The 41,719-nt window shown below is 69.6% G+C and carries 39 protein-coding genes and 7 pseudogenes; 29 read left to right on the top strand and 17 right to left on the bottom strand.

Features of this window, described 5'->3' with window-relative positions; genetic code table 11:
* The first annotated feature begins 245 nt into the window (after positions 1 to 245).
* Both AB0447_RS25490 and AB0447_RS25485 read left to right on the top strand, forming a co-directional pair.
* Positions 246 to 683 (top strand): hypothetical protein, encoded by a 438-nt coding sequence (locus AB0447_RS25490; RefSeq protein WP_366479075.1) that lies wholly within the window; start codon positions 246 to 248, stop codon positions 681 to 683.
* Positions 676 to 1,029 (top strand): annotated as a pseudogene (locus tag AB0447_RS25485) (NAD(P)-binding domain-containing protein); the annotation flags it as partial. The gene AB0447_RS25490 and the pseudogene AB0447_RS25485, both read left to right, overlap by 8 nt.
* Positions 1,030 to 1,105: 76 nt before the next feature.
* Here the strand turns inward: AB0447_RS25485 and AB0447_RS25480 are convergent.
* Positions 1,106 to 1,690 (bottom strand): class I SAM-dependent methyltransferase, encoded by a 585-nt coding sequence (locus AB0447_RS25480; RefSeq protein WP_366479074.1) that lies wholly within the window; start codon positions 1,688 to 1,690, stop codon positions 1,106 to 1,108.
* A gap of 230 nt (positions 1,691 to 1,920) precedes the next feature.
* Between AB0447_RS25480 and AB0447_RS25475 the strand changes: the two genes are divergently transcribed.
* The gene (locus tag AB0447_RS25475; RefSeq protein ID WP_366479073.1) at positions 1,921 to 2,787 is read left to right on the top strand and encodes an AraC family transcriptional regulator; all 867 of its coding nucleotides are present in this window, start codon (positions 1,921 to 1,923) and stop codon (positions 2,785 to 2,787) included.
* Between the two features lie 159 nt (positions 2,788 to 2,946).
* The gene (locus AB0447_RS25470; protein ID WP_366479072.1) at positions 2,947 to 4,398 is read left to right on the top strand and encodes an endonuclease/exonuclease/phosphatase family protein; all 1,452 of its coding nucleotides are present in this window, start codon (positions 2,947 to 2,949) and stop codon (positions 4,396 to 4,398) included.
* A 174-nt stretch (positions 4,399 to 4,572) separates the two neighbouring features.
* Here the strand turns inward: AB0447_RS25470 and AB0447_RS25465 are convergent, their stop codons facing one another.
* The gene (locus tag AB0447_RS25465) at positions 4,573 to 5,448 is read right to left on the bottom strand and encodes an NAD(P)-binding domain-containing protein (RefSeq protein WP_366479071.1); all 876 of its coding nucleotides are present in this window, start codon (positions 5,446 to 5,448) and stop codon (positions 4,573 to 4,575) included.
* A 121-nt stretch (positions 5,449 to 5,569) separates the two neighbouring features.
* On the opposite strand from AB0447_RS25465, the gene AB0447_RS25460 reads away from it, so the two are divergent.
* The 3 genes from AB0447_RS25460 to AB0447_RS25450 all read left to right on the top strand — a co-directional run bounded on the left by AB0447_RS25460 (position 5,570) and on the right by AB0447_RS25450 (position 7,212).
* Positions 5,570 to 5,947 carry a helix-turn-helix domain-containing protein gene (locus AB0447_RS25460; RefSeq protein WP_366479070.1) on the top strand — a complete coding sequence of 126 codons (378 nt, stop codon included), beginning with the start codon at positions 5,570 to 5,572 and terminating at the stop codon, positions 5,945 to 5,947.
* A gap of 270 nt (positions 5,948 to 6,217) precedes the next feature.
* A complete protein-coding gene (locus AB0447_RS25455) occupies positions 6,218 to 6,661 on the top strand; it encodes a hypothetical protein (protein ID WP_366479069.1) in 444 nt (147 codons plus the stop codon).
* Positions 6,662 to 6,678: 17 nt separating this feature from the next.
* Positions 6,679 to 7,212 carry a DUF3995 domain-containing protein gene (locus tag AB0447_RS25450; RefSeq protein ID WP_366479068.1) on the top strand — a complete coding sequence of 178 codons (534 nt, stop codon included), beginning with the start codon at positions 6,679 to 6,681 and terminating at the stop codon, positions 7,210 to 7,212.
* Between the two features lie 51 nt (positions 7,213 to 7,263).
* Here AB0447_RS25450 and AB0447_RS25445 read toward each other — a convergent pair whose 3' ends face one another.
* Complete coding sequence (locus tag AB0447_RS25445) at positions 7,264 to 8,025, bottom strand: fibronectin type III domain-containing protein (RefSeq protein ID WP_366479067.1); 762 nt, start codon at positions 8,023 to 8,025, stop codon at positions 7,264 to 7,266.
* A gap of 244 nt (positions 8,026 to 8,269) precedes the next feature.
* Between AB0447_RS25445 and AB0447_RS25440 the strand changes: the two genes are divergently transcribed.
* The 12 genes and pseudogenes from AB0447_RS25440 (at position 8,270) to AB0447_RS25385 (ending at position 19,932) form a co-directional block, all read left to right on the top strand.
* Positions 8,270 to 8,740, top strand: coding sequence for a hypothetical protein (locus tag AB0447_RS25440; protein WP_366479066.1), 471 nt, complete (start codon positions 8,270 to 8,272; stop codon positions 8,738 to 8,740).
* A gap of 308 nt (positions 8,741 to 9,048) precedes the next feature.
* A complete protein-coding gene (locus tag AB0447_RS25435; RefSeq protein WP_366479065.1) occupies positions 9,049 to 12,783 on the top strand; it encodes a S8 family serine peptidase in 3,735 nt (1,244 codons plus the stop codon).
* Between the two features lie 137 nt (positions 12,784 to 12,920).
* Positions 12,921 to 13,913, top strand: coding sequence for a helix-turn-helix domain-containing protein (locus tag AB0447_RS25430; protein ID WP_366479064.1), 993 nt, complete (start codon positions 12,921 to 12,923; stop codon positions 13,911 to 13,913).
* A gap of 315 nt (positions 13,914 to 14,228) precedes the next feature.
* Entirely contained in the window at positions 14,229 to 14,546 is a 318-nt protein-coding gene (locus tag AB0447_RS25425) for a hypothetical protein (RefSeq protein ID WP_366479063.1), read from the top strand.
* Between the two features lie 225 nt (positions 14,547 to 14,771).
* The gene (locus AB0447_RS25420) at positions 14,772 to 15,191 is read left to right on the top strand and encodes a hypothetical protein (RefSeq protein WP_366479062.1); all 420 of its coding nucleotides are present in this window, start codon (positions 14,772 to 14,774) and stop codon (positions 15,189 to 15,191) included.
* A gap of 210 nt (positions 15,192 to 15,401) precedes the next feature.
* The gene (locus AB0447_RS25415; RefSeq protein WP_366479061.1) at positions 15,402 to 15,572 is read left to right on the top strand and encodes a hypothetical protein; all 171 of its coding nucleotides are present in this window, start codon (positions 15,402 to 15,404) and stop codon (positions 15,570 to 15,572) included.
* A gap of 72 nt (positions 15,573 to 15,644) precedes the next feature.
* Entirely contained in the window at positions 15,645 to 16,463 is an 819-nt protein-coding gene (locus AB0447_RS25410; RefSeq protein WP_366479060.1) for an alpha/beta fold hydrolase, read from the top strand.
* 124 nt (positions 16,464 to 16,587) lie between these two features.
* The gene (locus AB0447_RS25405) at positions 16,588 to 16,803 is read left to right on the top strand and encodes a hypothetical protein (protein ID WP_366479058.1); all 216 of its coding nucleotides are present in this window, start codon (positions 16,588 to 16,590) and stop codon (positions 16,801 to 16,803) included.
* A gap of 198 nt (positions 16,804 to 17,001) precedes the next feature.
* Positions 17,002 to 17,685, top strand: a complete 684-nt coding sequence (locus AB0447_RS25400; RefSeq protein ID WP_366479056.1) for a maleylpyruvate isomerase family mycothiol-dependent enzyme — start codon at positions 17,002 to 17,004, stop codon at positions 17,683 to 17,685.
* 194 nt (positions 17,686 to 17,879) lie between these two features.
* Complete coding sequence (locus tag AB0447_RS25395) at positions 17,880 to 18,314, top strand: GNAT family N-acetyltransferase (protein ID WP_366479055.1); 435 nt, start codon at positions 17,880 to 17,882, stop codon at positions 18,312 to 18,314.
* Between the two features lie 378 nt (positions 18,315 to 18,692).
* Positions 18,693 to 18,950: pseudogene (locus tag AB0447_RS25390) on the top strand (MerR family transcriptional regulator); the annotation flags it as partial.
* A gap of 532 nt (positions 18,951 to 19,482) precedes the next feature.
* The gene (locus AB0447_RS25385; protein ID WP_366479117.1) at positions 19,483 to 19,932 is read left to right on the top strand and encodes an RDD family protein; all 450 of its coding nucleotides are present in this window, start codon (positions 19,483 to 19,485) and stop codon (positions 19,930 to 19,932) included.
* A gap of 425 nt (positions 19,933 to 20,357) precedes the next feature.
* Here AB0447_RS25385 and AB0447_RS25380 read toward each other — a convergent pair whose 3' ends face one another.
* Together AB0447_RS25380 and AB0447_RS25375 are read right to left on the bottom strand one after the other, a co-directional pair.
* Positions 20,358 to 20,705, bottom strand: coding sequence for a hypothetical protein (locus AB0447_RS25380; protein ID WP_366479054.1), 348 nt, complete (start codon positions 20,703 to 20,705; stop codon positions 20,358 to 20,360).
* A gap of 574 nt (positions 20,706 to 21,279) precedes the next feature.
* Positions 21,280 to 22,011, bottom strand: a complete 732-nt coding sequence (locus AB0447_RS25375) for an RICIN domain-containing protein (protein ID WP_366479053.1) — start codon at positions 22,009 to 22,011, stop codon at positions 21,280 to 21,282.
* A 252-nt stretch (positions 22,012 to 22,263) separates the two neighbouring features.
* On the opposite strand from AB0447_RS25375, the gene AB0447_RS25370 reads away from it, so the two are divergent.
* Positions 22,264 to 24,084, top strand: coding sequence for a hypothetical protein (locus tag AB0447_RS25370; protein WP_366479052.1), 1,821 nt, complete (start codon positions 22,264 to 22,266; stop codon positions 24,082 to 24,084).
* Between the two features lie 82 nt (positions 24,085 to 24,166).
* Here the strand turns inward: AB0447_RS25370 and AB0447_RS25365 are convergent, their stop codons facing one another.
* Positions 24,167 to 24,703 (bottom strand): hypothetical protein, encoded by a 537-nt coding sequence (locus tag AB0447_RS25365; RefSeq protein WP_366479051.1) that lies wholly within the window; start codon positions 24,701 to 24,703, stop codon positions 24,167 to 24,169.
* Between the two features lie 645 nt (positions 24,704 to 25,348).
* Entirely contained in the window at positions 25,349 to 25,957 is a 609-nt protein-coding gene (locus tag AB0447_RS25360) for a GPP34 family phosphoprotein (protein WP_366479050.1), read from the bottom strand.
* 340 nt (positions 25,958 to 26,297) lie between these two features.
* Between AB0447_RS25360 and AB0447_RS25355 the strand changes: the two genes are divergently transcribed.
* Positions 26,298 to 26,942, top strand: a complete 645-nt coding sequence (locus AB0447_RS25355; RefSeq protein ID WP_366479049.1) for an NAD(P)-binding domain-containing protein — start codon at positions 26,298 to 26,300, stop codon at positions 26,940 to 26,942.
* Positions 26,943 to 27,375: 433 nt separating this feature from the next.
* Here AB0447_RS25355 and AB0447_RS25350 read toward each other — a convergent pair whose 3' ends face one another.
* From AB0447_RS25350 to AB0447_RS25340, 3 genes and pseudogenes are all read right to left on the bottom strand, one after another.
* A complete protein-coding gene (locus AB0447_RS25350; protein WP_366479048.1) occupies positions 27,376 to 27,771 on the bottom strand; it encodes a hypothetical protein in 396 nt (131 codons plus the stop codon).
* A 565-nt stretch (positions 27,772 to 28,336) separates the two neighbouring features.
* Positions 28,337 to 28,621, bottom strand: a pseudogene (locus AB0447_RS25345) (helix-turn-helix domain-containing protein); the annotation flags it as partial.
* A gap of 251 nt (positions 28,622 to 28,872) precedes the next feature.
* Positions 28,873 to 29,499, bottom strand: a complete 627-nt coding sequence (locus AB0447_RS25340) for a TetR/AcrR family transcriptional regulator (protein WP_366479047.1) — start codon at positions 29,497 to 29,499, stop codon at positions 28,873 to 28,875.
* 149 nt (positions 29,500 to 29,648) lie between these two features.
* On the opposite strand from AB0447_RS25340, the gene AB0447_RS25335 reads away from it, so the two are divergent.
* The 6 genes and pseudogenes from AB0447_RS25335 to AB0447_RS25310 all read left to right on the top strand — a co-directional run bounded on the left by AB0447_RS25335 (position 29,649) and on the right by AB0447_RS25310 (position 34,014).
* On the top strand, positions 29,649 to 30,437 hold the full coding sequence (locus AB0447_RS25335) for an SDR family oxidoreductase (RefSeq protein ID WP_366479046.1): 789 nt from the start codon (positions 29,649 to 29,651) through the stop codon (positions 30,435 to 30,437).
* A gap of 82 nt (positions 30,438 to 30,519) precedes the next feature.
* A pseudogene (locus tag AB0447_RS25330) lies at positions 30,520 to 30,993 on the top strand (2,4-dienoyl-CoA reductase); the annotation flags it as partial.
* A gap of 80 nt (positions 30,994 to 31,073) precedes the next feature.
* Positions 31,074 to 31,745 (top strand): annotated as a pseudogene (locus AB0447_RS25325) (hypothetical protein); the annotation flags it as partial.
* 413 nt (positions 31,746 to 32,158) lie between these two features.
* A complete protein-coding gene (locus AB0447_RS25320; RefSeq protein WP_366479116.1) occupies positions 32,159 to 33,130 on the top strand; it encodes a PP2C family protein-serine/threonine phosphatase in 972 nt (323 codons plus the stop codon).
* Positions 33,131 to 33,290: 160 nt separating this feature from the next.
* Positions 33,291 to 33,437 carry a hypothetical protein gene (locus tag AB0447_RS25315; RefSeq protein WP_366479045.1) on the top strand — a complete coding sequence of 49 codons (147 nt, stop codon included), beginning with the start codon at positions 33,291 to 33,293 and terminating at the stop codon, positions 33,435 to 33,437.
* Between the two features lie 142 nt (positions 33,438 to 33,579).
* Positions 33,580 to 34,014 (top strand): VOC family protein, encoded by a 435-nt coding sequence (locus AB0447_RS25310; protein WP_366479044.1) that lies wholly within the window; start codon positions 33,580 to 33,582, stop codon positions 34,012 to 34,014.
* Positions 34,015 to 34,169: 155 nt separating this feature from the next.
* Here the strand turns inward: AB0447_RS25310 and AB0447_RS25305 are convergent, their stop codons facing one another.
* Positions 34,170 to 34,766, bottom strand: a complete 597-nt coding sequence (locus AB0447_RS25305; protein WP_366479042.1) for an SMI1/KNR4 family protein — start codon at positions 34,764 to 34,766, stop codon at positions 34,170 to 34,172.
* Positions 34,767 to 34,833: 67 nt separating this feature from the next.
* On the bottom strand, positions 34,834 to 35,781 hold the full coding sequence (locus tag AB0447_RS25300) for a DUF2218 domain-containing protein (RefSeq protein WP_366479041.1): 948 nt from the start codon (positions 35,779 to 35,781) through the stop codon (positions 34,834 to 34,836).
* Between the two features lie 119 nt (positions 35,782 to 35,900).
* Here AB0447_RS25300 and AB0447_RS25295 point away from each other — a divergent pair, with 119 nt between their 5' ends.
* A complete protein-coding gene (locus AB0447_RS25295) occupies positions 35,901 to 36,491 on the top strand; it encodes a winged helix-turn-helix domain-containing protein (protein ID WP_366479039.1) in 591 nt (196 codons plus the stop codon).
* Positions 36,492 to 37,012: 521 nt separating this feature from the next.
* Here AB0447_RS25295 and AB0447_RS25290 read toward each other — a convergent pair.
* From AB0447_RS25290 to AB0447_RS25270, 5 genes and pseudogenes are all read right to left on the bottom strand, one after another.
* Entirely contained in the window at positions 37,013 to 37,360 is a 348-nt protein-coding gene (locus AB0447_RS25290; protein ID WP_366479038.1) for a hypothetical protein, read from the bottom strand.
* A gap of 560 nt (positions 37,361 to 37,920) precedes the next feature.
* Entirely contained in the window at positions 37,921 to 39,261 is a 1,341-nt protein-coding gene (locus AB0447_RS25285; RefSeq protein WP_366479037.1) for a S28 family serine protease, read from the bottom strand.
* Between the two features lie 271 nt (positions 39,262 to 39,532).
* Positions 39,533 to 39,982 carry an SRPBCC family protein gene (locus tag AB0447_RS25280; protein ID WP_366479036.1) on the bottom strand — a complete coding sequence of 150 codons (450 nt, stop codon included), beginning with the start codon at positions 39,980 to 39,982 and terminating at the stop codon, positions 39,533 to 39,535.
* Positions 39,983 to 40,764: 782 nt separating this feature from the next.
* Positions 40,765 to 40,875: pseudogene (locus AB0447_RS25275) on the bottom strand (histone-like nucleoid-structuring protein Lsr2); the annotation flags it as partial.
* Positions 40,876 to 41,060: 185 nt separating this feature from the next.
* Positions 41,061 to 41,348: pseudogene (locus tag AB0447_RS25270) on the bottom strand (hypothetical protein); the annotation flags it as partial.
* 156 nt (positions 41,349 to 41,504) lie between these two features.
* Here AB0447_RS25270 and AB0447_RS25265 point away from each other — a divergent pair.
* The coding region (locus AB0447_RS25265; RefSeq protein WP_366479035.1) for a transposase at positions 41,505 to 41,719 on the top strand (215 nt) is incomplete at its 3' end.

Raw genomic sequence — 41,719 nt, 5'->3', positions numbered from 1 at the left:
CGCACCGAGCGCACCGACCTGACCGACCGCACCGACCGGCCCGACGTTGGGTCGCTCCCCGGCCAGCATCGTGAACCCCGCGTAGCAGACGCCGACTTGGGAACGCACAGCCGCCTCGGCATCGCCGGTGATGCGCAGGGTTTCGTCCAGCGATCGCCGGGCCTCGCTCAGCCGGCCACGCAGGAACCCACGAGGCGCTGTTCGTCTTCAGCGGCTCCCCGGAAGCCTTAGCCACCCACCGGTCGGTGTTGGCGAGCCTGGGAAACTCCGTACACCTCGGTGATGACCCGGCGCTGTCCCCGGTGTACGACACGGCGCTGTTCGGTCTGGCCTGGGGTGCGCTGGCGGGCTTCTACCACGCCGTGGCCCTGGTGGGCGCGGCCGGCGTCGACCCGGCGGCCTTCGCAGCGGTGGCGACGGGGCACATGCCGTTCGTCACCTCGCTGATGGCCGACCACGCCCGCCAGATCGAGGACGGCCGCTTCCCGGACGACGACGGCACCGTGGAGGTGCACGCGGCAGCGATGGAGCACCTCCTGCACACCAGCAGGGCCCGCGGCATCGGCACCGACGTGCCGGCGCTGATCGGGAACCTGCTGGATCGGGCGGCGGCCACCGGACACGGCTCCAGCGGCATCGCCAGCGTCATCGAGACGATCACGAAGGGCGAGCGGAATGCCTGAGCAGACGAAGCCACACGTCACGGTCCTCGGTCTCGGCCGGATGGGCACCCCGATAGCCGCCGCGTTCCTCAACGCCGGCTACCCGACCACCGTATGGAACCGCACCGCCGCCAAAGCCGACGCACTCGTCGCACAGGGCGCCCTCCGCGCCACGACCACCACCGAGGCGGTCGCCGCCGGCCCACTGGTGATCGCCCCGCTCCTCGACCACCAAGCTGTACGCCAGACCCTCGGACCCGCCGCCTCCGCGTTGCATGGCCGCACCCTGGTCAACCTGGCCAACAGCACCCCCGACCAGGCCCGTGAGCTGGCCGCCTGGGCCGCCGGACACGGCGCCGACTACCTGCGGAGTAATCCGTGCCGACCGGGTGTCCCTGTTCCCGTCGCCGAAGATCTCGGCACCGGGCCGGCTTCCGGTGCGGTCAGGGGCGCAGGGCGTAGCAGCGCAGGACGTCGAGGTCGGCGGTGCGGACGACCGACCATCCGGCCGTGAGTGTCTCGGCCTCCGCGGGGGTGATCGCGAGCTCCAGGAGGGCCGGATCGGTGGTGGTGCGGCGGCCGGTGATCTCGGTGACGACCCAGAAGGTCCCGCCGGGGGCGAGGAGCTGCCGGACACGGTCGAGGAACGCCCGCTTGTCGTCCATCCACCGGTAGACCAGACGGCAGGTGACGACCGCGAATGCCGACTCCGGCAGGGCGGCGAGATCGCCGGCGGTGATGTCCAGGCACCGCCAGGCCGGGCCCGGGCCGGCGTCCTTTGCGGTGGCGAGGGCGACGGCGCTCGGGGAGCAGTCGACGCCGGTCGTGCGATACCCGAGCTCGTGATGGAGGTGCCGGGCCAGAGCGCCGGCGCCGCTGCCGATGTCGAGGGCGAGGCGGGCGCGGCCGGGCCCGAGATGCTCGTCCATCAGCCGCTTCTCGGCATCATCCAGCTGCCGGTACTGGCGACCCTGAGCCCAAAGCGGCTCCCAGTAGGCGGCACTCGCGGTGGACGCGGTGGTGGTCATGAAGCTCCTTCACGGGTGGGCGGCACGGCCGAGGAGTCGGGCGGGGCGGGCTCCGGATCGGTCGCGGCGGCGCTGGCGGGCGGGCTGCAGTGACGGGCGGTGGCTGATGCAGGTGTGATGTGCGCGAGGCGTCGGCCGTCTCTCGCACCCGACCGGATCGGGCACAGGATGTCGGGCCGGGCAGGGTGGTTCCTTCCTAACGTGAGTGATCGAAAGGGAAGGAGGCCGGGGTGCTGGAGCGGCTGAACCAGGCCATGGAGCACATCGAGTGGCACCTTGATCGGCAGATCGAGGCGGCCGACCTGGCGCGGATCGTCGTGACTTCGGAGTACCACTGCCGGCGGCTGTTCTCCGCGCTGGCGGGAATTCCGCTGTCGGAGTACATCCGGCGCAGGCGGCTTACGGTCGCCGGTGCCGAGGTGCTGGCCGGGGACCGGACGCTGTTGGAGATCGCGGTGCGGTACGGCTACACGTCGGGGGAGGCGTTCGCGCGTGCGTTCCGCGTCATGCACGGCGTCGGTCCCGGCGAGGCCAGGCGGTCCGGTGCGAGTCTGCAGTCCCAGTCACGGCTCTCCTTCCGCCTCACCGTCGAAGGGAGTAGCAGTATGCGATACCGGGTCGTGGAGAAGGACGAGTTCCGTGTGGTCGGCAGGAAGGCGCGCGTCCCCCTCGTGTACGAGGGGGTGAACCCTGCCATCGCCGACTTCATCCGGGGCATCGGGCAGGAGACGCTGCAGCGCATGCAGAGTCTGTCCGATCAGGAGCCGCAGGGGATCGTAGGGGTGAGTGAGAACCTCGATCCGAGTCGGGCGGAAGGAACCGAACTCGACTACTACCACGGGGTGGTGACCCGAGCCGCCGTGCCCGAGGACATGGATGCGCTCACCGTGCCGGCCGGGACGTGGGCCGTCTTCGAGAGCTCCGGGCCGTTTCCACAGGCGCTCCAGTACCTCTGGCGGGACGTGTTCACGCAGTGGTTCCCGTCCAACCCGTACCGCAGCCGGCCGGGACCCGAGATCCTGCGGACCCGGCTGTCGCAGGATGCCGCGGAGGCGGATGCGGAGCTGTGGATCCCCGTGGAGCGGACCGCGATCTGAACGGTGGCGGTGCCTGGCTTCGCCCCCTACGGGCGGGCCGGCGCGCGGAGCCCGTGAAGATCGAACCTATGATCGGCTTTTCGTTGTTGACCCAGGATGAGGAGGGGCATGCGTCGAACGTTGAGCATTCTCGCCACGATGCTTGCTTTGATAGCAGGCGTGACGGTCACGTCGGCGCCGTCAGCCTCGGCCGCGGACGTCTCGGCGGACGCGGCAGACGTCGCCAAGTCAGCCGGACAGAAGTGGGCGCTGAAGTCCGTGCTCACGAAGAAGTACGTGACCGTGGAGTTGAACGACACGGACCCGTACGAGTGGCGAATGCGGGCCAGGAGCGACGGGACCGGCTCCTGGCAGAAGTTCACCCTGCACACCAACCACGCCGGCACGACGATCGGCCTGCGCTCGCTGGTCACGGGGTTCTTCGCGACTCCCGAGCCCATCGACGCGGGCGACCGCAACGGCATGCTCCGTGCCCACGGCCACCGGCTGGGCAGCCCACAGCAGTTCGAGGCACGCTACTTCGCCCCGCCCGCGGACACGGAATCCCCCGAAGGCTCGGTGGGCGTCACCTTCAGATCCGTCGATCCGCGGTACGGCGGCAGGACGGTGGCCGTGGGGGCGGACGGCACTCTGCGCGTCACCGCGCAGGCATCCGGCACGGCCACGGAGTTCGTACTGGAGCCGGTCGATACCAAGGCGGAGGCCCCGTACGCGGGCTCGGCCCCCGCGTCGAGCCTGAACGTCATGACCTGGAACGTCTGTGCCAACGTCAACCGCAACTGCGGTTGGAACGTGGAGCCTTACAAGGGCGAGGCCGGATACCAGGAGCTCGGCGATGCGATTCGAGCACGTCTGATCGATCCGGCCATAGGCGGATACCCGGACGTCATCTTCTTCCAGGAGTTCTGCGAGAAGCACGGCAAGCGGGTCGAGGAGATGCTGGAGGGCCAAACCGGCCGAGGCTGGGACGTGCGATTCGCGCCCATCCACCACCGCGTCAGTGGCAGCCCGCTCATCCAGAAGCAGTGCGCCATGGGCGGTGCTGCTGACGCCGACCGAGGAGCCTACGGCGTCGCCCTCGCCGTCCCGGACGAGAACACCTGGTACAAGAGATACGACCTCAAGTCCCCTGACGACAAGGAGCAGCGCACCGCCCTGTGCGCGTCCGTTCCCTCCCGCGCGGTGATGGCGTGCACTGCCCACTCCAGCGCGGGCAAGGGCTACGACGACGACACCGGATACTGGCGAACCCGGCAAGCCGTGCAGCTGCGGGATTTGGCGGATGGATTCGCCGAGCAGGGCTACCGTCCTGTCTTCGGCGGCGATCTGAACCTGGTGCCGCCCGTCCCGGCGGCCACGGTGGATCAGGGCGGCCCGAGCACGGCGCTCGACCCTGTCTACGACTCCTACACGGAATGCAACCAGCCGGCAGGGAAGCTGTCCCCCCGCACCGGAAAGCCGACCGCCAACCCCGACGCCGGCGGGAACCCGACGCGAAAGCTCGACTACATCTTCGCGCCGAACACGTTCTCCCGGTGCTCGGTCTCCGCTACCTCCGGCAAGTCCGACCACTGGACCCTCTACGGCACCGTGCCCCTGCCAGCCACCTGATGCAGTCCCGGGCGACGGCGGACTCAGCGGAGATCCCCCTGAGTCCGCCGTCGCCCGGCGCAGCCCGGGCACACCCCCGGAGCGATCACGGGACAACGTCCGTCAGGCGTCCGGCGGCTGCGTCCTACCTCGGCAGCCAGACGACCTTGCCCCCACGCCCGTCCGCGCGAGCCTTCAGCCCGGCTGCTTGATGCTCTCGATGATTCGGGCGAAGCCTTCCTCTCCATGGCCTGCATCAATCTGGCGTTGGATGAGCCGCTGGACCATGGCGACCACCTCGGTGCTGATGCCCTGGTCGGAACTGGCGGCCAGGAGGTCACCGAGGTTGGAGAACTCGAGGCTCTGCTGCCCCTCGACGGTGTAGTCCCCGCCGTCGATGACTGCGGCGAACCCTTGGAAGGCGCCGGTCATGGCGGTCAGCCAAGGTGTGGCCATGGCAGCGAACTCGCCCGCCGTCACGCCGGCCGGCGCGACCATGGCGGCGCCGTGCATGAATCCCGCGAACATGACGTACATACCCGCGAGTAGGGCGAGGTCGTACAAGGACGCCAGCCCGGCATCCTCACCGAAGTAGGTACTGGTTCCCCACAGGTCGAGCAGCGGCTTGTACTGATTGAAGACATCGGCCGATCCGCTGTAGAGGATCGATGACCCAGGCTGGCCGATCATGTGCGGTACGGCCATGATGCCGCCGTCCAGATACGCGACCTTGGCATGGGCAGCCCAGGCGGCCAACTCCCGTGACTGAGCCGGTGACGTCGTGGTTACGTTGATCACGGTTCGTCCGGCCAGCTCATTGGAGAGCGGATCGAGCACCTCATGCACCGACGCGTGGTCCAGCAGGCATACGATCAGCAACCCGCTGGCCCGGGCCGCGTCGCCTGCCGTGGCAGCGGCCTCCGCGCCCTGCGCAATGAGGTCGTCCGCCTTCCCCGGTGAGCGGTTCCAGACCGTTGTCGCGTATCCGGCCTTCACCAGCGCGCCCGCGAGGGCGCTCCCCATCGCCCCAAGCCCGAGAACACTCACCTGGACGCCGTTGTTGGTTGTCATTCTTGGGACTCCTCCTCGTGTTCACCGTTCGGCTGAATCCTCTCCGCTGCCAGTAGGGTTGACCAGTACGGACTAATTAGTCAGGTACTCACTCGTAGGTAAGTACGTCTTGGAGGGGCGGATGGCAACATCAGCACGACGTGGTCCCTACTTCTGCGGCATCGACGCGGCGATGGACGTAGTCGCAGGCAAGTGGAAATCGCTGATTCTCTGGGAGTTGCAGCACTGGGGGACCCGCCGGTTCGCCGAGCTTCGACGCGGGCTGCCGGGCGTCAGCGAGAAGATGCTGATCCAACATCTGCGGGAGATGGAAGAAGACGGGCTCGTGCACCGGGAGGTGTACCGCGAGGTGCCACCGAAGGTCGAGTACTCCCTGACGGAGCACGGCGTCTCGCTCAACGCGGCCCTGGCCTCATTGGGACAATGGGGCACCGAACGCATGAGGCGGATCGGGGCCGAAAAGGTCTCCACCAACGTTGCCGGGACAGTTCCGCGATAGAAGCGGATCGGCCGGATCGCGGCCGCGCACTCATCACGCCTATCCGCGCGAGCTCCTCCGCCGGCCTCCCCCGCGCGGGGGAGGCCGATCATTCTCGAGTACGAAGACCTGTCGTGGCCGGCGGCGTGATCATGAACAAATGAAGAGCTCTCTCGATCCGAGTCAGGTACCGCGCGCATGAACGCGATGGCAGCGGTAGACGCCGTCCGGCGATGGCGGCCCGCGCGCCGCCCGGCCGCGGTGCCTCTGAAGTGGGCCTGGCCTGCGTACGTGTCCGCAGTCGGCCAACTGGTCTACGCGGGGGAGAAGGGCTACTACGCGACCCAAGGACGCCTGGGCATTCCCGGCGGACCGCTGGTGACCGCCTCGCAGTACACCAACACTTCCGATGTCGCGCTCGCGCAGTGGACGCTGGCCTCACTGGGCCTGCTCTCCGCCGTCATCGCGCTCGCCGCCGTACGGCCGTGGGGCGGCCTGCTACCGCGCCCGCTGCTGCTTCTCGGGCTGTGGGGAACGGTCGCCCCGGCAGCCGCCGGCCAATTCCACGCGGCCCGGGACGTCCTTTTCAACTCCGGTCCCGGTGGGTGGTCGGCGTGGGCCGTAGTGCAGGGCGCTGCAGGCCTGTGCGTGTGGCTGGCCATGGCCTGGATCTTCACTCGCCGCCTCGGACAGGACACCACAGCCGCGGTGAAGACGGGGCGAGGCACGGGATGAAGGAGACGATGGAGACGATGGACACGCGGCCCCCCATGCGCCGCACCCTGTCCGTACGCCGATGGGCCGCCTACGCGACCTGTGTCTGGACCCTCGCCGGCTACGGAACGCTCAAACTCTATTGGGCGCTGGGCGGCACGGGGCTCACTTCCAGCGCCCCTCTGCCCCGGTCGGCCCGTGAGGAGCTCGTCGCGCAAACCCCCGGCACGATCGCCGGCCACTGGATATCGGTCGGCCTGGTCGTCTTGAGTGCCTTGGCGGCGCTCGCCACGGTGCGGCCCTGGGGACGTGTGCTGCCGCGCCGGCTCTTGACCGTGCCGATGTGGATCACCGGCGCCCTCATGGTCCTGCGCGCCTGCGGCGCGCTGGGCTTCGGCTTCGTCGGCGACGCCATGGTGCTGACGGGCACCCGGCACGTGGGGCCGCCCGACACCGAGATCGCGCACCATCTCTCCCGGGTGGATCTGCTGCTCTGGTCGCCCTACTTCCTGGTCTGGGGCCTCCTGTGGTGCGCGACTGCCTGGGCCACGCCGAGACGACCAGCCCGCTAGGCCGGCCGGACATCCACGGGCGGAACGGCCCTGGGCACCGCCTACTCGGACTCACGCGCACTCCACCCTCTCGCCTACGGGCGTCCAGTCCGAGGGGCCCTTGGTGCCGACCGCCCGGACCTGGAAGCAGTACCTGACCTTTTCATCGAGGTGGGGGACCGAGAAGGTTCTGGTGTTGGCCGCAACGCCGAAAGTCTGGTTGAGAGTGGTATTGCGGATTTCGTAACCTGTTTCATTGCTGGCGTTGTCCTCCCACTCCACTCGGACGCTCTTCTCGTTGTTGGCAGGGACCGCCGTGGCGACGACGTTCGAAGGCTCGTTCGGCCGCCCGACGTCAGCTCCGGCCGCATGCGTTATCGAGAATTCTGCGTGGGCGGAATCATCCGACAGGAACTCCCCGTTCTTCACGGACAGATTGTGCGACCGGACTTTGTTCATGGCGAGCGGTCTGTTCGTAGTGCGCGCCGTTCCTTCGAGGTCGTTGTTGTTGCAGGTCGACTCTTCGTACAGGTACAGCACCGCCCTTGGGCTGACCGTTTCGGAGCTGTTGAGCTGCAGCGAGACAGACAGGACGCCCCTGGTCTCCCCACCCGCGCAGCGCTCGACGCGGAAGGAACCCGTCGGGGCGTCATGCGTAAGGTTGACCTGTTGACTGAAACTGTCTCCGCTTACCTGCCCGCCGGCGTCCCGCACATTCAGCACTCCCTGGATCGTCACAGCGTGCGTGTTTCGTGCCGTAGCGGATTCCGTCATGCCCACGAACAGGACGGGGGTCAGTAGTACTGCAGCCCCCATGGCATGTCCAAGCTTCATCTCAAACCTCGCGGATCTTGCGCCAGGCTATAGCGCCGCGGCTTGGCGATGGCATTTTATGGGCCCCGTACCATCAGAATCCCACCGGGGCAATACCGGCGCATCCCGGGTGTGGGTGGGGAGGGTGCCGGGGCGGCGGCCGACCGGGTGAGGGGGAAAGCAGCGCCGCACCGCCGATGTGCGGGTCGAGCGAGACGAGATGGCGGAAGAAGAGTGGCCGTCGTGTGAACGGCACAATGGTCGCATGGGTGCCCCGATCAAGATCTTCAGGCTCTTCAGCTACCAGCCTTGCGGGCACGAGCTGCTGGTGCGCGTTGTCCGGCCCGCTGCCTCGAACGCTGATCAAGGGGCGTTGGACGCCGCCGACGACGTCGCCGACTCGGCGGCGGAACAGCTTTGCACCTGGTGGGAGCAGCAACGCTTGCAGCCCGAATGTCCACACCGTCACACACCGAGTCTGGTCGCCGAGATGCAGGAGGAACCGGTCGGGGAGGACCTCTTCGGCTTGGGTCGTCCCCGACTCGGGGTATGGGCAGCGAAGACGAAGTACGGCGCGCCGTGGATGGTCCTCGGGACCGCATCGACCGAAGCGGAGTTCTGGCAACAGGTCGAAGACGACTCCGCCCTTCTCGCCCTCGGCCCCCTCGCGCCCGCCGAACTGCGCGACGTCTGTTTCCTCACCGACGAGGACGCCCCATCAAGCCGGCAGTCTTGACGGAAAGCCGGCGGATTGGCTGACCAGGTCGAATCCGTACAACACGCCCGGCGATAAAGGCGGTTGTGTCACCACGCGTGTGCTGCACCGCGGCGGCGAAGTCGCCGAACAGCAGGGCGGCTGCCACCGTGCGTCTGCGCTCGCGCCGGTGCTCCGGTGAGGGGTCCCAGCCCGACCGCAGAGACGGCTGAATGAAATCCCGGTCTGCCCGCATTGGCGGAGGTTCGCGGCTGGCAAGTCCACGCCATGGCAAGGACTTGCCTTGATCAGGCATTCACGTCGGCGTTGCCGGCCGATAGACCCATGGCATGTTCTCCCCCTCACTATCCTCCGCCTTCCGCCGCAGGCGCCGGCAGCTGATCTCGGCCGCCACCGCGGTGCCGCTGCTGGCGTCGGGACTCGCAGTCCTGCAAACGCCCGCACAAGCCGCCCCGAGCAAGCCCCCCGTTCCCGCCAAGCCCTCGGCGACCCACAAGGTCACCCTGATCACCGGTGACGTCGTCACGGTCACCACGATGGCCGACGGCAAGCAGACCGCCGACGTCGACCGGCCGGACAGCGCCGTCGGCGGCGTAAAGATCCAGGAGATCAAAGGCGACCTGTTCGTCACCCCGGACGAGGCCGTGCCGCTGCTGGGCACGAACAAGCTGGACCGGCGGCTCTTCAACGTCACCGACCTGATAGAGATGGGCTACGACGACGCCAAGTCGGCCGCCGTGCCGCTGATCGCGACGTACGCCCAGCCGAAGTCACGCGCGGCCGCCGAGCCGACGGCCCCCCGGGGCAGCAAGCTGACCCGCAAGCTCAAGGGCATCCACGGTGCCGCACTCAGCACCGACAAGCGGCAGGCCCGCGCCTTCTGGACCACCGTCGCGCCGCAGGGCAGCTCGACGCTGGGCGAGGGCGTTGCGAAGCTGTGGCTCGACGGTCGCGTGAAGGCCAACCTGAAGGAGAGCGTGCCGCTGATCGGCGCGCCCGAGGCCTGGACGGCCGGCCACACCGGCAAGGGAGTCAAGGTCGCGGTGCTCGACACCGGCATCGACGTCAACCACCCCGACTTCAAGGGCCTGATCGACGGCACGGCCAGCTTCGTGCCGGGTGAGGCCGTCACCGACGTCAACGGACACGGCACGCACGTGGCAGGCACGATCGTCGGCTCGGGCGCCGCCTCCGGAGGCGCCAACAAGGGCGTCGCCCCCGACGCCGACCTGTTCGTCGGCAAGGTGCTCGGCGGCGCCGAGGGCTCCGGCCAGGACTCCTGGGTCATGGCCGGCATGCAGTGGGCCGCCGAGTCCGGCGCGGACGTCGTCAACATGAGCCTCGGCGACTCCTACCCGACGGACGGCAGCGACCCGATGTCGCAGACCGTCGACGCGCTGTCCGCGCAGTACGGCACGCTGTTCGTCATCGCCGCCGGCAACGCCGGCCCGGAGAGCATCTCCGCTCCGGGCGCGGCCGCCTCGGCGCTGACCGTGGCCGCCACGGACAAGCAGGACCGGCTCGCGTCCTTCTCCAGCACCGGCCCGCTGGCCCACTCCGGCGGCATGAAGCCGGACATCGCCGCTCCCGGTGTGGACCTCACAGCGGCTCGCTCGCAGGAGATGACCGACGGTGGTGACGGCCTCTACCGCACCATCAGCGGCACCTCGATGGCCACCCCGCACGTGGCCGGCGCGGCGGCGCTCCTCTCCCAGCAGCACCCGGACTGGACCGGCGCGCAGCTCAAGGAACACCTGATGAGCACCGCGAAGGGCCTGACCGACCGGTACTCGCCGTACGAGGTCGGCACCGGCCGTCTCGACGTGGCCGCCGCCGTGCGCGCCACGGTCCGCGGCACCGGATCGCTCTTCTTCGGCAACCACACGTGGCCGCACGAGCCGAGCGACGCCGCCGTGACAAAGGACCTGACCCTCACCAACACCGGTCCCGCCGCCGTCACGCTGAACCTGGCACTCACCAACACCGGCGGCCCGTTCACGCTGGGCGCCACCAGAGTGACCGTCCCGGCGGGAGGCACCGCCTCGGTCCCGGTGACCGGTGACCCGCGCATCGCCCCGGCCGGGCGGACCGCCGGCCACGTGACAGGCACCGACGCGACCACCGGACAGCCGGTGACCCGCACCTCGGTGGCGCTGCTCAAGGAGGAGGAACGCTACGACCTGAACATCAAGTTGGCCGGCCGGGACGGCAAGCCCGCCGCCGGCTGGGTCACCGTCAACCTGGCCGGCGACTCCTGGCCGTGGTCGGTCCACGTCGACGGCTCGACCACCATGCGCATGGCACCCGGCCTGTACACCGTCACGGCGTACCTCGACGTGGCCGGCGAGAAGGCGGACCGCTCCGGTCTGGCCGTGCTGGTCGACCCGGAGACCGTGCTCAAGGACGGCTCCGCGGACGTGGTGCTCGACGCGAGCAAGGCACGCCTGCTGCAGACCGAGGCGCCGGAACGCACCGAAGACCGCCAGCGCAAGGTCGACTTCAACGTCCACTACAACGGCCTCGACCCGTTCACGGACTACCGCAGCGCGTACGTGCTGCCGTTGACCTACGACGACGTATACGTCTCGCCGACGGAACCGATGACGCAGGGCGAGTTCATGCTGATCACCCGCTGGCGCAAGGGCGAGCCGCTGCTCGCACTGAGCGCGATGGGCGGTCGGATTCGCTTCGAGACGCTGGTGCAGGCGGGCAGCGCCCTGGACACCGCAACGGACAGGCTGGACGCCGTCTACGCGGGCAACGGCGCGGCGGCCGACTACGAGAAGACCGGCGCCAAGGGAAAGGTCGTCGTCATCGAGCGCAGTGACGAGGTCGCGCCGCAGGAGCGCACCGCGGCCGCGGTCGCGGCCGGTGCGAAGGCGCTGATCGTGGTCAACGACGGTGCCGGCGCCCTGATGGAGTTCGTCGGCGAGTCCACCATCCCGGTCGCCTCCGTGCACCGCGATGCGGGCAAGACCCTCATCGCGATGGCCAAGGCCGGCACCGTCAAGCTGACCGCGAAGCAGACCGAGTACACGCCCTTCGTCTACGACCTGACCCGGGAGTACCCCGGCCGGGTGCCGGACCGGGCCCTCGTCTACAAGCCGACCAAGGACGACCTCGCCCGGATCGACGCCCGCTACTACTCGGCCACGGGCGGCGGGTTGGCGGAGGGCTACCGCTCCGACTTCACCCTCAGCCCGTCGCTCAACTTCCCGGAGCTCGAGCGGCACCCGGGCACCCGCACCGAATGGGTGACTCCGGGGCAGGTCTGGAGGGAGTTCCACGCGCAGGGCATCGACGGTGATCTGCCGTGGGTGATGGTGTCGGGCGACAACAGGTACGCCAAGGGCAGCACCATCCGGCTGGACTGGTTCGCTCCGGCGATCCGGCCCGGCCAGAGCGAGTCCTTCGGCGTGTACAACTCCCGTTGGCAGAACCAAATGATCTGGAACGTGCAGGCGTGGGCCTCCTCCAGCGACACCATGCGGCTGGGCGGCTTCCTTCCGTGGGCCGCGACACCGACCCGCCTGCAGGTCTTCCAGGGAGACACGCTGATCCACGACAACCCGTACAGCACGGACATGCAGTGGGTGCAGGTGCCGGCGGGCAACCTGCCCTACCGCGCCGTCCTCGACGCGGAGCGGCCCGCTGACGTCTTCCGCCTGTCGACGCGCACCCACACCGAGTGGACCTTCATGTCCGACACCGTCGACTCGGACTCCTTCGAGCGGTTCTCGGTGCTGAACCTGGACTACAAGCTCGAGACGGACCTGCACGGCGACGTGAAGGCCAACTCGACCCAGCAGATCTCGCTCAAGCCGGTGTCGATGGACCTCGGCACCGTTCGGGGCACCCTCACCAGGGTGACGCTGGACGTGTCGTACGACGACGGCGCCACCTGGCAGAAGGTCACCCCGGCGGAGGGCGCCGACGGCTACTGGACGGGTTCGTTCAGGACGGCGAAGAAGCCCGGCGGCTTCATCTCGGTCCGCGCGAGCGCCGAGACGGACAGCGGCTTCAGCGTCAAGAACGAGATCATCCGGGCGTACGGCCTGCGATGAGCCTCACCATCGGGCCCCGGGGATGCGACTCCCCGGGGCCCTGCCCGTCACACCTGCTCCCAGCAGGGACTTTTCAGGTGTGGCCGCCATGGCACATACTCTCCCCGCTGCCGCAAGCGGAAGGGAGACGGTCGCTCGTGCTGGGTGTTCTGGGCCTCGAAGCCGATGACGAGCGCGTCTACCGGGCGCTGCTCGGCCAGCCACACTCCTCCGCCGAGCGGCTGTCGGATCTGCTCGTCGTATCGCAGGCCGACGTGGACAAGGCCTTGGCCCGCCTGGTCGAGTGGGGACTGGTGACCAGGTCGGCGGACGAGCGGTTCACCGCCGCACCGCCGGCCATGGCGCTCGGCGCTCTCATCAGCCAGCGCCGAGACGGGCTGCGCATGGCCGAACAGGCACTGGTGACCTTCGCCGAGGAACACCGGGCGGCGATGACCGGGAGCAGCATCAGCGATCTGATCGAGGTGGTCACCGGCGTCGACGCCATCCGCCATCGCTTCCTACAGGTGCAGCAGGCAGCCCGCTCGCAGGTCCGCAGCTTCATCACCGCACCGTTCGTCGCCCTGCCGCCCGACGAGAACACGGCCGAACCCGTGGCCATCGGCCGCGGCGTGCACTTCCGGGCGGTACTGGACCGGGCCGTGCTGGCGGAGCCGGGCATCATCGAGGACGCGATCGATTCACTGCGCAACGGCGTGGAACTGCGTGTCGCCGACCAGCTGCCGATGAAACTCGTACTGGCCGACGCCGACCTCGGCCTCGTCCCGCTCGCGGTCACACCGGCCGGAGAGCCCGGCGCCGTGCTGCTGCACCGCAGCGGCCTGCTGGATGCGCTGGACGCGCTGTTCGAAACGGTATGGCGCACCGCCCGCCCACTCGAGCTGTCGGGCACGGGCGGAGAAGCCGAAACCACCGTCGAGGTCGGTGCGGAAGGCCCGACCGACCTCGACCGAAAGATCCTCGCGCTACTGCTGGCCGGTCTGACCGACCCGATGGCCGCGACACAGCTCGGCCTCTCACCGCGCACGCTGCACCGACGCCTGCGCCACCTCATGGACATGGCCGGAGTCCGCACCCGAATGCAGCTCGGCGGCTACGCCGTCCGACACGGCTGGGTGAAGCCACACTGAGGGTCCTGCGCCGTCCGGAAATGCCACTGCTTCAGTACGGGGACGCCGACAACGTCGCCTGTGCGCCGATGGCTTCGACAAGCAATCGTGTGGATCGCGCACCTGTACGAGTTCCACATCACGGACGAGGACGCTCTCCTGCGTGCCGCTGGCGATCGGGGTCGGGAGGCACCCGCCGGCGTCCGAACTGGGGAACGATGTTCCCGAAACGAGAAATGGTTGCGAAATGGCGCATCCCGCTGAGCAAGCGTCCGCTACTGGCCCACCGGCTCGAGCTTTGAGAAGATCAGCGACTAGGGCAGGGGGCAGGGACACATGCATTTCAGCGAAGACACCGAACCCGACTGGACCTTGTACGTGGGCGGCGAACCAGTCGGCCTCCTGTCGGGCGTCGAGCAAGACATGCCGTGGATGAGATGCAACTTCGAACCGCTGGAAGGATGGGAAGCCGTCCGTGCTCTCTTCGACCTCCACAACGAGGCAGGGAGGCAAGGATTCCCACGCGACAAGCTGTCAGCAACGAAGGCGATCCTTGACCGAGGAGTTGAGCTTCGCCCCTCGGAGCCCGGAACCGAGGCGTTTCAACCCTTCATGATCTATGTCGAAGGCGGTAAGGCACGCTTCCGCCGCTGAAGAAGGAGACCGGCGGCGCCGCGCAAGCGAATGCGAACCACGGCCCCTTGGTCCTCCGCACCGCCTACCGGACACCAGCGGCCATCCGTCGCCTCGGCGCCAGCCGGGTCCACCAGCGGCAATCGCCCAATACGGCTTCTCGCCGATCGCAAACCTGATCGACCAGAGTCGACTTCTCAGGGAGGATCCCATCAGCATTGGCCCATCAACGCCGAGGAGACCCCAGTGATCGCGCAAGGAGTACAGGTCACAGGCCGCTGTAGTGCCTGCGGAGGCACGACGACCTGCGATGTCGGTCAGTTCTTCGACCGCGGCGTGCTCCGCTGGGGCACCGAAGGCCGATGCGCGAACTGCTTGAATGCGTGGTGCGAGCAAGACAGCGGCCCCGTCACGCCCGAGAACATTCGACAGGCTCTGCTGCAAGCGCACGGGCCCGCGCGGCTTCGCCTGTCCGGAGACCTGCCGAACCTCGTTCCCTTGCTGCAGGCCCTCCGCAGTGCACGGGAACTATCCCTGGGCGAAGCACGAGCACAGGCCGCGGAACTCGCCGCGACCGGTCTCATCGGCACGCTCGTCGAGATGGAGATCCTGGCGGTTCACCTTCGGAGGCGAGCCATCACGGTGACCGTTGAACCATCTGCGTAACCCGGTCCGGGCCGCATCCGGAACGGCTTGACACCGGAAATGAGCTGCCCCAGACGTGGCGTCGCCTGGCACCGGGTGACGTTGCGCTCGCGGACGGTCGCGCTTTGCCCGGACGCGGCCCGGCAGGTCGGCGAGCACGTGGCCGCCGCCGGCCCAGCGCATCCCCGGACCGGGGTGCGGTTCGCGGGGGCGTGGGGGAGTCGCGAAGTCTTGGTCGCGGTGCTGGTCCGTCCGGAACTGGTGTTGGAAGTCAGCGCCGACCGGGCCGTTGACCGGGGCGCTTTCCATCACCCGCTGCGCTTCAAGCGGCTGCGCCTGGACGTGACGGTGGAGGATGTGCCGCGGTTCGGGGTGGGCCGGCTGCGGCGGCCGGCTGAGTGAGTGAGTGCGTGCGGCGCGGCGGCATTCGATTGCGGAGCGGCAGAGGAGACGATGGTGCGGGAGGTGTATTCCATGGGCGAGTACTTCGAAGCCAACGGAACCACGATCTGGGCCGAGAGCCGTGGCCAAGGGCCCGATGTCTTGCTGATCGCGGGCCTGAGTGACCCCGCCGAGGCGTGGCAGGCGCAGCTCGACGGGCTGTCGGACCGGTACCGGGTCATCGCCTTCGACAACCGAGGGTCGGGACGGACGCCGTTGCCCGACGGGCCCATGTCCGTGGCCATGATGGCCGACGATGCCGCGGAACTTCTCCGGGTGCTCCGGGTAGACAAGGCGCATGTCCTCGGCTTCTCGGGCGGCAGCGCGATCGCCCAGGAGCTGGCGCTCCGTCACCCGGAGGTCGTCAGCAGCCTCGTCCTCATGAGTACCTGGGCACGAGCGGACGCCTATTTCACCACCATGTCCCGCTTCTGGCACTGGCTGGCGACGGAGGCGCCCGATGAGCGCGCCATGCTGGAGGCGTTCTACCTATGGATCTACACGCCGCGCGCCCACGCCGACGGCACGGTGGAACGGTTCATCGACGAAACGCTCGCCTTCCCGTACCCGCAGTCCGCCGAGGCCTTCCAGCGCCAACTGGAGCCGTTCGCGCGGCACGACACGCTCGATCGGCTGTCCAGCATCACCGCACCGACCCTCGTCCTGGCCGGCGACCAGGACATGGTCACGCCGCCGCGGCTCGGGCGGGTCGTGGCCGACGCCATCCCGGACGCCCGCTTCGAGGTCATGGCGGGGGAGGCCCACCAGCCGTTCCAGGAGTCCCCGGACGTGTTCAACGCACGAGTCGACGCCTTCTGGCGCGAGATCGACGGCGGGACCCTTCCGTCCTGATCCTCAACCGCCTTCCCGCGGCGGCCACTGCCGTGCCCTTTGCGCCTGCCGGTACGGTGGGGGTGATCAGGTCGGGCTGGATCTGCTCGTCCGTCTCGCCGTCTGTACGGCGGCGGAGCACGGTGTGCAGCATGTCGTCGGTGATGATCGGCGGCCGGCCGCCGTGCTCGCCCTTGCGGGCGGCGGTGTCGAACCCCTCCAGCGCCGACTCGCGGATGCTCTCGCCGACCGGGCCACCGCGCGCCTCGGCCCCCTGGCCGTCCCCCGCTACGACGCATCCGTCGTTGCACTCGGCCTGACGACGGACTTCGCCGCCCGGGGAGGCCACGCCCTGACCTGAGACTTCTCCGGCACGATGACAGCGCCGGCACCCGCGAAGACCTCAGCCTGCAGCGCCGGTGCCGCCAGGCCCGTGCCGTGATCGACCACTGTATTCCCGCCGAGGCCGGCCTCGTGCTGGTCGGATTCAGCACGAGCGGACGTCCAGGATCACGGCCAACCGGGCGTCTGATTGCGCCCGGTTGGTAGCGTCACCGGCATGAATCAAGATCGCGTGCTCGAAGCGTTTCGTCGGGAATCCGAGGCGCTCACTGATGCTATGTCAGGACTGTCCGAGGCTGAGTGGAACCTGCCGACGCGCTGCACCCCCTGGACCGTACGCGACCTGCTCGGGCACGTGTGCGTCGTGATCGATTGGCTTCCGGGGATGCTGGACGGGCCGGCACCGAGTGCGGCCAAGGTTTCCGCGGCGGAGTACTACCGCCCGGACGACCGGTTCTCACCCCGTACCAACAGTGCCCGGATCGCAATGGCTCAGGACCGGGCAGCAGAGTCGGCTGACGGTGCCGCCTTTGCCGACCATTTCGCCGCGATCTGGCGGCGGGTCGACCGGCTGTGCCGGGTCCAGCCGGCCGGCCGTACCACGCGCACGCGTCATGGTGACGCCATGCTCTTGTCGGAGTTTCTGCTCACCCGAGTCGTCGAAGTCGCCGTCCACGGCCTTGACCTGGCTGATGCACTCGGACGCGAACCCTGGCTCACCCCGTCGGCCGGTGACGCCGTGCGGGAGCTGCTTCTCGGCGCAGAGCAGATGGCCGCCGCCGACGAATTGACTTGGAGTCAGCCGCAATTCCTGCGCAAAGCCACCGGACGCGAGCCGTTGGACGAATCAGAGACCGCGCAGATCGAACAGCTCGGCATCAGGTGGCTCGCCCTGGGTTGAGAGTCATTCACCCGGGACGAATCAGCAGGCTGGGCGAAGCTCTCGGGCACGCCGGTCACTCGGTCCGTCGTCGCAGCCTGGCAGTCACCTGATCCGCCGGACACGCCCTGACCCAAGGCGTGCTCCCGGTCCCGCCACGGCGTGGGCATGCTCGCCCATGACTGACGGAGCCGGTCGATCGATAGGCTCCCGGCATGGATGTCCACGTGGAGATCATCCGTGAAGCCAGCCAGGAACTCATCGATGCCTTCAGCCGGTTGCTGCCGCAGCTGTCTTCGACGGCCACGCCCCTCGACTACGAGGCGATCGACCGTATGGCGTCGTGCGATGCCAACACAGTGCTCGTCGCCCGGGCATCCGAGACCATCATCGGCACCCTGACTTTGGCGCTGTTGCCCCTGCCGTCCGGATTGAGAAGCCGTGTCGAAGACGTGGTGGTCGACACTTCGGCGAGAGGCCAGGGGGTTGCAGCGCTCCTCATCCAGGAAGCCTTGCGGATCGCTCAGGAGGCGGGTGCCCGGACGGTGGATCTCACTTCCCGGCCGGATCGTGCCGCAGCGAACCGGTTGTACGAGCGTCTCGGCTTCCAGGCTCGGGAGTCGACGGTCTATCGCTTCCCGATCGCATAGCTGGATGCTTCGGCCATCCGTTGCCGCGGACAGCTTTCGGATTCAGTCGTCCTCGAAGGCCATGCACTGACGGCAGGCAGCCTGCCTGCATCCGGGTGAGGAGCAACGGGCTGCGCAAGGTGAGGGCCGGTAACTTCCGGTCGTGCCAGTGGCGCCGCATGCAAGGCACTGCATGGGTTCCAGCTTCGGTGTGTCCGAAGGGTGTCAAGTCTTGTGGTCGAGGAGTGGGTGGTGGCCGGAAGGCACAGGGGCTTGAGTCTCCAGCAGGGGGAGACACGACGGTGGGGGCATGGACGGCGACACGCTTTACTCGATCGGCGAGCTCGCTCGGCGGACCGGCTCACGGTCAAGACCATTCGGTAGGCCCGGCCCTGGCGGTCCGGCATCCACCCGACCTCGCCCCGAGCCGACCCGATCGTCGAGGCGATCACCGCGCACTACGCGCGCCTCCTCGGCCACCCCGACGACGTCGAGCTTCACCGCCGTCTGGCGGCACGGCTGGAGAGAGTCAACGACCCCCGCAGGAAGCGGTACATGCAGCTGCTCGCAGTCGTCAACGGCTGGTCGGCACCGGAGAGTCTGGCGCCGGCGTTGGACTGGTCCGTCCAGGCCCTGCGCATCCGGACACCGCGATGACGGGTGGTCACGAGGCGGCGTGGTACGGAGTCGGTTCGCGCCGGGCGGGAATGCCGCCGCATACGATGCGTCGGTGAACGTCCCCGTCGTGCGCCGCTGGACGAGCCACGTCGTGGACGACGAGGCCGACGGAGCACGGTGAGCACGGGCCCAGCTGAGGCGCTCACGCTGGGCCTTCGAAGCCGCCGTCCCGCCGAGGCCACCCTTGCCGCCCGGTCCAGGTTTTGCGCCCGCACTGCCCCGGCTGACATCGGCGCAGGTGGGCCGGCCGATGCGGCATCATGCACGCATGATCACGTCACGGGGAAATCAGCCATACGCGTCCAACGGGCAGCCGCCGCAGCAGTATCCGCCGCAGGCTCCGCAGATGTCTCAGCCATACGCGCCGCAGCCGCAGGCGTCGTACGGCCAGGGCGCGTATGGGGGTCCGCGTGCATCTCAGGGGCCTGCGGGGACGTTCCCGCAGCAGGCCCCGTACGGGACGCAGCCTGCGCCGTACGGACACGCGCCCGCCGGGCACGGGCATACGCGGGTGCGGGCTCCGCGGCCGGCCGGGGAAGGGCGACGCGTCCTCGCTGCAACGGTGGACCTCTTCGCCGTAGTCTGCGCGCCCTACCTGGTCATGCGCGGTGAGGACGGCCGCCCGCTGACGGCGCTCGCACTCCTGCTCGGCCTGTCTTTTGCCAACCAGGTGCTGTTGACGTACGTGATCCGGGCCAGCATCGGCAAGTTGCTCACCGGGATCCGGGTGGTTCGTGCCGTCGACGGCGGGAGGCCCGGGTTCTGGCGGACGGTATACCGGTGGCTGTCGGGTCTTTGCTGGCTGCCGCTCCAGCCCTACTACTGGCTGAGAGCGTTCTTCCGCGGCGTCAGTGGTGGCGGGCCCGCCCGCGGAACGGTGGCCGACAACGACGACGGCGAGCTCTACCACGGCGACCTGGCTGGGCTCCGGTACGCCCGCCGCAGGGACCTGGCCGGCTGACCCCCCCGCGAGGCGGTCCGGGGTCGGCTACCAGCGGCGCTGTGCGCTGTTGGCCCGGGAGACCCCGGCCCGGTCTGCCACCGGGGGCTGAGTTGGTGAGGAGCGGGGGAGCCGGCCGCTGCCCAAGCGCCGCCCCGTACGTTCGGCTTCGATCTCACCCAGGACGCGGGCCGGGTCGTGCAGAGCCATATGCAGAGCCATCGCGGGGTGTGCTGCGCCGCGAGCGTGCGGACGCCGTCCGCAAGGGCCGGCCGTGGAGCCTTCCGCCGGAGGACCGGACCGGACGGGACGGTGCTGGTCGCGGCTTACCGGGAATTTGACCCCTCACCGATCGCACCGCACATCGCGCGATAGGTGCTGGTCGTGACGCAAGGCGGCTCCGGGATCCGAAGCTTCGGATCCCGGAGCCGCCCCGGTGGCAGGGCTTAGAACCCGTCCAGGAGGTTCGCCAGGACGTTCGACTGGCCCACGTCGGTGCTGGCGGCATTCACGGCGTTGCCGTTGTCCCCGTTGATGCAGATCTGCTGGATCGTGTTCGACTGTGCCGTGTTCGACTGCGTCGAGTTCGACTGCGTCACATTGCCGAAGACGGCGACCGCGACGTTCACCGGGATGGTGATGAAGGTGGACGTGTTACTGGCGCCAGCTGCCTGAGTGCACTCCGTGGAGGCGCCGTTCGTGTCGGTGCCGTCGGCGGAGGCCACTCCCGCCCCGACCATGCTGAGGCTCCCGATCATGGCAGCCACCAGAGCGGCCTTGCGAAGCTTACGCATTACATCCCTTCCCTGCCTTATCGGCATGTTTCGCGATTTGCCAAAACGTCACGGTTGTGCACTGTAGGTGATGTTTATGACCTTTTGTACCGAAACACGCCGATTTGCCTGCCGTGGCGAACCTGGAGATGCCGAAGCCAGCGCCGAGCTGCGCGAGGGTGTTGCCGGCCGTGTGCACCAGGCCGCCCGGCGTCGCGTGCTGGTGCGGTGGGAGCTTGCAGCGGCGGTCGACCTCGCGGATGACGATGAGCACGGTGAACCCGAGCGGACCAGGGCGCGAGGGAGGTCGAGTGCGGCAGGGCGGGGAGTCAACAAGACTTCTGCGCCGGTGAGTTGAGGCGTCGAACGCCTTCCTCAAGGGCACACAAAAAATTGCCGTCACGCCGATCGGCGGGGATGAGGTGGCACGGTCACGAAATCGGTGACGGCGGCGGGACCTGGATCCCGGGGTGATGTGAACCGGGGCTGGGCAGCCGGGAGTTATGCCCCGCCTCGGGCCCCCGCGCGTCACACCGTCCCAGACGGCACGGCCCCTGGCGGGTCGCCAGGGGCCGTGATCAGCGGGCCGGTGGGGTCAGAGGCCGAGGGCCGCGCCGCGCCACTGCTGGTAGGGGCGGTCCGCCGAGCAGTCCCAGATGACCAGGCGGATGGTGGTCCAGTAGTTGACCGCGTCCACGCACTTGCCGGAGTGGACGCTGCGCAGCTTGCCGCCGGGCAGCAGTTCGAACTGCTGGTTGGGGGCGCCGTGGCAGCTGTTCAGGCCGAGGGGCGAGCCGTTCTCGGTCTTGGCGTACTGGACGTCCATGCAGTGCCCCATGGAGCGGACGGTCTTGTCGCCCTCGAGCCTCCAGACCTGGTTGGCGCCGCCGTGGCACTTGTAGAGCTGGATCGGGGCACCGTTCTTCGTGCTGCCGTCCTTGACGTCCACGCACTTGCCGTTGGGCACGGCGATGATCGGGCCGGACCCCTCGGGCGGCGGCGGGGTGCAGGAGATCTTCACCAACACCTGGAAGTAGTTGCTGTCGATCTGGATGCGCTCCGGGCCCAGGGTGACCTTGCAGAGGTAGGACGGGTACCCCGCCGCCGCGGCCTGGCTGTAGGCCGAGTCGAACGCTGCCGGCTCGGCGATGTTGAGGGGGCCCCAGCCCTCGCCGGTGAAGTCCCTGGGGCCGGTGGGCACCTCGGTGAGGGCGGCCTGAGTAGATCCGGACTGCGGGAGGGCGGCGGCAGCGGCCCCGGAGGGCGTCACGGACAGCGCCGCGAGCATGGCCATGAGGCCGACCGCGAGCGTGCGGGCCAACTTCATCGTTGGTTCCTTCCAGTGGTGAAGTAACGCCGAGGAGTGAGGTGTACCTGACAAATGCACCGCCGGAGGGGGCGGTGCCCGTCCGGCTTTCGGCAAGGACGACGCTACCGGGGGGACGGCCTGCGGCAGTCTCACGAGAGTCTCAACCCACCTGGTGGATAAGGAATCTGAGTGATTGCCAGACGGCCTGCGGTCGGGTGGGTATCGTCCTGCCGCTGCCGAGGTGAAGATCATGAGGGGTTCGGGTGCGGAATGAGTGAAATCGACGGGTCCCGGCTAGCCGTCCTGGAGGAATTGCGGGCGGCCGTGGCCGCCCATCGGCTGGTCAACCTCACGGGCCCGCTGGGTGTCGGGAAGTCGCGGCTCGCGGCGGCGCTGCAGCCGGCACTGACGGTCGATCTGGACCGGCCCCAGGCCGTCGACACCCTGCGCCAGGCCGTCGACACCCTGCCCCAGGCGGTCGACACCCTGCGCCGGGCACAAGCCTCTCCCGTCGACCGGCTGCTGGTGGTCGACAGCGCCGACGGCCCCCGCAGGCTGGCGGCCGTTCGCGAGGCGCTGGGCGCGGCCGTGAACCTCCTGGTGGTGAGCCGCCGTCCGGTGCTCGCCGATGCCGGTTGGGCGCACTCGGGCGCCGTGACCGTGACCGTGCCGCCGCTGCCGGACGACGAGCTCACGGCCGGGATGGAGACCGCCGAGGGCCGCGACCTCGCCGTACGGCTGGGGGGCGGCCTGCCGCTGCTCGCGCAGGCCGTGGGCCGGGCGCTGCGGGCAGGGATACCGCCGTCCGCGCCGGGCGCGGTGGCGGACCACGTCGCCACCGAGATCCTCGAACGGCTCGGGAAGGAGCTCCCGGGCCGACGCCCGCAGCACACGCTCCGGCTGCTCGCCACCGTCCGGAACGCCGACGAGAAGCTGCTGACCGGCGGCCCCGAGCTGTTCACGGCGCTGGCCGAACTCAGCATCGTCGCCCGGGGGAGGCTGGGACTGGGGCTGGCCGAGCCGTTCCGCCACGTGATCGAACTCGCCTACCGGTGGCGGCAGCCACAGGCCCACGAGGCCGTCCGCGCCCGCGCCGCCAGGTATCGACTCACTCTCCTGGACCGTGCCGAGGACCCCGTCGAACGGGGCGAGCTCGTGGACCAGGGGATCTTCCTGACCGGCGATCCGCTGCTGCGGCAGGAGCTCTTCCCCGCGGCGGAGCGCTCATCGCTGTTCCGTACGGCCGCGGACACGGACGCCGGCGCCATCGGTCGGCTGATGCGCGAGTGGGCCGTGTCCAGTGGGTTCGACCCGCGGCGAGCGGACCGCCTGGCCGAGCGCTGGGCTGCCGACGACATCTCCGCCTTCCACCTGGCCCGCGACGCGGATGGCAGGCCCGTCGGCCTGGCGAGCCTGCTGCCGATCGGCGAGCGCACCATGGGCTCGGCAGAACCGCTGCTCCAGCAGCACAGCGACGAGCTCGCCGCCGGCGGTCTCTTCCTCGGAGCGGCGTACTGCCCGGACCCCGCGGTGCACGCCCAGCTGCTGCGCCACATCCTCCGACAGGCCGTCGGCAGCGGGCGGCTGGTCGTCTCCACGGCGAGCCCCGGCTACCAGACCCTGCTCAACGGCCTGGAGTTCCGCAAGCACGGCGGAATCGGTGAGGACGTCTACCGCTGCGGCCGCCCGCCCGAAGTCTTCAGCAACGACTTCGCCCCCAACGCCCTGCCCCGCTGGCTCGCGCGACTCGCCGGGAGTCCCGTCCGGGACGTGACCGCGCACCTCGCCAAGGCCCTGAGCCGGATCCGGGACCCGCAGTTCCTGGCGGAGAGCCCCCTGCTCGCCCTCCCTCGGACCCCGACGGTGGAAAGCCTGCGCGGCTGGCTGTACGACGCGGTGCACGGTCTGGCGCTCAGCGCGGACGACGCCGACGCCGAGGCCGGCCGGATCCTGCAGGCGTACTACTTCGGCCGGGCCAGCACCCACCACCAGGTGGCCCGCGGCCTCCACCTCAGCCGCGCCACCTATTTCCGCCGCCTGCGGCACGGGCTGGACACGCTCGGCGCCCGGCTTCAGTCCCCCGTCCCGTAGGGACCCGTGCCGGTCGACCGGCCACCGGCCGGCGTGCGCGCGGAGCCGTCCACCGGCTGGCTCCGCGTACGGCGCGTCGGGTTCAGTCGGTGATGTACCAATCGTTCTTGAGGTACTCAAGGGTGTAGCTGCCGAGGTCGTCCTCGGAGAAGGTTGCGGAAGCCCTGACTGCTTCGACCGGCATCTCGATCTTGTCGGGCGTGCGCACGGCGATGCGCTGTGGGTCGACCGTCGCGGTTTGCAGGGCCTTCTTCTGCGCGGGCGAAATCATCTGGACCACGATGGCGTACGTCGACGTACACGGGCCGAGCCCCTGGTCCTGCGCCTTCTGCGCGGCGGGCCCGGCCACTTCGCAGACCTTGTCGATGTCCTCACGGCCCAGGGCGTGGAGGTATTGCTCGTACCGCTGGATCGCGCCCTCCTTCGTCCTGGGCGCGGGCTGGTTACCGGTTGGCCCGGCCGACGGCTTCTCGGGCCGAGCGGACACGGAGGGCGTGGCCGACGGCTCTTCGGCCCGCGTGGACGCGGACGGCTGCGAAGGCTTCGCGTCCGTGTCCTCCTTCGTTTTCTCCGGACCGCACGCGCACGCCATCAGCGCCACACAGGCCGATGCCGCCACGCTCACCATCGTCCGAGCTCTCATTCGGTCCCCTCATCAGCAGCCGGCAACCCAAGTGGTCACGCAGGATCCGGGGGAGCGGTTCCCGAGCCGGACAAGGCGGGACGCCGGCCGGTTCACAGAGGGCCCCGAGTTTGCGTGCACCGCTGCGCCAGGCCGCGTGTCAGCCCAGCCCTCCTGGGATCCGGATGTTCCGCCCGCTGTGCCCCAGCCCCCACGAAGCCGGACAGGGCGCGGCGTCGCTGTTCTGCAAAGAAGTACATGCCGCCGACGTCGCCCAGGTCCATGTGGTGTCCGAACGTGGGGAGGGCGGCGGGATCGGCCTCGTGGTTGCCACCTCGAAGCAGTCGAATCCCCGTCCCGCTGCAGGGCCCGCTGCCCGGACCGCCGCCGGCCCCTCCGCGCCTTCCGCCGCGGCCGACCGCGGCTCCGTCCGCCGACCCTAGCCGCCGCCCGCCCCTGACCGTCGGCGCGTCCCGCCCGACCTCCCGCTGCACTGCATCTGGCCCGTCGGGAACGGTCGTACGCCAGGGCCCCGTCGCGATCGGCGCGGCTGCCGAACGTCGTGGAGGGCTTATCGCCGGGGCTGCGGGAGCTGGGCGACCCGGCGCCGGGAGGCGTGATGCCGCCTGAGTGGCTCGGTGCCTACGGGGCCCGCCACACGTTGGCGAAGGCCGTGTTCTCGATGGAACGCCGCTGGCGTACCGCTTCCAGTTCCATCACCGCGTCGTTGACGGCGGCCAGCACGGTTGTCACCGCTTCGCCGTCCGGGCCGGCATCGTCCTCGGGGCCCTCGCCGCGGCGGATGCCGATGGCCGCGGCGAGGGCCCCGAGGACGGGTTCGTCCTCCTCCCAGCGGCTCTGCGCAAGGCGCCGGGCGGGCGTGTCGACGAGCTCCATGCGGTTCGCCCCGAAATTCAGGCGGCCGCGCCGCGGACGCGCCAGCAGGCCGTCCTCTTCGAACGCGACCTGGTAGGCCGCTGCCAGGTCACGGCCCCTGCGCCACAGCCAGTCCTCGACGTGTTCATACGGCACCTGCCGAACCAGTGCCGAAGCCGCCGCGCCGAGCAGCCGGTCGTCCAGGGCCGGCTGCGGGCCCGGCACGATGAGATCGCCGTCCAGGTCGACGGCCTGCGCACGGAGGAGGTCGATCAGTTCGGCGCCCGCGAGGGACAGGGACAGATCGCCCTGCCCCACGGAGCGCTCCGGCTGGGACTCCAGGGCAATGGTGAACAGGTCTTTTGCCGTGGTCATGTACGGCTCCTCGTCGTCGGCCGGACCCGCGTCCCGTCGCGGGGCGGGGTGCGGGTCAAGTATCGCTCCTGGGTGCCCGAGGCACAGAGAAGAACATCACAGAAGCCGCAGACGCCAACCCCCACCCGACAGATCCGGTCCGACGGGCAGGAGCTGCTCCACCGGCCTGTCCGTGAGGGGCACGGGTCAGGGGGGATGGTGTGCGGGCGTGTGCGGTGCGGGGCGGTGTCGGGTGTCATAGCGAGTGGCAGCAAGCGACCACAGGACTACGTCTTTGGTAGCGCGCCATCTGGGCCCGCGGTCCGATTCGCCCAGCCCCGGCCACGGTTAGCGTCACACCATGCGTATAGGACTACTTGGCACCGGCAACGTCTCCCGAGCACTGGCCCACGGCTGGAGTGCCGCAGGACACGACGTACTCCTCGGTTCACGTCGGCCGAAGGAGCGAACCGACCTCGGTCTCCCCGTGGCGGGCCTGAGCGAGACAGCCGCCCACGCGGAGGTACTCGTCAACGCCACCCCGGGTACCGTCTCCGTGGAACTGCTGCGCTCCATCGGGGCGCCGGCGCTGGCCGGTACCCTGCTGATCGATGTCGGGGTCGGCCTCACCGACGACTACACCGAGCTCTCGCACCCCAACAGCAGCCTGAGTGAACAGATCCAGGAAGCCTTCCCCCTGACGCCCGTCGTCAAGACGCTGTGCACCATGGACTCCACCGTGATGGCCGCCCCGGACGGTCTCGACGGCCCGAGCACCGTGTTCCTCTCCGGCGACGACGCCGAGGCCAAACGGACCACCGGCCGACTGCTCACCGACCTGGGCTGGCCCCCGTCGTCCCAGTTGGACATCGGCGGCATCAACACGGCCCGCGGACAGGAGCACTTCGCCCTGCTCTTCATGGGCATCGCGGGCGGTCTGGGTGCCCACGCGTTCAACATCAACGTGGTCACCCGCCCCTCTGCCCAGCGTCTGCCGTCCATGTGATCTCGACTGGTGGATCACGGGCGGGTGAGACTGGTGGATCACGGGCGGGTGATACGCCGCCATGAAGTTTCCGACGCCGACTGGGACTTCGTACGGGCATGGCTGCCCCGCACAGCGATGGGACGGCCTCGGCTGGACGATCGGACGATGCTCAACGGGGCCTGTGTGCTTGCCAAGCTCGCCCCGGCCGACGACGCCCGGCCGCCTGGCACGCATGCCGCCGGGGGCGCCCCGCAGGAAGAGTCCACAGCGTTGGCGCGACCGTCAGTGCGGCGCATTCGTCAAGCGGGCGCTCACCAGCTGCATAGATTCCACGGACGGGCCGAGATTGGGGCTCACCCATGGCCGGATCCCGCCGCACTGGGGGTTCGTGCGGCAGCGGCGTCGGCAACGAAGCACGTGGGTACGGGCCCTTCGGTCGTGCCGCCGTCCGTTACCAGCGGTGCTTCCAGGAGCAGTCCCAGTGGCCCTTCACCCAGTCCTTCTCCCAGTGCCCGTGAACATAGACCCACTTCCAGTGGCCATTGCGGTCCCACCCCCGGTCACCCTTGTCGTTGTACCGGTCGTTGTACCGGTCGTCGTGGCGGTCATTGTGGCGGTCCTTGACCCACTTCTTTTCCCAGTGCCCCTTGACCCACTTCTTCTGCCAGTGCCCCTTCTTCCAGTCGCACCGCTTGCGGTGGTCCTCGGTGACGGAGGCGACCGTCGCGGCCCCCTGCGGGGGCGCCGCCATCGCGGGGGCTGCGGCCCCGAGTGCGGTGCCACCGGCAAGGATGCCCGCGGTGGCGGTCGCGACAGCCAGCCTCCGGAAGCGAACGGGAACGGACATCGAGCCCACCTCCTGGCCCCCACCGGGGTGAGAGCTGTGAGTGTTGTGACACATATGATTCTGCGCTTTTCGCCCGCTGGTTTACATACCGGCACAGAGGCCGCGTGGTGACAGATCGGTGTCACGAAAGGAAAGGCACTGGCCGGGGGATCCTCCCAGTGGTGGCGGTGCCGGCCGCGGTGGCGGCACCTGCCGCTACCGCCACCGGGCCGGCGGCCCTGGCGGATGCGGGGTTTGTGCCCGCGGCCGCTGGCAGGGGGCGTGGCGGCCGTTGGCTTCGTCGGCCCGGCCCCGCCGGGCCACCCATGGACCGAGGGCGCAGTCCCGGCACTAAAACCTAGACATCCAAAGTTTTCGTGCATCGGGCGAGCGCCTCCAGGAGCACGTCCCGCAGTCGGCCGATGCCACCGGCCATGTCGACCGACGGCTCCAGCAGCCATTGCTGAAGGCCCTCCGTGGCGGCCAGCAGGACCCGGGCGGCCCAGTCGGCATCGCAGCCGACATGGGCTCTGTGGGGCCGGGTGCTGCCGCGGGGCCCCCGCGAGCAGGGCCGCGATCTGGGGCCTCAGGCCGCGATAGCGTTCCGTGAAGAACGCGTGCCCCGGGTGGTCGGGGTCGGCGGAGGCCGCGGCGATGTCCAGGAACAGCTTGACCAGCCCGGGTGCGGCTGCGTTCCGGTCCAGCAGCTCCGTCCGCCCGAGCAGGGTCTCCGGTGTGTACATCTCGGCCCAGCGGTGTCGCGGGCCTCGATCACGGCCGTGAGCAGCGCTTCGCGGGTCCCGAAGTGGTGCAGGACGCCCGCGTCCGTCATCCCCACCCGCTCGGTGATGTCCCGTACGGACACGCCCCGGCTGCCGGCGTCGGCCTAGGCCGCGAGGGCGGCGTCGAGGATCACCTGCCGCTTGGCGGCGGTTTTGGCGCAGGGGCCCAGGGACCCGTGCAAGCCGTGCCGGCAGGCCCTGCAGGAGCGGCTGGCCCGCCACCGACCTGACCGACCCTGCACTCGATGCAAATCAGCGCCGGCGCCAGTGCCCGTGCCGTCCACCTCATCGAGTGCGACACGTGTGGCGGCCTCACCGGATCGTGGGCTCGGTGTACCGCTCAAACGCGGCCGCGGCCATCACGCTCGGCGGTCGTCGGGTAGCGGGCGAAGAAGCTCTCGACGAGGAAGCGGGCCATGGCGGTGAGACGTGCGGGCGGGTAGGCGTCAGGGTCGTCCAGGACGAGCCGACCGCCTTCCTCCATGGCGGTCAACAAGAGGTGGGCGAGGAGGTCGACGTCGAGGGTCTCGGTGCCGGGGCGGTCGGCGACGAAGTAGCGCGTGATCTCGGCGAACCGTGCGCGGATCGCGTTCTCGGCTCGCTGCCGGTACACGCGTACGGGTGGGGGTGTGGCGTCGACGGGCAGGAGGATGGCGCGCCAGCGGTCGGGGTGGGTGGTGACGGCGGTGAAGAACCCGTCGGCGACGGTCGTGAAGGTGTCGAGGGGGTCGGCGCCTTCGAGGTCGGCGGGGAGAGTGCCGGTGATCTGGGCGAGGGCGCGTGCGCCCTCGCGGTCGAGCAGGTCGCGCAGGATCTGGTGGGCGTCGGTGAACTGCCCGTAGACGACGGGCCTGGTCACACCGGCGGCCTTGGCCACCGCGTCGACGGAGACGCCGGCCACGCCATCGGCGGCGATGATCCGCAGGGCGGTGTCCAGCAGCTGCTCGCGCCGCTCCGTCGGGGACATGCGGGGAGCGTACGGGCGCTTGGTGGACGTGCCGCGGGAAGCCATGGGCCCATCCTACGGACCACGAACAAAAGCTACACGACTGTAGCTACGGTGCTGTAGCTTTCGTGGCGTCCTCTCGTCGGCGCCGGTTGAACGGAGCTGTCCTCATGAGCTTGCCCACCCCCACTCCGTGCGCCCGGGTCGTGGTCACGGGCGCGTCGTCCGGCATCGGCGCCGCGCTCGCCGAAGGTCTCGCCGCCCGCGGACACTCGCCGATCCTGGTGGCCCGCCGGGAGGACCGGCTGGACGCCTTGGCCGGGCGCCTGGCCGAGCGATACCGCGTCCAGACGGAGGTGCGTCCTTGCGACCTCGGCGATCGCGAGCAGCGAGCCGCTCTGGCGTCCCGGGAGATTGCGGTGCTGTGCAACAACGCCGGGTTCGCGACGTACGGCCCGCTGGCCACGCTCGCGCCGGAGCGCGAGCGGCTCCAGGTCGAGCTGGACGTGGTGGCCGTGCACGAGCTGACCCTGGCGGTGCTGCCCGGGATGCTGGGGCGCCGGGCGGGCGCGATCCTGATCACCGGCTCCACGGCCGGCAACCAGCCCGGCCCGAACAACACGACCTACGCCGCTTCGAAGGCGTTCGCGAACACCTTCGCCGAATCCCTGCACGCCGAGCTCGCCGGCACCGGCGTCGGCTGCACGCTTCTCGCGCCCGGCCCGGTACGGACCGAGTTCACCCGGGCCGCCGACGTTCCGGCGGTGGACCGGCTGGTTCCCGGACCTCTGTGGGTGTCGGCCGAACAGGCCGCACGGGAGGCCATCGCCGGCATGGCCAGGGGCAGGCGGCGCGTCGTACCGGGGCCCTTCGCCAAGGTGCAGACGGTCGGCGGGCAGTACACCCCGCGCGGGATCACCGCGCGGGTGCTGCGCGCGGTGTACGGGAGGCTCGTATGAACGCCTCCCGCACTCGGCCGATCCCGCGCCGTCCCCTTTCGCCGATGTCCACGGCGACCCGACTCCGCCCGAGGGGGCTCCGATGACCGACTCCACGATCACCCTGCTCGCCGAACCGCTGACCCTGCCCTGCGGCGCGGTGATCAACAACCGCATCGCCAAGGCCGGCATGAGCGAGCAGCTCGCGACCCGTGCCGGAGCTCCCACCGCCGGCCTGCACCGCCTCTACGCCACCTGGGCCCGCTCCGGCGCCGGCCTCCTCATCACCGGCAACGTCGTGATCAACCGGGACGGGCTCGTCGAACCCCGCAACGCCATCCTCGACGACGCGCGCGCCCTGCCCGCCTTCACCGCCTGGGCCGACGCCGCCCACGCCTCCGGTACGGCGGTCTGGATGCAGATCAACCACCCAGGCCGGGTCGCCACCGTCCCCTTCACCCGCCGTCCCGTCGCCCCCTCGGCCAACCGCGAACCCGTCCCCGGCTACAACCTGCGCACCCCGCGCGAACTGACCCCCCAGGGCATCCGGGCACTCATCCGCGACTTCGCCCGCACCGCCGAACTCGCCGGCCGCAGGCTTCGACGGTATCCAGATCCACGCCGCACACGGCTTCCTGCTCTCCCCAGTTCCTCTCCCCGCTCGCCAACACCCGCGACGACCACTACGGCCGTGACGCGGCAGGCCGCCGCCGCGCACTGCTGGCGACCGTCACCGCCGTACGCGAAGCCGTCGGCCCCGCCGTACCCGTCTCGGTCAAACTCAACGCCAAGGACTTCCAGTGCGGCGGCCTCGGCGAAGCCGAGTCCCTCGACGTCGCCGCCGCACTCGCCGACGCCGGCATCGACCTGCTGGAGATCACCGGCGGCAACTACGCCGAACCCGCCATGGAAGGCGTCCACCACACCCCCCACCAGGGCCCCTACTTCACCGAGTACGCCACCAGGGTCCGGGGCCGCGTCAACGTGCCCCTCATGCTCACCGGCGGTCTGCGCACCCGCGCCACGATGGAACGCCTCGTGACCGACGGTGCCGTCGATCTCGTCGGCATCGCCCGCCCCATGGCCTTCGTCCCCGACTACCCTGCCCGCATCCTCACCGGCGAACCCGAACCCCACCTGCCCGCGCCGCCACGGCCCACCGGCTACCGCCCGCTCGACGGCTACGTCCAGCTCGCCACCCACAACCTCCAGTTCCACCGCATCGCCGCCGGCCGCTGCCCCCAGCGCCGCGCCGGCTTCGGCACGGTCCTGCACTTCGTAGGCCGGATCGCCGCATCTGCATTGGGCCAGGCCGTGTGGCCGAGGTGACCGTGGTTCTCCAGCTGCTGGACCCGGGCGGCCAGGCGGGTGGTGGGGCGTGGCGAGATCGGCTTGAAGCGACGCCCCTTTAATCAAACATTTGTGCGATCTTCTGGGTCCGGCCCCGCCGAGGCGCCAGCCGTAGTGACCCGATGCCCTGTGTGGGCAGAGGTTGAAAGTGACAATAAAGCTTGATTGGCGCGGCCTGCATGGGTGCTCATCGGCCGTGGAGCGGGAGATGGAGGCGGCCGGCTCCGATCGCCAGAGCGCTATGTCCCTATTGCGCAGATATTCTGGGAAGCGTGATCGAGTCTGGACGGCCGTGGCTCCGTCGGCGCTACGGCCGGGGGTGGTTTGTACGGCTGTCGCCGGTCATTCTGACCGTCGTGATCGCCAGCCTGGCCTACGCCACTCCGCCGGAAATGGCCTTCAGTCGTCTCCTGCCCGCGGCGCCGGCCCTGGCTGCCGCCATGTGGCCGGTCCTCCCCACCGTCCTGCTCGGGACGGTCTGCCTCCTCCTGATGATCGGCCTCAGCCTCGTCTTCCCCGATCTGGGGACGTGGTGGACGGCCGCGGGGATCATCGCGGTCACCGTGGCCGCCGCGTACGGAAGCCATGTCCGGCTCCAGCGGGAGCGCACCCTCTTCCAGGTACGGCTCGTCGCCGACGCGGCGCAACAGGTGGTGCTGAGCCCTATGCCACGCCGCTTCGGGAACGTCGAGATCGAGTCGCTGTACCTGGCGGCCGCGGCGGAGGCCCGTATCGGCGGGGACTTCTACGAGGTGGTCGACACGCCGTACGGGGTCAGGCTGCTCATCGGTGACGTGCGGGGCAAGGGCCTGCCGGCAGTGGGGGCGGCCGCGGCGATCGTCAACGCCTTCCGGGAGGCGGCCTACGGCGAGACCGACATGGTCAACGTCGCACGCAGGCTGGACGCCAGCAGCACCCGTTACAACGCCGCCTTTCCCCCCGACGGGCCGATGGAGCGCTTCGCCACCGCCCTTCTCGTCGAGATTCCGCACGAGGGCAGACGTATCCACATCCTCAACTGCGGACACCCCCCGCCACTGCTCCTGAACTCCAGGAAACTCCGCGTCCTCGAGCCCGCCACCCCCTCGCCACTGCTCAGCCTCGCGGAGCTGATCGGCGATCACTACACCGTCGACAGCTTCGACTTCGCCCCCGGTGACCTGCTGCTCCTCTATACCGACGGGATCGCCGAGGCACGCGCCGGCGACGGCGAGTTCTTCCCGCTGGCAGCTTGGATGCGTCGACAGCCCCCGACACCGCCCCGCGAACTGCTCACGGCTCTTCACAGCGACCTCCTGCGCTACAGCAGAGGACGGCTCGACGACGACATCGCCGCCCTCGCCGTACGCCTGTGCGAGCCCTGAGGCACGAAGTCCCAGTGAGCGGCCGGCAGGACCGGGCGAGCCCTTCGTATGGTTGGCCCACCCGGGAACATCGGGTGGGCCTCTCAGGGCTACAGCACGATGCACCGCCCAGGTTTCGAGACGGCCGCCCCGGCAGTTCTATCCCGGCCAGCTGCGCCAGGTGTTCAACAAGCTGACGGGTGCTTCCAGGGACTCGGGGAAGTTCACTGCGGCCACCGGCGCGCAGCTGCACTGCTCTCCGATGGCCCCGCAGCAGCACTGCCGTCTCGTCTTCGACTGGCTGCAGGAGCAGCTCCCCGGTAGCTGACGTAGGCGACTCCGGTCTCAGGCCACTCCGGCCTCAGGCGATCTGGTCCGTTGGCGCTGCTCATGTCACGCCAGACCTCGATCCGAGCGGGCGATGACACCCCGGGGTCTCGGCCAACAGCACGCGCCACTATGGTGGGCCGATGGCGTCGATCAAGCAGTTCCAAGTCACTTTCGACTGCGCAGAACCCGAGCGCGTCGCTCGTTTCTGGTGCGAGGTGTTGGGGTACGTCGTACCGCCGCCGCCGGAGGGGTTTGCCACGTGGGACGATTTCGATCGCTCTCTGCCGCCCGAGCACCAGGGTTCGGCGTTCGCATGCATTGATCCCTCGGGTTCGGGCCCGCGACTGTTCTTCCAGCGCGTACCCGAAGGCAAGGTCGTCAAGAACCGGCTCCATCTCGACGTGCGGGTCGGCACCGGGCTCGTGGGTGAAGAGCGCCTCGCCGCACTCGAGGCCGAGTGCGCACGACTGATCGCGCTCGGCGCGGTACGCGTACGACTACTGCGTGCCGATGGAGTCAACGAGTCGTGCCTCGTGATGCAGGACGTCGAGGGCAACGAGTTCTGCCTCGACTGAGGGCCGTGAACGGGTCCTCGTTCTGTCCCCATGGGCCAAGACGAAGAACCGCCCCCGACCTGTCCGAGCATGACCCGCTACCCACCCTGGACGTCCTGACTGTGGACGACGGGCGGCCCGCGCCCCGCCGGCGTCGGCGGGGCGCGGTATCCCGCCTACTGCCAGTCGAGGCACCCGTCGATCACGTGCGGCGCGCTGCCGCCCCCGAAGCCCCGCCCCTCGCACAGCGCATTGGCGACCTCGGTCAGGTAGGCGGCGAACGTCGCCTCCCCGGGGTTCGGGAAGCCGGCCTCGGCGTAGTTGCCGAGCAGTCCGTACCCCTGGCCGGGAGTGCAGTCGACAAAGCTGCCGTAGAAGCCGTCCGGGTCGATGGTGGTGATCGGCAGGTACCGTTGCCCGGGCTCGTCGTCCAGGCGCGCGGCCGCGACCGGGCCCTCGAACCATGTGCCCAGATTCTCCACGGGGCCGATCCCCTCACCATCGGGCAGGAAGTACCCGGTCGGCTCGGGGTCGTCGTGGGATGTGGGCCAGTCGAAGTCCGAGGCCGGTCCGGTGCCGTTGCGCACCAGGTAGAAGGCGCGTACGTCGGCCGGGACCGTCAAGTCGAGCTCCTGCTCCAGCGAGCAGAGCTCGTCCTCCGTCGCCGGCGCGGGCAACCGCTGGAAGGTGCGCGGCGTGTGCTCCCTCAACCACGCCTCGATCCGCGCCCAGGCGACGAGGGTCTGTTCGGCCCGTATCTGATCATCGGTCATAGCCCGGACCATAGCCGTGCGGTACGACACCGGCCGCCGGCAAGTGTGTGCCTGCGCTGTCTTTGCTCTAGCGGCGCCGTGCGATCGTCACTCCGTCGCGCACCGGGAGCATCACCGAGTCCACCCGCTCGTCGGTCTTGATCAGCTCGTTCAGGCGCCGCATCGCCAAGTGATGCTCCTCCTGGTACGCGGGGTCGAGGACGCGGCCGCCGAGGAAGACGTTGTCCAGCACCACCAGCCCGCCGGGGCGCAGTCGGCCCACGATCTCCTCGTAGTACGCCGGGTAGTTGGCCTTGTCGGCGTCGATGAAAGCGATGTCGATGACCGGCTCCGCGTCGAGCGCGCGCAGAGTCTCCAGCGCGGGGGCGATGCGCAGGTCGATCCGGTCGGCGACGCCCGCACGCTCCCAGTACGGCCGGCCGATCGAGGCCCACTCCTCGCTCACATCGCAGGCGAGCAGCCGGCCGCCGTCTGCCAGGCCACGGGCGATACAGAGGGCCGAGTAGCCGGTGAAGACGCCGACCTCGACCGCGAAACGGGCGGCGGTCAGCCGGGTCAGCATCGTGAGCAGCGTGCCCTCGTCGGAAGAGATCTGCATGTGTGCAGCGCCGCCGGCGGCCTCACGGGTTGCGACGGCCAGCTCGCCGAGGATGTCGTCGGCCGGCGTGTGATGACTGAGCAAGTACTCGCCGACTACGGGAGCCGTGGGTTCCAGCTCGCCGCCGTCGATCGCGGCGGTCCATTCGACAGCGAGCTCCTCCTGGGTGGCGAAGCGAACCAGGTGACGGGTGATGACGTCCTGGACCCGGTCCAGCGACTCGATGTCGACCGCGGTGGCAGTCAACTCCAGTGCGTCCGGCGTGGGCGTGAGGGTGCAGGTCCCGGAAGTGACCGTGATCGTGCCGCGGCCGTCGGGCGTGAGGGCGGCGGCAGCTTTGTGTCCCATGTGCGAGACGAGCTGCTTGACGTAGCGGGCGGGGCGGGTGGTGGCGACACTGGCCGTGGCGAGAGGCATCGGACTCCTGGGGTCTCCGCGGACTAAGCGACGAGAATCCTCGCCACTTGCTTGGTGGCGATTCTGGGCAGCGGCAACGGAGTTGTCAAAAGCATTTAGATTCATAGACACTTTCACCCATGGCAGAAGAACAGCCCCCCGCGCACGGGAGCGATGCCGACCAGCACCAGAACGGCCGCGACGAGCAGGACCACCTTGTGCTGCGCTCGCCCGAGCAGTTCAAGGCCCTCGGGCACCCGGTGCGTCACCGTATGGTCAACGCGTTGCGCCAGCGCCCCGCAACGCTGCGTCAGCTCGCCGACGCGCTGGGAATGAGCAAGGGCACCATCGGCTATCACGTGCGCGTGCTGCGCGAGGCCGGACTGGTCCGGCTGGCCGAGACCCGCCAGGTGCGCGGCGGCACCGAGCAGTACTTCGCGCTGGTCAGCCACCGCTTCAAGGTGCACGAGGACGCGGCGATCGGGCCAGAGTTCCTGATCAACGCCGCGCTCGGCGAGATGCTGCCGGACCGGCCTGGCCAGCCCTCGCACACCGCGCTGCGCCACCTCTGGCTCACCGACGCCGAGGCGCACGCGCTGGAAGCCCGGCTGCGCGCGATGGCTGCAGAGCCGTATCCGACCACCGACAGCGCACACGGCAAGCCGTACGGGCTGCTGGTCAGCCTCTTCCGTGCCAATGTGCCCAGCCTGCCGCCGGACGACGGGCACTGACGGCCAGACTCGTCATGGCCCGGACGACACCAGTGCGCGCGGTGGCCGCCTGGCTCCTCGCCCACGACAAGCTCGACGTCCCCACGAAGGTGCCGGCGGCACCGCTGGTCGTGGCCGGCGACGCGGGCGGTACGGGCCGGTCGGGCCGGTTCCGCGTCGATGACCCGTACGTGGCTGGTCCTGGCGGACGACGCGGAGGGGAGGACCGGCCGTCGCCAGCAGCCTGCCGCACCGCGAGCCGCTGCAGATCAGCGCGTGGTCGTACGAGCGGGGGTGGTCGATATGCGGCTCCGAGCCGTGCGAGGGCGCAACCCTCATCGACGGACAGCACGTGAGGCCGTGGCGCTGGCCTCGCGCCACCTGCCATCCGGCCTCGGACCAGTCGCGCGCTCGGCGGATGACTCCACGCGGCAAGTGCCGGATCGGCAGCGCAGCAGCCGGCTGAGCACTTCAGTTGGCACCGTGCGAGTTCAAGCCGGCCAACTGAGCGTCGCTGGTGGGCGGTCGGCCGCGATGCCCGGTCACGTGTCCGGTAGGAGAAGCCAGACTTCGGAGAAGGCGAGGCCGTGCTCGTGGGTCACCACCCCGCACGGGCAGCCCAGCGAGATCAGGCGCCAGTCGCAGGTCACCGTCCACGGGCCTGTCTTACCCCCGCACGCCGGGCAGCCGACGGTCTCGGCCGTCCACACCCCGAGGGCGGGTCTGCCGTAACGACGGAAGCCGCCCGCGTACCGGACCTGCCAGGGCTCGACCGGCGGCGTGAGCGGCGGCGTGAGCGGGACGGTCTCGGGCGGGCTCGCCGAGGCCAGCACCGCGAACAGTGCGATCAGATCGGGGAGCAGGGCTTCGCCCATGTCTGTCGGTGGCACGGCCAGGCCGTCTGCCGTCCCCGCCGCGGCCCCGTATCTCGGGGCCGCCGCTGCGCCCGGTGGGTTCGGGGTGGCGTGCCAAGGCAGGAAGGCCCGGGCGGCGGCGGCCAAGAGAGCGCGCGCGGGCGGGCTGACGGCGCCTGCGTCGAGATGGTGGAGGGTAGTGCGCAGGATGCGTTGGAGACGCCGGTCCCGGTCGGTGGTCAGTAGCCGTGCGGTCGCCGCAGGCCGCGCCGGGAGCGGGGCCGCGAGGCGGGCCAGGACCGCCGCTGCTGCCGCGGAGTCCGCAGCGGTAGGGCGCCACGCCCCGGTGGCCAGGAGCCGCCGTGCTCGCCCGGCCTCACGGGTCAGGGCGCGCGTCGGCAGCGGCCGCGGGCCGAAGGCTGTCCCGTCAGTCTCGTGCCCGCTCGCCATGGCCCCGTCCCTGCGGCTGTCGCGACGTACCCGCGCACCCGCTGTGGGCGCTGGTGGACATCCCATCACAGCAGCGTCCGACCTCTTGGAGAGATTGTGACCGCTCTGCTCGCCATCGGCACGATCGGGGTGAGCCGCCCATGACACTAGCGGCCCGCTGTCTCCGTCTGGCCGGCCCAGCGGCGCAGTGCAGCGGTGGCCTGTTCGGCGTCGTGCGGACGCAGGCCGGTGATGGAGATGTGGTGGTTGGCATCGGGCACGTTGAAGAGGTAGGAGTCGTAGGTACGGCTTCCCGGGCGGAAGTGTTCTGCGACCGCGATGTCGTTCTCGCCGTTGACGAACATGAGTGAGCTGCCGTGGTGGCGTACCCAGCGGTCGATGTCCGCCATTGCAGCGGGCTGGAAGCGCAGGGGTATGTCCCGCGGCACGTAGGTGCGGATCTCCTGGATGCCCGGGTAGCGCAGCAGTCCGTCCAGGTAGGGGGTGGTGAACTGGGCGTACCCGAGTTGGGTGCCCAGTTGGTAGAAGTACGGCGTGAAGGCCTCGAGGGTCTGGTCGGTGTAAACGGGCAGCTGGGTCACTTTGGCGACCCATGCGTAGAGGGCATCGTCCGTGGCTGTGGCGGTGGGTATGGAAGCGCAGCCGCCCGTGGGCTGATGCATCCAGAACATCATCGGCACGCGCAACACGGCGAGTTCGAACGCGCGGTCTACGCTGCCGATGGTCTGGAAGGTCTTCTTCTCGCCCTCGGCCCACCGGGCGTACCGTGCTGTCATCGCCTCGCGCCGTATCAGCGCCTCACGCTGAACGGACTTGATTGCGGCGCGGCACTCGGGGGTGCCGACCTGCTCGAGGCGGGCATCGTACGCGGTGTCGTCCCGGTCGTCTGTGTTGTTGGGGGCCGAGTAGGCGACCGTACCGGCCACGTCTTCCGGATAGAAACGGCGGTGATAGACGGCCGTCATCCCCCCTTTGCTGCCGCCGGTGGAGATCCACGCGCCGTGATAGATCTTCTTGAGGGCAGTGATGAGGCGATGGTGGTCACTGGCCGCCTGCCAGATGGTGAGCTTGGACCAGTCCGAGTCTTCAGGCCGGGACGCTCCGAAGAAGCGTTGCTCGGTGGTGATCTGGTTGGCGTCCAGCAACTCGGTCGGCTCGGTCAGCCGGCTCGGCGACGATCCGAGGTCGTAGCCACTGGAGTAGAGCACCATGGGGCGCTGGGTCGACTTGTGCACCAGAGTCAGCCTCTGGTCGAAGGAACCTCGGTCCGGATGCCGATGGTCGGTGGGCTGCCGGTAGGCGAGGTCGAGGACGACCTGGCCGGGGGCGGCGGGCCGTTCGCCGAGCACGCGCATTCCGGGGACGGCGTCGATCCGGTCCCGGATGCCGCCGTCCGGCGGCTGAGCCAGAGCCGGCACGGACAGCCCGGTCGTCGTCAGCACGGTCATCAGGAACAGGGTGAGCAGGCGTCTCGTCGCGTTCTTCATACCCCTAGACAACCGCAGGCGGTGGGACCGGGGATCCCCCGAGCGTGGAAAGTATCTCCCCCTCATGGGGGGAGACAATCCATGGCCTCTGGCGTAGTCATCACGGAAGCACGGTCAGGACCAACTGAGACGCAGCGTGGCTGTTGGGTGGAGTTCTGGTGGGCGTTGGTCACCCTGGCCGACTGAAGACTCTGGTCGTCGCAGGGCGGCCGCCGACGCACCGGCGGCCGCCCTGCCGTGCCGCGCGGCGGCTGCTTCGTCAGGGGCGGGGTCAGACCTCTCCGCGCCATGCTCCGGTGGCCGAGCCGCGTTCCTCGATGAAGTGCTTGAAGCGCTTCAGGTCGCCCTTGACCTGCCGGTCTACGAAACCGAGCTTGTCGCCGATGTTCTCCGCCATGCCCTCCGGGTCGAAGTCCATCATGAGCGTGACCTGGGTGTGGGAGGGATCGATGGGCTGGAACGTGACCAGGCCCGACTGCTCGCTCTCGCCCCCGACCGTCACCCAGGCGACCTTGTGGTCGGGGATCTGCTCGGTGATCTCCGCGTCGAATTCCCGCTCCACGCCGCCGATCTTCGTCACCCAGTGCGTGAGCGTGTCGGTGCGTTGCTCGATCCTCTCGACGCCGTCCATGAACTGCGGGAACGACTCGAACTGTGTCCACTGGTTGTACGCGGTCCGGACGGGGACGTCGACCTCGATGGATTCCTTGACCTGCGACATGCTGTTCCTCCTGGTTGTGCGTGCGTGCGTGCGTGCGTGGGGCCGGTGCGTCCGGCCCGGCAGAGCACGTCATGGGTGCCCGCCACCACCGCGCCTGCCCCGGTCGTCCGGCTCGCATTCCCCGAAGGGGCCGTCCTGCTGCACCGTCCGGCTGACAGCGCTCGCGCCCGCAGCCGCCCACGTGGGCAGCAGCTCACGGGCACGTGCCCAGCCCCGAGCCACTGCCAAGGTTCCCCCGTTTGGAGCACACCGTGTATGGCCCCACGCCCGGACTCCCTCTTTTGGACCCGCGCGGGGCCGGGGCCCGTGTCCCTCGTCTGGCCCGGCGGAAGTGCGTGGTGTGCTTCGGCTGCGGCCGCCGCCCAGCATGACGGCGACGCGACACTGTCGAGCATGCGCGAGTGGTCCGCCGGCTCACCGGCCGTAGTTCCGGGGCACAGCGCGGTGGACGCCGGAGCTGGTAGCGCCGTGGCCTGCGGCACAGCTCCGCCATGTCCGCAGGGCGGGCACCGCGCGCTGGCCGGATCGGGTGATTGCGGTGTGGGGGTGCGGGGTGGTCGGCCGCGCCTTCGTCTTCGTCTTGCGCTTGGGCTTCGCTGCTGGACGCGGGGCCGGCTTGGGACCGGTGGCCCGGCGGGGCCGGGTCGGTCCTGGAGCGTCCGGACGGCGGGGTGCCGGACGGGTATGCCGGCTCTCTCCGGATGCCTCGCGGCCTGGGGCCGCGGGCTGGCCAGGGCGGCCGGGAGCGTGGTCCGGTGAATGCCGGGGGAGCGGGCGGGGAATCAGATTCGGTTGGCCCGCTCCCAGGCTTGGCGGACGTCGGCGGGAATCCGGCCACGAGGTGGGACCTCGTAGCCATTGGCACGGGCCCATGTCCGGATGACCGCAGTGTCGACGGGAGCCTGGTCTGGGGCGGGTTCGGGCTTCCACAGGGCGGGCCGCGAGCGGGTAAAGGTTGGGGGTGTGTCCAGGAGGTCCCGGGGAATCGGGGGACGCGCGTGTGCCCACTGAGGACGGAAGCGAGGAACGTGCTGAGGCTGCCCGCGAAGGTGAACCAGAGTGGACCGCGTGCTTCGTTGACGGCAATGCGCCAGCCATCGGGGTCGCCGGCGGGTTCGGTGATCCAGAAGAGGTACTCGCCGTTGCCGGTCACGCCGATGGTGAAGAGGTGGTCGGGGTGGTGGGGGACTGGGTGAGTGCCCTGCTCGTAGTCCTTGCGGAGGTGGGCGCGGATCCTGCCTGGCATGGGACCGGTGAGGTTTACGAACTCGGTCACGCCGTGCGGGTGATAGATGCCGATGTAGTCACAGAAGGTGCCGGGGCCGTAGAGCTCGGCGAGCTGCTTGTAGTCGGCGGGCAAGGCCATGCCGAGGGTGGCCTCGACGGTGTCCCATCGGATGGGCGTGGCTGGCTGGGGTGGCGGGCACAGCTGGGTGAGTGCGGCGAGGTCGGTCACTGGATTCCTAGTAGTGCTTTGTTAGCTGGTCTTGTCACGGTCGGTGTTCGGTAGTTCGCTACTTGTATGAGGGCTGGGGAGCTTGCTGCGTGTCGGGGCCGGTTGGAGGAGTTCGTCTCGGAGGTGTTCGCGCCGTTGGTGCGGCGGGATCAGCGGGTCAAGGGCGGCTTGTATCTGCGGGGCTTGTTGCTGGACGGCCGGCGGAAGTCGATGCAACCGATGGCCGAGCGCCTCGGGATCGACCATCAGCAGTTGCAGCAGTTCATGACGTCCTCGACCTG

Origin of the sequence: Streptomyces sp. NPDC051211 (genome assembly GCF_040689505.1) — a bacterium.
Lineage (GTDB): Bacteria > Actinomycetota > Actinomycetes > Streptomycetales > Streptomycetaceae > Streptomyces.
The sequence above is the reverse complement of the archived record's forward strand: the minus strand, read 5'-3'. Positions and strand labels throughout refer to the sequence as shown.

What these genes read in the sequence shown, in the direction of transcription:
- AB0447_RS25465 (WP_366479071.1), bottom strand. Translation starts at nt 5,448, where the DNA reads ATGACAACCAACAACGGCGTCCAGGTGAGTGTTCTCGGGCTTGGGGCG.
- AB0447_RS25370 (WP_366479052.1), top strand. Translation starts at nt 22,264, where the DNA reads ATGAGTGAAATCGACGGGTCCCGGCTAGCCGTCCTGGAGGAATTGCGG.
- AB0447_RS25285 (WP_366479037.1), bottom strand. Translation starts at nt 39,261, where the DNA reads ATGAAGAACGCGACGAGACGCCTGCTCACCCTGTTCCTGATGACCGTG.
- AB0447_RS25320 (WP_366479116.1), top strand. Translation starts at nt 32,159, where the DNA reads ATGGCCTTCAGTCGTCTCCTGCCCGCGGCGCCGGCCCTGGCTGCCGCC.
- AB0447_RS25295 (WP_366479039.1), top strand. Translation starts at nt 35,901, where the DNA reads ATGGCAGAAGAACAGCCCCCCGCGCACGGGAGCGATGCCGACCAGCAC.
- AB0447_RS25410 (WP_366479060.1), top strand. Translation starts at nt 15,645, where the DNA reads ATGGGCGAGTACTTCGAAGCCAACGGAACCACGATCTGGGCCGAGAGC.
- AB0447_RS25375 (WP_366479053.1), bottom strand. Translation starts at nt 22,011, where the DNA reads ATGAAGTTGGCCCGCACGCTCGCGGTCGGCCTCATGGCCATGCTCGCG.
- AB0447_RS25425 (WP_366479063.1), top strand. Translation starts at nt 14,229, where the DNA reads ATGCATTTCAGCGAAGACACCGAACCCGACTGGACCTTGTACGTGGGC.
- AB0447_RS25355 (WP_366479049.1), top strand. Translation starts at nt 26,298, where the DNA reads ATGCGTATAGGACTACTTGGCACCGGCAACGTCTCCCGAGCACTGGCC.
- AB0447_RS25450 (WP_366479068.1), top strand. Translation starts at nt 6,679, where the DNA reads ATGGACACGCGGCCCCCCATGCGCCGCACCCTGTCCGTACGCCGATGG.
- AB0447_RS25400 (WP_366479056.1), top strand. Translation starts at nt 17,002, where the DNA reads ATGAATCAAGATCGCGTGCTCGAAGCGTTTCGTCGGGAATCCGAGGCG.
- AB0447_RS25335 (WP_366479046.1), top strand. Translation starts at nt 29,649, where the DNA reads ATGAGCTTGCCCACCCCCACTCCGTGCGCCCGGGTCGTGGTCACGGGC.
- AB0447_RS25340 (WP_366479047.1), bottom strand. Translation starts at nt 29,499, where the DNA reads ATGTCCCCGACGGAGCGGCGCGAGCAGCTGCTGGACACCGCCCTGCGG.
- AB0447_RS25280 (WP_366479036.1), bottom strand. Translation starts at nt 39,982, where the DNA reads ATGTCGCAGGTCAAGGAATCCATCGAGGTCGACGTCCCCGTCCGGACC.
- AB0447_RS25360 (WP_366479050.1), bottom strand. Translation starts at nt 25,957, where the DNA reads ATGACCACGGCAAAAGACCTGTTCACCATTGCCCTGGAGTCCCAGCCG.
- AB0447_RS25460 (WP_366479070.1), top strand. Translation starts at nt 5,570, where the DNA reads ATGGCAACATCAGCACGACGTGGTCCCTACTTCTGCGGCATCGACGCG.
- AB0447_RS25395 (WP_366479055.1), top strand. Translation starts at nt 17,880, where the DNA reads ATGGATGTCCACGTGGAGATCATCCGTGAAGCCAGCCAGGAACTCATC.
- AB0447_RS25310 (WP_366479044.1), top strand. Translation starts at nt 33,580, where the DNA reads ATGGCGTCGATCAAGCAGTTCCAAGTCACTTTCGACTGCGCAGAACCC.
- AB0447_RS25300 (WP_366479041.1), bottom strand. Translation starts at nt 35,781, where the DNA reads ATGCCTCTCGCCACGGCCAGTGTCGCCACCACCCGCCCCGCCCGCTAC.
- AB0447_RS25440 (WP_366479066.1), top strand. Translation starts at nt 8,270, where the DNA reads ATGGGTGCCCCGATCAAGATCTTCAGGCTCTTCAGCTACCAGCCTTGC.
- AB0447_RS25445 (WP_366479067.1), bottom strand. Translation starts at nt 8,025, where the DNA reads ATGAAGCTTGGACATGCCATGGGGGCTGCAGTACTACTGACCCCCGTC.
- AB0447_RS25380 (WP_366479054.1), bottom strand. Translation starts at nt 20,705, where the DNA reads ATGCGTAAGCTTCGCAAGGCCGCTCTGGTGGCTGCCATGATCGGGAGC.
- AB0447_RS25350 (WP_366479048.1), bottom strand. Translation starts at nt 27,771, where the DNA reads ATGTCCGTTCCCGTTCGCTTCCGGAGGCTGGCTGTCGCGACCGCCACC.
- AB0447_RS25305 (WP_366479042.1), bottom strand. Translation starts at nt 34,766, where the DNA reads ATGACCGATGATCAGATACGGGCCGAACAGACCCTCGTCGCCTGGGCG.
- AB0447_RS25435 (WP_366479065.1), top strand. Translation starts at nt 9,049, where the DNA reads ATGTTCTCCCCCTCACTATCCTCCGCCTTCCGCCGCAGGCGCCGGCAG.
- AB0447_RS25480 (WP_366479074.1), bottom strand. Translation starts at nt 1,690, where the DNA reads ATGACCACCACCGCGTCCACCGCGAGTGCCGCCTACTGGGAGCCGCTT.